Annotated in this window: 46 protein-coding genes, 1 tRNA gene and 1 rRNA gene; 23 read left to right on the forward strand and 25 right to left on the reverse strand. The window is 52.0% G+C overall.

Annotated elements, in window-relative coordinates:
* Position 1: 1 nt before the first annotated feature.
* Positions 2-117, forward strand: a 5S ribosomal RNA gene (gene rrf, locus Q3A88_RS16150).
* A 204-nt stretch (positions 118-321) separates the two neighbouring features.
* On the opposite strand, the gene mobB is transcribed toward rrf, so the two are convergent.
* Both mobB and mobA read right to left on the reverse strand, forming a co-directional pair.
* Positions 322-843 (reverse strand): molybdopterin-guanine dinucleotide biosynthesis protein MobB, encoded by a 522-nt coding sequence (gene mobB / locus Q3A88_RS16155; protein ID WP_317178284.1) that lies wholly within the window; start codon positions 841-843, stop codon positions 322-324.
* Positions 833-1,411 carry a molybdenum cofactor guanylyltransferase MobA gene (mobA, locus tag Q3A88_RS16160; protein ID WP_317178298.1) on the reverse strand — a complete coding sequence of 193 codons (579 nt, stop codon included), beginning with the start codon at positions 1,409-1,411 and terminating at the stop codon, positions 833-835. Before mobA ends, mobB begins: the two co-directional genes overlap by 11 nt.
* Positions 1,412-1,621: 210 nt before the next feature.
* Between mobA and Q3A88_RS16165 the strand changes: the two genes are divergently transcribed.
* The 4 genes from Q3A88_RS16165 to polA all read left to right on the forward strand — a co-directional run bounded on the left by Q3A88_RS16165 (position 1,622) and on the right by polA (position 6,772).
* Complete coding sequence (locus Q3A88_RS16165) at positions 1,622-1,891, forward strand: YihD family protein (protein ID WP_005968263.1); 270 nt, start codon at positions 1,622-1,624, stop codon at positions 1,889-1,891.
* A gap of 78 nt (positions 1,892-1,969) precedes the next feature.
* On the forward strand, positions 1,970-2,956 hold the full coding sequence (locus Q3A88_RS16170) for a serine/threonine protein kinase (RefSeq protein WP_039275504.1): 987 nt from the start codon (positions 1,970-1,972) through the stop codon (positions 2,954-2,956).
* Positions 2,957-2,980: 24 nt separating this feature from the next.
* Positions 2,981-3,604, forward strand: a complete 624-nt coding sequence (gene dsbA / locus Q3A88_RS16175) for a thiol:disulfide interchange protein DsbA (RefSeq protein WP_010281626.1) — start codon at positions 2,981-2,983, stop codon at positions 3,602-3,604.
* A 378-nt stretch (positions 3,605-3,982) separates the two neighbouring features.
* Positions 3,983-6,772 (forward strand): DNA polymerase I, encoded by a 2,790-nt coding sequence (polA, locus tag Q3A88_RS16180; protein WP_317178285.1) that lies wholly within the window; start codon positions 3,983-3,985, stop codon positions 6,770-6,772.
* A 413-nt stretch (positions 6,773-7,185) separates the two neighbouring features.
* Here polA and yihA read toward each other — a convergent pair whose 3' ends face one another.
* Positions 7,186-7,821, reverse strand: a complete 636-nt coding sequence (yihA, locus tag Q3A88_RS16185) for a ribosome biogenesis GTP-binding protein YihA/YsxC (RefSeq protein ID WP_029367904.1) — start codon at positions 7,819-7,821, stop codon at positions 7,186-7,188.
* A gap of 203 nt (positions 7,822-8,024) precedes the next feature.
* Here yihA and yihI point away from each other — a divergent pair, with 203 nt between their 5' ends.
* The 3 genes from yihI (at position 8,025) to hemN (ending at position 10,273) form a co-directional block, all read left to right on the forward strand.
* Positions 8,025-8,579 carry a Der GTPase-activating protein YihI gene (gene yihI / locus Q3A88_RS16190; protein ID WP_014913633.1) on the forward strand — a complete coding sequence of 185 codons (555 nt, stop codon included), beginning with the start codon at positions 8,025-8,027 and terminating at the stop codon, positions 8,577-8,579.
* A gap of 3 nt (positions 8,580-8,582) precedes the next feature.
* Complete coding sequence (locus tag Q3A88_RS16195; RefSeq protein ID WP_010298124.1) at positions 8,583-8,753, forward strand: hypothetical protein; 171 nt, start codon at positions 8,583-8,585, stop codon at positions 8,751-8,753.
* Positions 8,754-8,899: 146 nt separating this feature from the next.
* A complete protein-coding gene (gene hemN, locus Q3A88_RS16200) occupies positions 8,900-10,273 on the forward strand; it encodes an oxygen-independent coproporphyrinogen III oxidase (RefSeq protein WP_233989391.1) in 1,374 nt (457 codons plus the stop codon).
* A gap of 58 nt (positions 10,274-10,331) precedes the next feature.
* Here hemN and Q3A88_RS16205 read toward each other — a convergent pair whose 3' ends face one another.
* From Q3A88_RS16205 to glnA, 4 genes are all read right to left on the reverse strand, one after another.
* Positions 10,332-10,469: a YshB family small membrane protein gene (locus Q3A88_RS16205; protein WP_010281646.1), complete on the reverse strand. Its 138-nt coding sequence runs from the start codon at positions 10,467-10,469 to the stop codon at positions 10,332-10,334.
* Between the two features lie 143 nt (positions 10,470-10,612).
* Entirely contained in the window at positions 10,613-12,025 is a 1,413-nt protein-coding gene (gene glnG / locus Q3A88_RS16210; protein ID WP_110163182.1) for a nitrogen regulation protein NR(I), read from the reverse strand.
* 8 nt (positions 12,026-12,033) lie between these two features.
* Positions 12,034-13,083: a nitrogen regulation protein NR(II) gene (gene glnL, locus Q3A88_RS16215; protein WP_005968247.1), complete on the reverse strand. Its 1,050-nt coding sequence runs from the start codon at positions 13,081-13,083 to the stop codon at positions 12,034-12,036.
* Positions 13,084-13,315: 232 nt separating this feature from the next.
* Positions 13,316-14,725, reverse strand: coding sequence for a glutamate--ammonia ligase (gene glnA / locus Q3A88_RS16220; RefSeq protein ID WP_014913638.1), 1,410 nt, complete (start codon positions 14,723-14,725; stop codon positions 13,316-13,318).
* Between the two features lie 369 nt (positions 14,726-15,094).
* Here glnA and typA point away from each other — a divergent pair, with 369 nt between their 5' ends.
* The 4 genes from typA to fabY all read left to right on the forward strand — a co-directional run bounded on the left by typA (position 15,095) and on the right by fabY (position 19,289).
* Positions 15,095-16,918, forward strand: coding sequence for a ribosome-dependent GTPase TypA (gene typA / locus Q3A88_RS16225; protein WP_010298147.1), 1,824 nt, complete (start codon positions 15,095-15,097; stop codon positions 16,916-16,918).
* Between the two features lie 162 nt (positions 16,919-17,080).
* Positions 17,081-17,692 (forward strand): glucose-1-phosphatase, encoded by a 612-nt coding sequence (gene yihX / locus Q3A88_RS16230; RefSeq protein WP_233989390.1) that lies wholly within the window; start codon positions 17,081-17,083, stop codon positions 17,690-17,692.
* Positions 17,693-17,756: 64 nt separating this feature from the next.
* Entirely contained in the window at positions 17,757-18,194 is a 438-nt protein-coding gene (gene dtd, locus Q3A88_RS16235) for a D-aminoacyl-tRNA deacylase (protein WP_233989389.1), read from the forward strand.
* Between the two features lie 153 nt (positions 18,195-18,347).
* Positions 18,348-19,289, forward strand: a complete 942-nt coding sequence (gene fabY, locus Q3A88_RS16240; protein ID WP_233989388.1) for a fatty acid biosynthesis protein FabY — start codon at positions 18,348-18,350, stop codon at positions 19,287-19,289.
* 212 nt (positions 19,290-19,501) lie between these two features.
* Here the strand turns inward: fabY and Q3A88_RS16245 are convergent, their stop codons facing one another.
* The 7 genes from Q3A88_RS16245 to gmk form a co-directional block, all read right to left on the reverse strand.
* A complete protein-coding gene (locus tag Q3A88_RS16245; RefSeq protein WP_233989387.1) occupies positions 19,502-21,193 on the reverse strand; it encodes an AsmA family protein in 1,692 nt (563 codons plus the stop codon).
* A 157-nt stretch (positions 21,194-21,350) separates the two neighbouring features.
* Entirely contained in the window at positions 21,351-22,739 is a 1,389-nt protein-coding gene (locus Q3A88_RS16250) for a uracil-xanthine permease family protein (protein WP_317178286.1), read from the reverse strand.
* Positions 22,740-23,028: 289 nt separating this feature from the next.
* Positions 23,029-25,110, reverse strand: coding sequence for an ATP-dependent DNA helicase RecG (gene recG / locus Q3A88_RS16255; protein ID WP_317178287.1), 2,082 nt, complete (start codon positions 25,108-25,110; stop codon positions 23,029-23,031).
* Positions 25,110-25,802, reverse strand: a complete 693-nt coding sequence (gene trmH / locus Q3A88_RS16260) for a tRNA (guanosine(18)-2'-O)-methyltransferase TrmH (RefSeq protein WP_014913643.1) — start codon at positions 25,800-25,802, stop codon at positions 25,110-25,112. The genes recG and trmH overlap by 1 nt, the downstream gene beginning before the upstream one ends.
* Positions 25,803-25,807: 5 nt before the next feature.
* Positions 25,808-27,907, reverse strand: a complete 2,100-nt coding sequence (gene spoT / locus Q3A88_RS16265) for a bifunctional GTP diphosphokinase/guanosine-3',5'-bis pyrophosphate 3'-pyrophosphohydrolase (protein WP_010281663.1) — start codon at positions 27,905-27,907, stop codon at positions 25,808-25,810.
* A gap of 18 nt (positions 27,908-27,925) precedes the next feature.
* Positions 27,926-28,201, reverse strand: coding sequence for a DNA-directed RNA polymerase subunit omega (rpoZ, locus tag Q3A88_RS16270; protein ID WP_005968230.1), 276 nt, complete (start codon positions 28,199-28,201; stop codon positions 27,926-27,928).
* A gap of 53 nt (positions 28,202-28,254) precedes the next feature.
* The gene (gmk, locus tag Q3A88_RS16275; RefSeq protein WP_039279976.1) at positions 28,255-28,878 is read right to left on the reverse strand and encodes a guanylate kinase; all 624 of its coding nucleotides are present in this window, start codon (positions 28,876-28,878) and stop codon (positions 28,255-28,257) included.
* A gap of 321 nt (positions 28,879-29,199) precedes the next feature.
* On the opposite strand from gmk, the gene ligB reads away from it, so the two are divergent.
* The 4 genes from ligB (at position 29,200) to Q3A88_RS16295 (ending at position 33,994) form a co-directional block, all read left to right on the forward strand.
* On the forward strand, positions 29,200-30,891 hold the full coding sequence (ligB, locus tag Q3A88_RS16280) for an NAD-dependent DNA ligase LigB (protein WP_317178288.1): 1,692 nt from the start codon (positions 29,200-29,202) through the stop codon (positions 30,889-30,891).
* A gap of 256 nt (positions 30,892-31,147) precedes the next feature.
* Complete coding sequence (gene eptB / locus Q3A88_RS16285) at positions 31,148-32,827, forward strand: kdo(2)-lipid A phosphoethanolamine 7''-transferase (RefSeq protein ID WP_233989381.1); 1,680 nt, start codon at positions 31,148-31,150, stop codon at positions 32,825-32,827.
* 131 nt (positions 32,828-32,958) lie between these two features.
* Positions 32,959-33,035: transfer RNA gene (locus Q3A88_RS16290), tRNA-Pro, on the forward strand.
* A gap of 434 nt (positions 33,036-33,469) precedes the next feature.
* Positions 33,470-33,994 (forward strand): Ail/Lom family outer membrane beta-barrel protein, encoded by a 525-nt coding sequence (locus tag Q3A88_RS16295; RefSeq protein ID WP_317178289.1) that lies wholly within the window; start codon positions 33,470-33,472, stop codon positions 33,992-33,994.
* A gap of 43 nt (positions 33,995-34,037) precedes the next feature.
* Here the strand turns inward: Q3A88_RS16295 and Q3A88_RS16300 are convergent, their stop codons facing one another.
* The gene (locus Q3A88_RS16300; RefSeq protein WP_317178290.1) at positions 34,038-35,642 is read right to left on the reverse strand and encodes an EAL domain-containing protein; all 1,605 of its coding nucleotides are present in this window, start codon (positions 35,640-35,642) and stop codon (positions 34,038-34,040) included.
* Positions 35,643-35,734: 92 nt separating this feature from the next.
* Positions 35,735-36,934 (reverse strand): NAD(P)/FAD-dependent oxidoreductase, encoded by a 1,200-nt coding sequence (locus Q3A88_RS16305; protein WP_317178291.1) that lies wholly within the window; start codon positions 36,932-36,934, stop codon positions 35,735-35,737.
* Positions 36,935-37,212: 278 nt separating this feature from the next.
* On the opposite strand from Q3A88_RS16305, the gene pitA reads away from it, so the two are divergent.
* Complete coding sequence (pitA, locus tag Q3A88_RS16310) at positions 37,213-38,718, forward strand: inorganic phosphate transporter PitA (RefSeq protein WP_110163171.1); 1,506 nt, start codon at positions 37,213-37,215, stop codon at positions 38,716-38,718.
* 131 nt (positions 38,719-38,849) lie between these two features.
* Here the strand turns inward: pitA and uspB are convergent, their stop codons facing one another.
* Entirely contained in the window at positions 38,850-39,185 is a 336-nt protein-coding gene (uspB, locus tag Q3A88_RS16315; RefSeq protein WP_010281678.1) for a universal stress protein UspB, read from the reverse strand.
* A gap of 553 nt (positions 39,186-39,738) precedes the next feature.
* On the opposite strand from uspB, the gene uspA reads away from it, so the two are divergent.
* From uspA to Q3A88_RS16330, 3 genes are all read left to right on the forward strand, one after another.
* Positions 39,739-40,176, forward strand: a complete 438-nt coding sequence (uspA, locus tag Q3A88_RS16320; RefSeq protein ID WP_110163170.1) for a universal stress protein UspA — start codon at positions 39,739-39,741, stop codon at positions 40,174-40,176.
* A 291-nt stretch (positions 40,177-40,467) separates the two neighbouring features.
* Positions 40,468-41,811 carry an NADP-specific glutamate dehydrogenase gene (gene gdhA, locus Q3A88_RS16325; RefSeq protein ID WP_014913653.1) on the forward strand — a complete coding sequence of 448 codons (1,344 nt, stop codon included), beginning with the start codon at positions 40,468-40,470 and terminating at the stop codon, positions 41,809-41,811.
* A gap of 174 nt (positions 41,812-41,985) precedes the next feature.
* The gene (locus tag Q3A88_RS16330; protein ID WP_317178292.1) at positions 41,986-43,299 is read left to right on the forward strand and encodes an FAD-binding oxidoreductase; all 1,314 of its coding nucleotides are present in this window, start codon (positions 41,986-41,988) and stop codon (positions 43,297-43,299) included.
* A gap of 102 nt (positions 43,300-43,401) precedes the next feature.
* Here the strand turns inward: Q3A88_RS16330 and Q3A88_RS16335 are convergent, their stop codons facing one another.
* The 6 genes from Q3A88_RS16335 to Q3A88_RS16360 form a co-directional block, all read right to left on the reverse strand.
* A complete protein-coding gene (locus Q3A88_RS16335) occupies positions 43,402-45,297 on the reverse strand; it encodes a bifunctional metallophosphatase/5'-nucleotidase (protein ID WP_110163168.1) in 1,896 nt (631 codons plus the stop codon).
* A gap of 151 nt (positions 45,298-45,448) precedes the next feature.
* Complete coding sequence (gene rsmJ / locus Q3A88_RS16340; RefSeq protein WP_317178293.1) at positions 45,449-46,195, reverse strand: 16S rRNA (guanine(1516)-N(2))-methyltransferase RsmJ; 747 nt, start codon at positions 46,193-46,195, stop codon at positions 45,449-45,451.
* Entirely contained in the window at positions 46,192-48,234 is a 2,043-nt protein-coding gene (prlC, locus tag Q3A88_RS16345; protein WP_317178294.1) for an oligopeptidase A, read from the reverse strand. The genes rsmJ and prlC overlap by 4 nt, the downstream gene beginning before the upstream one ends.
* Before the next feature lie 206 nt (positions 48,235-48,440).
* On the reverse strand, positions 48,441-48,764 hold the full coding sequence (locus tag Q3A88_RS16350) for a barstar family protein (RefSeq protein WP_240343358.1): 324 nt from the start codon (positions 48,762-48,764) through the stop codon (positions 48,441-48,443).
* A gap of 29 nt (positions 48,765-48,793) precedes the next feature.
* On the reverse strand, positions 48,794-49,150 hold the full coding sequence (locus Q3A88_RS16355) for a hypothetical protein (protein ID WP_205531131.1): 357 nt from the start codon (positions 49,148-49,150) through the stop codon (positions 48,794-48,796).
* Positions 49,151-49,290: 140 nt separating this feature from the next.
* Positions 49,291-49,584 (reverse strand): DUF2623 domain-containing protein, encoded by a 294-nt coding sequence (locus Q3A88_RS16360; protein ID WP_039463533.1) that lies wholly within the window; start codon positions 49,582-49,584, stop codon positions 49,291-49,293.
* A gap of 220 nt (positions 49,585-49,804) precedes the next feature.
* Between Q3A88_RS16360 and Q3A88_RS16365 the strand changes: the two genes are divergently transcribed.
* Entirely contained in the window at positions 49,805-51,496 is a 1,692-nt protein-coding gene (locus tag Q3A88_RS16365; protein WP_317178295.1) for a molecular chaperone HscC, read from the forward strand.
* Between the two features lie 44 nt (positions 51,497-51,540).
* Here the strand turns inward: Q3A88_RS16365 and Q3A88_RS16370 are convergent, their stop codons facing one another.
* Positions 51,541-54,258, reverse strand: coding sequence for a J domain-containing protein (locus tag Q3A88_RS16370; RefSeq protein WP_317178296.1), 2,718 nt, complete (start codon positions 54,256-54,258; stop codon positions 51,541-51,543).
* Complete coding sequence (locus Q3A88_RS16375; RefSeq protein WP_317178297.1) at positions 54,258-54,986, reverse strand: DUF1266 domain-containing protein; 729 nt, start codon at positions 54,984-54,986, stop codon at positions 54,258-54,260. The genes Q3A88_RS16370 and Q3A88_RS16375 overlap by 1 nt, the downstream gene beginning before the upstream one ends.
* 343 nt (positions 54,987-55,329) lie before the next feature.
* On the opposite strand from Q3A88_RS16375, the gene Q3A88_RS16380 reads away from it, so the two are divergent.
* Both Q3A88_RS16380 and gorA read left to right on the forward strand, forming a co-directional pair.
* Positions 55,330-56,172: a 23S rRNA (adenine(2030)-N(6))-methyltransferase RlmJ gene (locus Q3A88_RS16380; protein WP_010281707.1), complete on the forward strand. Its 843-nt coding sequence runs from the start codon at positions 55,330-55,332 to the stop codon at positions 56,170-56,172.
* A 128-nt stretch (positions 56,173-56,300) separates the two neighbouring features.
* Positions 56,301-57,653 carry a glutathione-disulfide reductase gene (gene gorA / locus Q3A88_RS16385; RefSeq protein WP_010281708.1) on the forward strand — a complete coding sequence of 451 codons (1,353 nt, stop codon included), beginning with the start codon at positions 56,301-56,303 and terminating at the stop codon, positions 57,651-57,653.
* The last annotated feature ends 18 nt before the right edge of the window (positions 57,654-57,671 follow it).

A 57,671-nucleotide genomic window follows, 5' to 3' on the forward strand; every position in this document is an offset into this window, starting at 1 on the left:
GCCTGGCGGCGATAGCGCGGTGGTCCCACCTGACCCCATGCCGAACTCAGAAGTGAAACGCCGTAGCGCCGATGGTAGTGTGGGGCTTCCCCATGTGAGAGTAGGGAACTGCCAGGCATCAAACAAGTGGAAAGCCCCTGTCGAAAGACAGGGGCTTTTTGCTATGGGGAATTTGGGATTATGTGCAACGATTTGCTCGCCGTTGTGGATCTATTGCGGTTATCCGACTGATAACCTGACCGCCAAGAGATATGGGGGCGAAAATCGACGTCCTGTCAGATATTACCCAATGGTTCAGTGTGAGCGGTAGTCTATTCCGCACTACAGACTGTTATTTTTGAGCCATTGTCGGATAAAAGCAGCAACCTGTTCTGGTTGATTGATATCGAGCACAGGAAGTCGGGTGTCTATCTCTGTATCCGCTGCAATCGCAATGACATATTCATCGATCAAATCACTTAATTCTCTACCCAACGATTGGCGAAACAAGGCTATTTTAGCGATCTTCTCGTGTTTGAACCCCTCAACCAGCACTAGATCGAGAGCTGATGCATCCATTTTCCCTGCTAGATCGTAAATATTGGGTTCTTCCTGATCAGGCGTCTCCGTCATCAGCGCCCACCTTTGGCTGCTGGCGACAATCGTTTGTGCTGCGCCTGCCTTACGGAGTTCATAGCTATCTTTACCTGGTGTATCAATATCCATCTGATGATGTGTATGTTTAATAAGTCCGACTCGAACGCCATGCTGAGTCAGCAGCGGGATGACGTGTTTAAGTAATGTCGTTTTACCTGTACCGCTATAAGCAGTAATAGCGAGCAAGGGGACACGATTAGGATTCACGGTGTTGCTTCTCCCAATTGGATAAATCTTCAGGCGAATTCATATTGCGAAAAGCTTCAGACTGATCGCTAAATGAAACGGCGTTTGCTCCAACCTGTTCCATAAATAGCATCAGCTTACGGTTTCCGAGATGCAGATAGGTCTCTAGTGATTCAATAAGGTTTTTATTGATTAAGAGTAATGTGGGATGTGGCCGTTCTCCATCAGTGGCATAAGCCGCATTGGCTTCCCCACGTGCTTGCCACAAGCGGTTTACCAGATCGCAAGGGAGTGCTGGGACATCGCAAGGAACGAATGCGACCCATTCGGATGGAGAGGCATGTAATCCACTCAGAATACCCGCCAGCGGGCCTGGAAAGCTTGTATCAACGTCACTAATAATACGGCAGCCACTTTGTGCATACACAGCCTGATTGCGATTAGCGCTGATCATGACTTGATTGACCTGTGCTTTAAGCCGAGACAGAACATGCAGATATAGCGGCTCACCGTTCAGTGCTATCAGACCTTTATCGTGCCCGCCCATGCGTGTTGCCCGTCCGCCTGCGAGAATAACGCCTGTAATCATTTCACTTTCCAATTATCGATGCCCACTTTCCTCTACCGAAAGTTTGTGGGGCTAAACCATACGCTATTCTCTGAAAACTTTCGCAGAAGACCAAGTTCTTTCCTCATGTGAGCAAGGCTGTTATTTTTATCGCTATATACTCAATAGCGCTCAAGTCGCTTCCTGCATATTGAAATTTATTGAGTACAAATCGTTTTTAAGGAGAAAAAAATGAAATGTCATCGTGTTAATGAGTTGATTGAGCTGTTGCACCCAGCCTGGCAAAAAGAGCCCGATTTAAATCTGGTGCAATTTTTACAAAACCTTGCACAGGAGGCGGGGTTCGAGGGGCAGTTAAATGAACTGACTGATGATATCCTTATTTACCATCTAAAAATGCGTGATGCAGATAAAGAACAAGTCATCCCCGGGTTGAAGAAGGATTACGAAGAAGATTTTAAGACAGCTTTGCTTCGTGCCCGGGGAGTTATTAAAGACTAGTGGAAAGGAATAACACGTTCATGATGCTAACTATTGCACGCATACCTCTTACGTTGCCTCTAACCATTTGTGGCCGTAATGAATAGTTCGATATTTAATTTTCAGACGCTATTCCCAGATCTGATCGTGGATGCCTTGCTGGATGTTGGGCTGCGCGTTGATTCTGGTTTGACGGCATTAAACAGTTATGAGAATCGGGTGTACCAGTTTGCGGATGAAGATCGTAAACGATTCGTGGTGAAATTTTATCGCCCGGAACGGTGGAGTGCAGCGCAGATTCAGGAAGAGCATATTTTTGCCCAGCAATTGGCAGAAGATGAAGTCCCTGTTGTCGCGCCCGTCTCGCTTAATGGGCAAACGTTGAACGTCTATGAAGGGTTTCATTTTGCCGTATTCCCCAGCATGGGTGGGCGGCAGTATGAAATGGATAATGAAGACCAGCTAGAGTGGGTCGGTCGTTTTCTCGGCCGGATTCACCAGACGGGGCAGAAATCGTTATTCACCGAGCGTCCTACGATCGGGGTAAATGAATACCTGCATGAATCTTATCGGTTGTTGGAGACATGTCCGCTAATACCGAAAATACATCGACATGATTTTTTACAAGCGACCCGTCAACTGATTGATACAGTTGAAACTTATTGGCATAACGACTGGCGACCACTGCGTCTGCATGGGGATTGTCATCCAGGCAATATTTTGTGGCGTGATGGCCCGCTATTTGTGGATTTGGATGATGCCCGTAATGGTCCGGCAATACAGGATTTATGGATGCTGTTGCACGGGGACCGTCGTGAACAACGTATTCAACTGGATATCTTGTTAGAAGCCTATAGCGAATTTGCGGAATTTCAGGAGAAAGAGCTCTCGCTGATTGAGCCTCTTCGCGCGATGCGGCAGGTTTACTATTTAGCTTGGGTTGCCCGTCGCTGGGAAGACCCCGCTTTTCCGAAAAATTTCCCCTGGATGACGGATGCTGATTTCTGGTTGAAGCAAACGGCAATATTTATTGGGCAAACTCAGCTGTTGCAGGAACCTCCTCTACAGCTAATGCCAATGTACTGAAATTAAATGGAGAGAGTTAAATTTATGAAAAAGTTATGGCTTGCGCTGATTGGCGTTGTTCTGGCATTTAGTGCTTCTGCTGCAGAGTTTTCTGACGGCAAGCAATATGTAGAATTAGATAAACCTGCAACCCAAGAGCCTCAGGTTCTTGAGTTCTTCTCATTCTATTGCCCGCACTGCTATCAATTTGAACAGGTTTACCACGTTCCAGATGCAGTAAAAAAAGCGTTGCCAGAGGGTACGAAGATGACACGTTATCACGTGGACTTCTTGGGCCCATTGGGTAAAAACCTGACGCAGGCATGGGCTGTTGCTATGGCGCTGGGCGTTGAAGATAAAATTACCCCGCTGATGTTTGATGCGGTTCAGAAAACACAGACTGTACAAAAACCGGAAGATATTCGCGAAGTCTTTGTGAAAGCTGGCGTGAGTGCGGAAGAGTTTGATGGTGCTCTGAATAGCTTTGTTGTGAAATCTCTGGTTGCCCAGCAGGAAAAAGCAGCCGCCGATTTACAATTACGCGGCGTTCCAGCCATGTTCGTTAACGGTAAATATATGATCAAGAATGATGGTCTTGATACCAGTTCAATGGATGGGTATGTAAAACAGTACGCTGACGTGGTGAAGTTCCTCATTACCAAGAAGTAATTATTTAATAAGTCATGCGGGTAAAACCGCATGACTTTATACCTTCCCGCGGTTCATCTTCTTATCTTTTATATCTCATCAGCTCGCAATATCTATTTATCTGTTTGTTTATATCCACAAATTGGATGACGGTTTATCACGCCTTAAAAATAAACAGCTTATATTATAACTTCATGAAATTAAGGGATATAAAAAAATAACTTAAGATAATAGGGAAAATTAGCAATTAAGCGGATAAAACTATTCACAAAGTTATCCACAGGAGGATCTTGCGAGGATCCATGCAAAATCAGCCAATATCTCACGTTAAGGATCGTCTCTTTCCCTGACCTATGGCATGCTTAGCGCTATGACAGACCACAACGATCATGGCAGGCTATGGCTCAGATTGCAGAAAATCCTTTAATACTGGTAGACGGTTCATCCTATTTGTATCGTGCTTATCACGCTTTCCCACCGTTAACAAACAGCGCGGGAGAAGCCACCGGTGCAATGTATGGCGTACTGAATATGCTACGCAGTTTGCTGTTGCAATATCAGCCCAGCCACGTTGCCGTCGTTTTTGATGCGAAAGGAAAAACGTTTCGCGATGAACTGTTCGAAAATTATAAGGCTCACCGCCCACCGATGCCGGAGGATCTACGCGAGCAAATAGAGCCTCTGCATAAGATGGTGAAAGCAATGGGGCTGCCGCTTCTGGCGGTTTCCGGCGTAGAGGCGGACGATGTGATTGGTACGCTCGCCGTTCAGGCTGAAAAAGCGGGTAAGTCGGTGCTGATTAGTACCGGCGATAAAGATATGGCGCAGTTGGTGACGCCGAGCGTGACGCTCATTAATACCATGAATAATTCGATTCTTGGCCCACAGGAAGTGTGTGATAAGTACGGTATTCCTCCTGAGCTGATTATCGATTTCCTTGCGCTGATGGGGGATGCATCAGATAACATTCCCGGTGTACCTGGCGTGGGTGAAAAAACGGCTCAAGCGCTATTGCAAGGGCTCGGCGGGCTGGATTCGCTCTATGCCAATCTTGATAAAATTGCCGGGCTTTCCTTCCGTGGTGCGAAAACCATGGCGCCGAAGCTGGAACAGCACAAAGACGTGGCCTACCTCTCTTATCAGCTAGCCACTATTAAAACGGATGTCGAGCTGGATCTTAGCTGCGATCAGCTCACCGTTAACGAGCTGGATGTGGATGAGCTGCATCGTCTCTTTTCCCGCTATGAATTTAAACGCTGGTTATCAGATATTGAATCCGGTACCTGGATGCAGGGTAAAAAGAGCAGCCAGCCTGTCCAGGCTGTCAGTAACGCGGTGGTTGAGCAAGTTGCTGAAGAAGATAATGCGCCTACACTTTCTGCCGACGGTTATGTCACGATTCTTGATGAAAAAACGCTGCTCGATTGGGTTGAGCGTTTAAAACAGGCTGAAGTTTTCGCTTTTGATACGGAAACCGACGGGCTGGATACACTCACCGCTAATCTGATTGGGTTGTCATTCGCCATTAAGCCGGGTGAAGCCGCTTATTTGCCGTTGGCGCATGACTATCTGGATGCGCCGGATCAGTTGGATCGCACCAAGGTGTTGGCCTTGTTCAAACCGCTGCTGGAAGATGAGAAGCTGCTGAAGATTGGTCAGAATCTCAAATTTGATAAAGGCGTGATGCAGCGGTATGACATCGATTTACACGGCATCGCGTTTGATACCATGTTGGAATCTTATGTGCTCGACAGCGTGGCGGGCCGCCACGATATGGATAGCCTGGCCGAACGCTATCTGAGCCACAAAACCATTACCTTTGAAGAGATCGCGGGTAAGGGAAAAAATCAGCTGACGTTTAATCAGATTGCGCTGGAACAGGCTGGGCCTTATGCAGCCGAGGATGCGGACGTTACGCTGCATCTGCACCAGAAGCTCTGGGGGAAACTCCAGCCGCATGCCGATCTGTGCCAGGTTTTCCAGACTATTGATATGCCGCTGGTGCCGGTTTTATCCCGCATCGAGCGTACAGGTGTACTGATCGATCCTGCTATTCTCGCGGAACATTCAAAAGAGCTCACAGTCCGTCTGGCAGAGCTGGAAACACAAGCCTATGAGCTGGCGGGCGAAGAGTTCAATCTCTCATCGACCAAGCAGCTACAGGGTATTTTGTATGAAAAACAAAAGCTGCCGATTCTGAAGAAAACGCCAAAAGGCGCACCGTCAACCAATGAGGAAGTGCTGGCTGAACTGGCTCTGGATTACCCTCTGCCGAAGTTGATCCTGGAATATCGTGGGTTGGCCAAGCTGAAATCTACTTACACCGATAAGCTGCCGTTAATGATCAATCCGGCGACGAAGCGTGTTCATACGTCTTATCATCAGGCTGTTACCGCGACCGGGCGTTTGTCCTCCAGCGATCCGAACCTGCAAAACATCCCGGTGCGTAATGACGAAGGGCGCCGTATTCGTCAGGCATTCATTGCGCCTAAAGGCTACAGCATTGTTGCGGCGGACTACTCGCAAATCGAACTGCGTATCATGGCGCACTTATCGGGTGATAAAGGGCTGTTGAACGCGTTTGCGAACGGGTTGGATATCCACCGGGCAACGGCGTCAGAAGTGTTTGGCATCGCACTGGATAAGGTGACATCGGAACAGCGCCGCAGTGCGAAAGCGATCAACTTTGGTCTGATCTACGGCATGAGCGCATTTGGTCTGTCGCGCCAGTTGAATATTCCCCGTAGCGAATCGCAGAAATACATGAACCTGTATTTTGAGCGTTACCCGGGTGTACAGGATTACATGGAACGTACGCGCCAGCAGGCTGCGGAACATGGCTATGTGTCCACGCTTGACGGTCGCCGTCTCTATCTGCCTGATATCCATTCTCGTAATGCGATGGCGCGTAAAGGCGCAGAACGTGCGGCGATTAACGCCCCAATGCAGGGCACCGCTGCTGATATTATTAAGAAAGCAATGATCGCGATTGACGATTGGCTACAGAAAGACACGCCGAAGGTGAAGATGATCATGCAGGTTCACGATGAATTGGTTTTCGAGATTCATGATTCGGTTATTGAAGAATCCATTAGTAAAATCAAAGCATTAATGGAAGGTTGTATGCAATTGAATGTTCCGTTACAGGTAGACATCGGTACGGGCATGAACTGGGATGAAGCACATTAATGGCCGATTTTTGCGCTATTTCTGTAATTAAATAACAGTATTGTGTGACCTGGTTTAACTTTGTGTAATCGATAACCATTTTCTATGAAAGTAAACAACAAAAAAACCTTTGTTCCCGTGAAAAAATAGGGTAGAGTTAAAGACGTAGGGTACAGAGGTAAGATGTTCTATCTTTCAGACCTTTTACTTCACGTAATCGGATTTGGCTGAATATTAGCCGCCCCGCTCAGTTTTGAGCGGGGCGTTTTTTATGGGCTTTATCCAGGATTTTTACCCTCAAACGCCGGTAGCCGTGTAGCAGACAGCAACATGTCAGCACGGCTTCGCGTGTGAAAATAACGTTTCTGGTGGGCGATCATTGCGAGAAAGCGGGGCGTGATGCGAGTGATGATACTCTGCACCACGCGAAAGGATTACTCTGCTTCTTGTTCTTCTTCAGCGTGTTCCAACGTGCTGAACCAGTTATCCAATTTCTGCCGTAGTTTATCGACGCCGAGCTTTTTCAGTGACGAAAATGCTTCGACCTGAATATCACCCATAAATGGCAAGACAGCCTCGCGAACCATGTTCAACTGTGTCTTACGCGCGCCTGAAGCCAGCTTATCGGCTTTGGTCAGCAGCACTAAGACTGGAAGCTGGACATCAACAGCCCACTGAATCATTTGCTGATCGAGATCTTTCAGCGGATGGCGAATATCCATCAGCACAACCAGACCCTTAAGGCTGTTACGCTTTTGCAGGTATTCACCGAGCGCACGTTGCCATTTGATCTTCATTTGCTCCGGCACTTCGGCATAGCCATAGCCGGGAAGGTCGACCAAACGCACGCCGTCTACCACCTGAAACAGGTTAATCAACTGAGTACGGCCTGGCGTTTTACTGGTTCGTGCCAGGTTTTTCTGGTTGGTCAGTGTGTTCAGTGCGCTGGATTTTCCGGCATTAGAGCGCCCAGCAAAGGCCACTTCAATACCGCTATCTGTTGCCAGATGGCGAATATCCGGGGCGCTGATGATAAAACGCGTCATGTGGTAGTTATATTGCTGGGTCACGATGGTTATCTCTATCTGGATCTCTGTCTGGTTGGGGATTATACCTGTAACTGACAATAAAGGCGGCTTTATCTGTCGTGAAATGCAGCAGACTGATGCGAAAAGAAAAGCTCAGCTGTCTGATGTGGACGCTTTTTTATTCGCGGGCTTTCTGCTAGATTCCGCCGCACTTCCCTTATATCTGTGTACCTGAGAACAATATTATGAACCGACCTGTCAAAGGGGCTGCCGATAAGGCAGGGAAACCCAAAGTAAAAAGAAAGACCCGCGAAGAGCTGGAGCGTGAAGCGCGCGAGCGGAAAAAAGATAAAAAGCATCGTGGCAACGCGTCGGGCAGCCGAACTCAGGAAAAAGCGTCCAACGATCAGCGTTCTGGTCAGCGTAAAGCTGTCGATCCGCGTATCGGCAGCAAAAAGCCTGTACAGCTTGGTGTGTTAGACAGCGCTGTGGCTAAGCCGAAGCCTAAATCGAAGCCTTCTGAACCTGTGGAGAAAGTCGTTGCTGCGAAGCCGACAATGTCGCCGGAAGAAGAGCTGGAAATGTTAGAAAACGATGCACGCCTGGATGCCTTGTTGGATCGTCTGGATAGCGGCGAGACGCTAAGCGCCAAAGATCAGTCATGGGTTGATGAAACGCTGGATCGTATCGACATCCTGATGGAAGAGCTTGGAATTGAGCTGGGTGATGATGACGAAGAAGAGCCGCAGGAAGATATGTTGCAGCTTTTGAAACGTAATAACCCGAAAGACACGTTCTAATCAATGAAATGGCTGTTTCTGTTCCTGATATTGCTGGTTGCGTTTTATCTGCTCTGTCTGTTCAGTAAACTATGGCTATTGTCGAAGCGTAAGCATCGGTTGCACCGCGCCCTGTTTAACGGGCGCATGAATCAGGTGCGACGCCCAAGACAAAAACGCCGGGAGCGTTTTTGAACGTCACAACGTGACGGCCCTTTAGGGCGAGTCTCATGGATGAGACGAGTAGCAAAACGCCGGGAGCGTTTTTGAACGCCATTTTTGGTGATCTGAAGGAGGGGAAGGATGACCCACCGAGCAAAAACTGGAAGGAGTGAGCGAATATGTCGATACCGTCCGTTGACTGGGATCTGGCCCTGATTCAAAAATATAACTATTCTGGGCCGCGTTATACGTCTTATCCCACAGCGTTAGAATTCAGTGAAGCTTACGATGAGCCGGCGTTTCAGCAGGCCATTGCCCGTTATCCGCAGCGACCGCTGTCGCTGTATATCCACATCCCTTTTTGCCATCGGCTGTGCTATTTCTGCGGCTGTAATAAGCTGGTTACGCGTCAGCAGCATAAAGCGGATGAATACCTTGATGTGCTGGATCTGGAAATCCGCCAGCGTGCGCCGCTATTCGCTGGACGAACGGTGACGCAATTGCATTGGGGTGGCGGTACACCAACCTATCTAAATAAAGTACAAATCAGCCGACTGATGTCGCTGCTGCGCGAGCAGTTCTCTTTTTCCGAGCAGGCTGAGCTGTCGCTTGAAGTCGATCCGCGAGAAATTGAGCTGGACGTCCTCGATCATCTGCGTGCCGAAGGGTTTAACCGCCTGAGCATGGGCGTGCAGGATTTTAATAAAGACGTGCAGAAGCTGGTCAATCGTGAGCAGGATGAAGACTTTATTTTTGCCCTTATTGAACGGGCAAAAGCGCTTGGCTTCACCTCAACCAATATCGATTTGATTTACGGCCTGCCGAAACAAACGCCGGAAAGCTTCGCCTTTACGTTACAGCGCGTTGCGGAATTAAGCCCGCACCGGCTTAGCGTCTTTAACTATGCGCATTTACCCAGCCTGTTCGCCGCGCAGCGCAAGATTAAAGAAGCGGATTTACCGAGCGCCGAGCAAAAGCTGGACATTCTGCAACAGACGATTGGATCGCTGACGCAATCGGGCTATCAGTTTATCGGTATGGATCACTTTGCTCGCCCGGACGATGAGCTGGCGGTGGCGCAGCGAGAAGGGAAACTGCATCGCAATTTCCAGGGCTATACGACGCAGGGCGACAGCGATCTGCTTGGGATGGGCGTTTCGGCGATTAGTATGATCGGTGATAGCTATGCTCAGAACCAGAAAGAGCTGAAGCAGTATTATGCGCAGGTCAAAGACCAAGGGAATGGCTTGTGGCGTGGGTTACAGCTGACGCGTGATGACTGCCTCCGCCGCGATGTGATTAAGACCCTCATTTGTAATTTCCAGCTCAGCTATGCGCCCATTGAGGTGGAATATGCTATCGATTTTAAAACCTACTTTGAGCAGGATTTAGCGCTGCTTGCTCCGCTGGTGGCCGATGGGCTGGTGGATAGTCAGGAAGACGGGCTGGTGGTGACGCCAAAAGGACGGTTGCTGATCCGCAATATCTGTATGTGCTTTGACGTTTATCTACGTAGCAAGCTTAGAACACAGCAATTTTCCCGCGTGATTTAACCAAAAAAACAGCCAGTCGATATTATTACCGACTGGCTGTTCTTGAACGTATATAGGATTAACTAAAGAAGTTAATCAGTGCGGCACACAAAACGGCGGCAATAGCAGCCTGCGGCGAATGGCTTGCCGCGGAGCCAATTTCAGCGCCGTGTGTTGCAACGGAAAGCGTTGCCGCAGAAATCAGTGAATCCAGCATGGTGTTCCTCCCGAATCAGCGACACGATCATACTGCTGACTCGAGGCAAGTAAAGGACAAATTAATGACAATTTCGTGCGCCAGATTGTATTTTTTATCACCAGTTTGTTTGTTAACAATTGAGCAATAAAAAAGCAATCTTGCTACTCCATTCCCAGCTCTTTTAATTTACGCGTCAGGGTATTTCTGCCCCATCCCAACAATCTTGCCGCTTCCTGTTTATGCCCCTGCGTATGTCGCAGTGCCGTCGTCAGCAACGTCCTTTCCATTTCTGGCTGTGCCTCTGACAACAGGTTTTGATGACCGGAACGCAGTGCGCGATCGGCCCATTGTGCCAACAGTGTGGCCCAACTGTCAGGCAGAATATGCACGGTGGAATCAGGCGCGGTGGTCTCGAACAGTTCAGGCGGCAGATCCTGGATCAGCACTTCCTGACCGGCGGCCATGACCGTCAACCAACGGCAGGTATTTTCCAATTGGCGCACGTTGCCGGGCCACGGTAAACGGGTTAGCGCCGTTTCCGCTTCTGGGTGCAGATTCTTCGGCTCAACGCCCAGTTCTTTGGCGGTGGCCTGCAAGAAATAGCGCACCAGACGAGGGATATCTTCCCGACGTTCGCGCAGCGGCGGCAGATGGACGCGGATCACATTCAGGCGGTGGAACAAATCCTCACGGAACTTGCCTTCTTGCACGCGTTGTTCAAGATTTTGGTGCGTTGCCGCGATAATACGAACATCCACTTTTACCGCGGCATAGCCGCCAACGCGGTAAAACTGCCCGTCTGCCAATACACGCAACAGACGTGTTTGTACGTCTAGCGGCATATCGCCGATTTCATCCAGAAACAGCGTACCGCCATCGGCTTGCTCAAAGCGGCCCTGACGAATCTGGTTTGCGCCTGTAAACGCGCCTTTTTCATGGCCGAACAGTTCTGATTCGATCAGATCCTTGGGAATGGCCGCCATATTCAGCGCGATAAAAGGGGCTTTGGTACGCGGGCTGTGGCGATGCAGAGCGTGCGCTACCAACTCTTTACCCGTCCCCGATTCGCCATTAATCAGCACGCTGATTGACGAGCGAGACAGGCGACCGATGATGCGAAAGACATCCTGCATCGCGGGGGCTTCGCCGATAATGTCCGTCGTTGGGCCATTCATCGGCTGGTTACGTACCGGCTGCTGCTGTTCCAGATAATGGCTGATCGCGCGCTCAACCAGCGCAACGGCTTCATCAATATCGAACGGTTTCGGCAAATAGTCGAACGCACCCTGTTGATAAGCGCTGACGGCGGCATCCAGATCGGAGTGTGCCGTCATAATGATGACCGGGAGCATTGGGTGGCGCTGTTTGATTTGCTGTAAGAGCGCTAATCCATCCATCCCTGGCATACGGATGTCGGACAGCAGAACGTCGGGCGTTTGTGTCGCCAGCGCATGCAGTACCTGATTTCCGTTCTCAAACGTTGCGCAGGTTAAACCCGCACCAGCAAGCGCGCGCTCAAGCACCCAACGGATGGAGCTATCGTCATCGACAATCCAGACTATCCCTCGTTGCATTGTGAACCTCACTGGCGAATGGGCAAGTAAACCGAAAATTCGGTGTGTCCTGGCCAACTGTTAAATTCAATTTTACCGGAGTGTTGGTCGATAAGACTGCGGGCGATGGAAAGCCCCAAACCTGTGCCCCCTTCGCGTCCGCTCACCATCGGGTAAAACAGTGTGTCCTGTAGTTGAGCAGGCACGCCGGGGCCGTCATCTTCCACGTCAATACGCGCGGCGAGACGATAGCGCACACCGTGTAACGTAAGCTGAAAAGCCGTGCGGGTACGTATCGTAATCGTCCCGCCTTCCTCGCCCAGCGCCTGTAGCGCGTTGCGGGTAATATTCAGCAGTACCTGTTCAATTTGATCGGGATCGTGCGTCAGCTCTGGCAGGCTAGGGTCATAGTCTTTCACCAGCGTCACGTTATCTGGCTTTTCCAGAGAGACAAGCTGACAAACGCGTTCAGCGACCTGATGGATGCTTTGGGTGACGTGCAGGCCGGGTTGCTGTGGCCCCAGCAGGCGATCAACCAGATTGCGCAGGCGATCCGCCTGTTCAATGATGACCTTGGTATATTCCGTCAATGCCGGGTCGGGCAGTGCTTTAGCAAGCAACTGCGCGGCACCACGCAATCCGCCAAGCGGATTTTTTATCTCATGCGCCAGACCCCGGACCAAATCACGGGCGGCCTGCTGTTGTGCATGTTGAAGCTGTTCCTGACTGAGACGGCGCTGGTTATCCATCGGCGCCATTTCCAGTAGGATAAAATCGTTTTGTACCCGCTGAGCGGTGAGCGACATGATGTGCGCTTTGCCATCTACGACGAGGGTGACTTCGTTATCCGTAAAACCTTGTCCTGAATCCAGACTTTCACGCAGTAAATCGATATTCAGAGAAAAGTATCCCAGCAAATCGGGCAGCGGCGTGCCGGATAATTTACGCGAACTTTGTGCCAGTAATTGCTGTGCTGCCGGGTTGGAATAGTGAATCGCCAGATCGTTATCCAGCAATAAGATGCTGTTTATCAGGGAATTTAGGATCTGCCCAGCATCGGGCAGCGTGCCTGTTGCCATAACGCAGACTCCCGCACCGTCGTGGTGCATTGTAGTGTGAATGATGGATGTTACGTCGCAACGGCCAATGCCGGTGGTGAAAAAAGCCCATCCGAAGATGGGCTGAAGCGTTTCCACGGCAACAAGAACAAACTTCTTAGTATTCTGTTGTTTATCGGTCATGGTCGGGTATCAGCACACCCAACCACGCCGAGGTAGAGATTAGACGCTGTAGTTACTAGACGTTTAGTTATTAAACGCTGTAGTACAGTTCGAACTCAACTGGGTGCGGCGTCATACGAACGCGGTCAATCTCAGATTTACGCAGTTCGATATACGCTTCGATAGCGTCGTCGGTGAACACGCCACCACGGGTCAGGAACTCGCGGTCTTCGTTCAGTGCAGCCAGGGCCTCGTCCAGAGAACCTGCAACTTTTGGAATCTCTGCTTCTTCTTCCGGCGGCAGGTCGTACAGGTTTTTGTCCATTGCATCGCCAGGGTGGATTTTGTTGATGATGCCGTCGAGGCCAGCCATCAGCAGTGCAGCGAAGCACAGGTACGGGTTAGCTGCTGGATCCGGGAAGCGCGCTTCGATACGACGTGCTTTCGGGCTCGCAACCACTGGGATACGGATTGAAGCAGAACGGTTACGGGCAGAGTAAGCCAGCATAACTGGGGCTTCGTAGCCTGGGACCAGACGCTTGTAGGAGTTGGTGGTCGGGTTCGCCAGGGCGTTGATAGCTTTAGCGTGTTTGATAACACCGCCGATGTAGAACAGCGCCATTTCAGACAGGCCGCCGTATTTGTCGCCAGCGAACAGGTTAGTACCGTCTTTAGACAGAGACATATGGCAGTGCATACCAGAACCGTTATCACCGAACATTGGTTTTGGCATGAAGGTCGCGGTTTTACCGTAGGCGTGAGCCACGTTGTGCACGACATATTTGTAGATCTGAATTTCGTCAGCTTTTTTGGTCATGGTGTTGAAGCGGGTAGCCACTTCGTTCTGACCAGCGGTAGCCACTTCGTGGTGGTGGGCTTCAACAACCAGACCCATTTGCTCCATGGTCAGACACATAGCAGAACGGATGTCCTGTGATGAATCGACTGGTGGAACTGGGAAGTAGCCGCCTTTCAGACCTGGACGGTGACCTTTGTTACCGCCTTCGTAGGCTTTACCGGAGTTCCAGTAAGCTTCGACATCGTCGATAGCAACGTGGGAACCGGAAGTGCTGCTGCCGAAACGGATGTCATCGAACAGGAAGAATTCTGGCTCAGGCCCGAACAGGACGGTATCGGCAATGCCGGAAGAACGCAGGAAATCTTCCGCACGTTTCGCGATAGAACGCGGGTCGCGGTCATAACCTTGCATCGTGCCTGGCTCGAGGATGTCACAACGAATGATCAGTGTAGAATCTTCGAAGAACGGGTCGATCATTGCGGTGCTGGCATCGGGCATCAGAACCATGTCTGACTCGTTAATACCTTTCCAGCCGCCAATCGAGGAACCATCAAACATTTTACCTTCTTCGAAGAAGTCGGCATTGACTTGATGAGCCGGAATGGTGACGTGCTGCTCTTTACCTTTAGTATCAGTGAAGCGTAAATCAACAAACTTCACTTCGTGCTCATTCAGCATCGTCAAAACATGTTCTGCGGACATACTTGGTTCTCCCGATTGGTCATTTATCGTCGTGGAACGAATATCGTTGTGGATTGATGTTGTTGCCGTGAGTAGACTAAAGCTAAAAGTGTGCCAACTTTTTAAATGTGTGCAATGTGTTGCTCCTTGGGGCTTTCTCACGGAAATCCACTGCACCATTATAGTCTAAAGCACCAAAATGGTGCTCCATATGTGAATTATTGCACTTATTTAGTGCATTTGTGTTCGCTTGTAGCGCTTTTGCACCGTGAAAGGGATCACAAAGCAGGCAGCTCTAGGTTGTTTATCATAGATGCTTGTGATCTTGTTTAGTCCCTCGATTAATACGTGTACAATAGCGCGCTATTTCTAAATGCCTGAGGCAAAGCTGTGATCGAAAATTTGCGTAACATCGCCATTATTGCGCACGTTGACCATGGGAAAACCACCCTGGTTGACAAGCTGTTGCAACAATCCGGAACGTTCGGTGAACGTGTCGAAGCAACCGAGCGTGTAATGGACTCCAACGATTTGGAGAAAGAGCGTGGAATTACCATCCTCGCAAAAAATACCGCCATTAATTGGAAAGACTACCGTATTAACATCGTGGATACCCCGGGACACGCCGACTTCGGCGGCGAGGTTGAGCGTGTAATGTCGATGGTTGACTCGGTACTGCTGGTTGTTGATGCGATGGATGGCCCGATGCCGCAAACGCGTTTCGTGACCAAAAAAGCATTTGCCAACGGTCTGAAACCGATTGTGGTTATCAACAAAGTTGACCGTCCTGGCGCGCGTCCTGACTGGGTTGTCGATCAGGTATTCGACCTGTTCGTGAACCTGGATGCGACTGACGAGCAGTTGGATTTCCCGATCATTTATGCTTCTGCGCTGAATGGTATCGCGGGTCTCGACCATACCGACATGGCGGAAGATATGACTCCGCTGTATCAGGCGATTGTCGATCACGTTTCTCCGCCTCAGGTTGAGATGGATGCGCCGTTCCAGATGCAGATCTCTCAGCTGGACTACAACAACTATGTTGGCGTTATCGGTATCGGCCGTATCAAGCGCGGTAAAGTTAAGCCTAACCAACAAGTTACTATTGTTGATAGCGAAGGCAAAACCCGTAACGGCAAAGTCGGTAAAGTTCTGACTCACCTGGGTCTGGAGCGTATCGACGCGACTGAAGCGGAAGCAGGCGATATCATCGCGATCACCGGTCTGGGCGAGCTGAACATTTCCGACACCATCTGCGATCCGCAGAATGTCGAAGCGCTGCCAGCACTGAGCGTCGATGAACCTACCGTTACCATGTTCTTCAACGTCAATACTTCACCATTCTGCGGTAAAGAAGGTAAGTATGTTACGTCGCGCCAGATTCTGGAGCGTCTGAACAAAGAGCTGGTACACAACGTTGCCCTGCGCGTTGACGAAACCGAAGACGCTGATGCATTCCGCGTTTCTGGTCGTGGTGAGCTGCACCTGTCAGTTCTGATCGAAAACATGCGTCGTGAAGGCTTTGAACTGGCCGTATCACGTCCGAAAGTTATCAACCGCGTTATCGACGGTCGTAACCAAGAGCCGTTTGAAAACGTGACGCTGGACATCGAAGAACAGCACCAGGGTTCAGTCATGCAAGCCATGGGTGAGCGTAAAGGTGATGTGAAAGACATGATCCCAGATGGCAAGGGTCGTATCCGTCTGGATTACCTGATCCCAGCTCGCGGTCTGATCGGTTTCCGTACCGAATTCATGACTATGACGTCTGGTACAGGTCTGCTGTACTCCACGTTCAGCCACTACGATGACGTGCGTCCGGGTGAAATCGGCCAGCGTCAGAACGGCGTACTGATCTCTAACGGTCAGGGTAAAGCTGTCGCGTTTGCGCTGTTCAGCCTGCAGGATCGCGGTAAGCTGTTCCTCGGACACGGTGCAGAAGTGTATGAAGGCCAGATCATCGGTATTCACTCACGTTCTAACGATCTGACAGTAAACTGTCTGACCGGTAAGAAACTGACCAACATGCGTGCATCGGGTACTGATGAAGCCACCACACTGGTTCCGGCGATCAAAATGTCTCTGGAACAAGCGCTGGAGTTCATTGATGATGACGAACTGGTTGAAGTTACGCCACAGTCTATCCGTATTCGTAAGCGTCACCTGACCGAAAACGATCGTAAACGCGCTAGCCGCGGCAGCAAAGACGTCTAATTTCAGACGGATTTGTCTTGTTACGCAACAGGGCACCTTCGGGTGCCCTGAATTTTATGCGCTTTCTTCCACTTTAACCTTTCCTTTATATTTCCTCCCTGTTCAGTTTCTCCATTTCCCGCTACAGTGAAAATCCTACGATTACGTCAGGAGGTCACTGCCATGCTGTATATCTTTGATTTAGGCAATGTCGTCATAGATATTGATTTCAATAGAGTATTGGGTGTCTGGAGTAATCTGAGCAGCGCGCCGCTCGCGACGTTGCAAGAGCGTTTTGTCATGGGCGACGCGTTTGAACAGCATGAGCGGGGTGAGATCAGTGACGAGGAATTTGCCACCAGGCTGTGCCAGGAAATGGGCATCGCCCTGAGCTTCGAACAATTCACCGCTGGCTGGCAGGCTATTTTTGTCGCGTTGCGTCCTGAGGTTATCGACATCATGCAGCGCCTGCGTCAGGAAGGGCACCGCGTGGTGATTCTGTCGAACACCAATCGCCTCCACTGTTCACACTGGCCTGCGCTATTCCCAGAAGTGGCGACGGCGGCTGACAGACTCTACCTGTCGCAAGAGATTGGATTACGTAAGCCGGAGCTGGCGATTTACCAATATGTCCTGACAGAGGAAGGTGTTCCGCCTGCGCAAGCCGTCTTTTTTGACGATAATGCTGCGAACGTCGATGCGGCACAAAGCCTGGGCATTCACAGCATTCTGGTGACCGATCGTCAGGTGGTGCCGGATTTTTTCGCCATGCAGGCGATGACGGCTAAAGCATGATTTATATCGCAGGGGCGGACATCGCCCCTATTGGGAATGATGACATCAGGAGTAGTCGGGTTTTATGATTGCGCTAATTCAGCGAGTATCCAGCGCCAGCGTTACGGTAGAAGGCAGTGTAGTTGGGGAAATCGATAAAGGTTTACTGATCCTGCTGGGCGTTGAGCAGGGCGATGACGAACAAAAAGCCACGCGACTCTGCGAGCGCGTGTTGGGTTACCGCATATTCGGTGACGATGACGGGAAAATGAATCTCAATGTTCGTCAGGCTGGCGGCAATGTGCTGGTGGTTTCGCAGTTTACGCTGGTGGCTGATACGCAGCGTGGTATGCGGCCTGGGTTTTCTCGCGGTGCGAATCCTTCAGAGGCCGATCGTCTCTATCAATACTTTGTCGGACAGTGTCGTGAGCAAGGCGTTCACACAGAAACAGGGCAGTTTGCGGCGGATATGAAAGTGGCATTAGTGAATGATGGCCCAGTGACGTTTTGGCTACAGACATAGGGTTATGACGTCTGGGGTTGTAATGTCATAGGTTTGTAACGCCATTGTCTTATGGCGTGCTATCGCCGCTGCTGTTCCGCGTATAAATTTGCTTCAACAGTCTGGTCTTATGAACCCCGATGCCATGAGGCATCTCGGTATAGAGGAAGGGTTATGTATCATTTGAGAGTACCTGAAAGCGCGGAAGAACTGGAGGCGTACTATCAATTTCGCTGGGAAATGCTGCGTAAACCTCTACGCCAGCCGCTGGGTTCTGAACGTGATGCTTACGATGCTTTGGCACATCACCAAACTGTGGTGGATGAACAGGGAAGGCTGGTCGCAATTGGGCGTCTTTCTATCAATGCAGATAATGAAGCGGCAATCCGTTTTGTCGCCGTTCATCCTGACGTCCGAGGGAAAGGGTTAGGCACGCTGCTGGCGATTACTCTGGAGTCAGTCGCGCGTCAGGAAGGCGCCAAGCGCGTGGTCTGTAGCGCCCGTGAAGACGCAATAGATTTCTTCTCCAAACTGGGTTTTGTTAACCAGGGGGAGATCACTGCGCCACAAACCACACCTGTGCGGCACTTTCTGATGATTAAACCGGTGGCGACGCTGGATGACATTTTGCATCGTCCTGACTGGTGTGGACAGTTGCAGCAGGCGTGGTACGAGCATATTCCCCTGAGTGAAAAAATGGGCGTGCGGATAAGCCAGTACACCGGAAAGCAGTTTATTACCACCATGCCTGAAACAGGCAACCAGAACCCGCACCATACGCTTTTTGCCGGCAGCATGTTTTCTCTCGCTACGCTCACGGGGTGGGGATTAATCTGGCTGTTGCTACGTGAACGGCACCTCGGTGGCACGATTATTCTGGCGGATGCGCATATTCGTTACAGTGCGCCAGTCAGTGGCCGACCGAACGCCATCGCTGATTTAGGATCGCTGAGTGGCGATCTGGATCGCCTCGCGCGTGGGCGCAAGGCGCGTGTGCAGCTTAATGTTGAGCTCTTTGGTGATGACAATAAAGGGGCGTTGTTCGAAGGGGTTTACATCGTGCTGCCTGCTCAACCGGATGCACCGCTGGAAGAAGGTGGGTCAGAAGTAGATTAACCCGAAGCTACCATATTATGAGAACCAAGCATTATCACGTTCTTCCCATCAGTACATCACGCTAGTTGGCAGTACCCTCGAAATAAGTCGTACCCCGTGATTTTCACGGGGTTTATGATGCTGTTTCAGCACGCAACAACGTTGCGGATGCTTTGAAAACTCTTATTTAAAAAACCGTATTTTGAAAACGTATAATTTTGAAAACGTAATGATTACGGCGTTTCTATCACGGTGCCCTGATGCATTTGCTGTCTGATGGGATGATCATTGCTATCCACACCTTGCAGCGTACCGCTTAGTGTCGGCTTCAGCGGCGTATCAGCGGCAAGCCGTCCATTCAGTTGCAATTGCAGATTTGTATTGCCCGTCGGTGCGGTTGCGGGTTCTGGCCATCCCCAACGCGTCAGAACATCCAGCGGTACGGCGCGTCCTGTCAGTGACAGGGAAAAATTGCGTGCTGGTTGCTGGTTGATCGTTGCCTTGGCATCCAGCATGCCATTTTGCGTAAACGCGCTGAGTTCATTAATGGCGATCTGATTATCGTCGGCTACCAGTGCCATCGACGGACGGCGGACATCGACTTTATTAAACGTCGCGTCGCTGGCATTAAGATTCAACGATCCTGTCCACATTCCCCACTGGTGATTGCGAGCCAGTAGCAAATTGCTGCCGTAGCCATCTAATGCGGTTAGCTGGAAGGGGAAATCCGGGTTGATATCGATCAGCAGATTGCGGTTCGCCGTGAATTTTCGCACATTCACTTCTGCCAGCCATGATGGCAGGGTCGCTTGCCACCGCTGACGCCAGTCGCCGGGGAGCGTGTACTCCATCCCTGCGACAACAAACTCATTCAGCTCTAAACGGTGGTTACTACGCTGCCAACTGCCGTTGGTTCGCAGTAAACCGCCTTCCCAGCGTGTAGAAAACTGCTTGATGTTAACGCCCGCCGGTGACAAGTCCAGATTCACGATAGGGTCGATAAGGTGCATGTTGCCGTTCACAATGTCAGTTGCATTGAATGACAGCGTTCCACCCTCGCTCTGCCAGTCATTCTGCTTAAACGTGACATTTTGCAGGGCAATATCAAGGTCGATAAACGCCCATCCCGGCCCTTCAATACGGGCATCAATCAGATCAAAGCGGTCAACGGTAACAGATGGCAGTTCGGTAACGGGCTGCCAGAAGGCCTCCGGCGTTCTCTGCGTTTGCAAACGGACATTGCTGAGTCGCAGGTTACCGATCTGCCAACTGCCGTCTTCTGCGCGGCTGGCATTGCCCGTTAGTTGCCCCTGAGCGACATCTGCGCCGAAATTGCTCAGAATCAGCTGATTGTGGTTGATTTCGCCCTGAACCAATACCTGACTGGCGGGAATATCGTTGAGTTCGAGTGAGCGGGCGCTGAGCTGGAACTGCCCCTGTTTACCCAGCAGATAGCCTGCCTCGGGCTGCCACGGCATCATGCCGCCGTTAATTTGTTGACCGTTCAGATGCCAATCGCCGTCCTTTGCCTGCAGTGCCATTGTACGCAGCTGTAGCACATCGGCTTCGATAGGGAGTGTGGCGGCCTGTGAGGAAAGGTTTAGCGTACCGCCTTCCAGTTCGAGACTGGCGAAGTGGTGCGGATCGGTAATTTGACGGGCGCTAAACCCGGCTGAAATTTGCTTTGCCGTGAGTGTCGGTGGCTGATTTTTCTGGCCAAAACTGACATCGGTGAGTTGGATATGATCGGCTGTTGACCAGTCATGATTAATTTTGCCCAGTGACAACTGGTAGTCGGTATTTTGGTTTACCCAATTACTCACCCAGCCTGCTGCCCAACTGGTTTGCAGTAATACATATACGACTACTAGCGCTAAAAAGGCCAGCAGCAGTAGGGTCAGCAACAATTTCCCGATAAATTTCATCGTGTCAGTCCATGCCAATCGTCAGGGAGAACTGTTCTTATGCCGTAATTTCCCTGAAGGCTCAATAGGTAATGCTGTTACAGACAGTAAAAAGCGAGCGGTGTTGCATCACTGCTCGCTTTTACATGAACTGAACTGAAATTATTGCGGGCTGGCGCTATTTTTCTTCGTGTGGGAAGACAATATTCAGTACGATTGCCGTAATCCCACCAGCGGCGATACCGGAAGACAGTAATGTTTTAATCCAATCCGGTGCGAACTGCAGAATCAGCGGCTGCTGTGATACGCCAAGGCCAACAGCCAGCGACAGCGCAATAATCATGATCGCACGACGATTCAGCGGCTCACGGGACACAATACGCACACCAGAAGCGGCGATCGTACCGAACATCACGATAGTGGCACCGCCCAGAACTGGTTCTGGAATATGCTGCACAAATCCGCTAACGGCAGGGAACAGCCCCAGTGCGATCAGCATCAGCGAAACCACGAAGCCCACATAGCGGCTCGCAACCCCGGTAAGCTGAATGACGCCGTTATTCTGGCCGAAGCAAGAGTTGGGGAAGGTGTTGAATACGGCAGAAAGGCAAGAGTTCAGGCCGTTTGCCAGCACGCCGCCTTTTAAGCGTTTCATGTACAGCGGGCCTCTGACCGGCTGCTCTGAAACGTCGGAGGTCGCGGTGATGTCGCCGATGGTTTCTAACGATGTCACCATGAAGACCAGCATCAGCGGAATCAACAGATTCCAGTCAAAGCCTAGGCCGTAATGCAGCGGTGTAGGCACCATAATGACAGTGTCGTTTTGAGCAGGCGCATTTTCCGGCAGCATTCCCATCAACCAGGCACCCAGATAACCCACTGCCATGGCAATCACCAGCGACGCGACACGCAGGTAAGGGTTACGCTGGCGGTTAAGCAGAATAATAACCAGCAACACCACACCCGCTAAGAGTAAGTTCTTGGGTGCGCCGAAGGTGTTATTACCCATTGCAGCATAGCCGCCGCCGATGGAGGTCAGGCCGACCTGAATCAACGACAGCCCAATAATCATCACTACAATGCCAGAAACCAGCGGGGTAATGATGCGGCGGGTTAAATGCAGAAAGCGTGAAAGAATGATTTCGGTGAAGGACGCGACCATCAGCGTACCGAACAGTGCTGCCATCATCGTGGGAACATCTGCTCCGCCGTTTTTCAGCGCCAGTCCACCCATAATCAGTGGCGTCACGAAGTTAAAGCTGGTGCCCTGAATGGACAGCAGACCAGAACCGATAGGGCCCCAGGTTTTAATTTGTAGAATAGAAGCCAGACCGGAAGCGAAAAGCGACATGCTGATGATGCGCTGCGTATCCTCAGTGGGTAAACCTAATGCCTGACAGATCAGTAGCGCGGGGGTAATCACCGCAACAAACATGGCAAGCAAGTGCTGACTGGCGGCGAACAGCGTTTGCGGTAGCGGCGGCCGGTCTTCAAGATGATAGATGAGTTCACTGCGCTGAGGTGCGGCAGCGGCTTCTGTTTGGGACGTTTCCGTGGTGGTAGTCATGATGTAAGTTGGCGTTCCTGAAACGACAAAGAGCGCATTTTAATGATCTCTTTGCTGAAAGCAAACGTTTGCTAAGTCATCTTTTCGATATGAATTTTGTCTGATAAGCAAGGCCTTATTATTTAAGGGGATATACCCGTCATACTTCAAGCTGCATGTGCGTTGGCTGCGTTCACTCACCCGAATCACTTACTTGAGTAAGCTCATCGGGATTCCTTCGCTTGCCGCCTTCCTGCAACTTGAATTATTTAGTGTATTTTTTTAAAAAATGAAGAATGCGCAGCTGCGATTAGGCGTTGGTGTAGCGTGCGCGTTCTGGTAGCCAGCGTTCGATTAGTGCAACGGCATGCTCGGGATAGTGTTCGTGCAAGTGGCGAGCAACGCGCTGTACCTGTGGAATCAGGTCCTGATCGCGCAGGAGGTCAGCAACTTTAAACTCGGCATTGCCCGTCTGGCGCGTACCGAGTAATTCTCCCGGCCCGCGAATTTCCAGATCGCGCTGCGCGATAACAAAGCCATCGTTGCTATCGCGTAGAACCTGGAGCCGCTTTTGTGCAGTCTTGCTCATTGGCGTTTTGTAGAGCAGCACGCAGTGAGATGCCACCGCACCGCGTCCGACGCGCCCGCGCAACTGGTGCAGTTGCGCTAAGCCCAGGCGCTCTGGGTTCTCAATGATCATCAGGCTGGCATTCGGTACATCCACACCTACCTCAATGACGGTGGTCGCTACCAGCAGTTGCAGTTCGCCCTGTTTGAAAGCCTGCATCACCGCCTGCTTTTCCTGCGCTTTCATGCGGCCGTGAACCAATCCAACCTTGAGATTCGGCAGGGCAGCCTTCAGCTCTTCGCTGGTGGCTTCTGCTGCCTGTGCTTCCAGCAGGTCGGATTCTTCGATCAGCGTACACACCCAATAGGCCTGCCGCCCTTCCTGCTGGCAGGCATTATTCACGCGTTCGATAATATCGCTGCGGCGTGAATCGGGTATGGCGACGGTGGTGACGGGGGTTCTGCCCGGAGGCAGTTCATCAATAACGGACGTATCCAGATCGGCATAGGCCGTCATCGCCAGCGTGCGGGGAATCGGTGTCGCGGTCATGATTAATTGATGGGCATGAAAGCCCTGTTCTTCGCCTTTTTCCCACAGCGCAAGGCGTTGATGCACGCCAAAGCGGTGCTGTTCGTCAATGATGACTAATGCCAGCCCGTTGAATTGTACCTGCTGCTGGAAAATAGCGTGCGTCCCGACAACCATGGAAACCTGACCGTTGGCGATGGCATCCTGCTGCGCCTGACGCGCTTTCCCTTTTTGTTTGCCAGCCAGCCAGCCGACTTCAAGCCCTAGTGGTTCAAACCACTGGCGGAAATTATGGGCGTGCTGTTCGGCCAATAGCTCTGTGGGTGCCATCAGCGCGACCTGCTTACCGTTGGCAATGGCGCGTAATGCTGCCAGTGCGGCGACCAGCGTTTTTCCTGAACCCACATCGCCCTGCACCAGACGCATCATCGGGAAATCTTTCGCCATATCCGCTTCAATTTCGGCTACGACACGTTCTTGCGCCTGCGTGGGTTTGAACGGCAGTGCAGCGAGCAACTGTTGCTTCAAACCGTCTTGCGCCTGTAGTGGCGAGGCTTTATGCCGTTGTTCCCCCGCCCGCACCGCGAGCATACTCAGGTTATGCGCCAGCAGTTCTTCCATAATCAACCGCTGCTGTGCCGGGTGTTTCCCGTGCTCAAGCTCGCTGAGCTGCATATCCGGCGGGGGACGATGTAAGGTGCGTAGTGCGTCCGGCAGGCTAATGAGCGAACGGCTTAGAGATTCAGGCAGCAGCTCATCGATGTGGTTGGCATCGAGCAACGCCAGCGCCTGATCGGTCAGTTTGCGGAGCGTGGCCTGACGAACGCCCTCTGTGGAAGGGTAAACCGGCGTGAGCGATTCTTGTAATTCGACCTGCGTACTATCCCCCTGAACTCGATATTCAGGATGGATGATCTCCGCGCCGATTTTGCCACGCTTGATTTCGCCATAAGCGGTAACGCGCTGTCCCGGTGCCAGGCTGTTTTTCATCGCGGCGCTGAAATTGAAGAAGCGCATGGTCAGCATGCCGCTGCCGTCGCTGATTTGGCAGGTCAACATGCGACGGCTGCCAAAGGTGATGTCGTTGCGTAGGATTTCACCTTCCACGGTGGCATACATACCGGGGAGGAGGTCGCCAATCGGGTAAAGATGCGTGCGGTCTTCGTAGCGCAGAGGTAAGTGCAGGAGGAGATCCTGCACGGTTTCCAGCCCGAGTCGCGCGAGCTTCGCTGCCTGACTTGCACCCACGCCAGTAAGTGTACTCAGCGGTTGGGTGTTCAGCAGGCGGCCCTTCATCAGCACTCCGACGATTGCATCGCGGCCCACCACGGGGTATCCGCTACAATCTGACCCTGATGGTCAATATAAGGGCGAGGTAGTCCTTTACGTTTTGCGACGCGCGCCAGTACCGGGTAGCCCCCTTCAAAAAGCAGGCGCTGCTGCTCTTCTTCATCCAACGGGCTGTCTTCACGCTGGTACATACCGGCGATCTGGCGCTGGCGCTGCGCTTCATACAGGATCAACGCCGAGGCAACGGAGACATTCAGCGACTGCACCATGCCGGTCATCGGAATGATGATATCCCGATCGGCCAGTTTGAGCGCTTCGGCTGTAATACCGGTTTTTTCTTGCCCGAGCAGAATACAGGTAGGACGGGTGTAATCAATTTCCCGAAAATCGACCGCGTGTTCAGATAAATTGGTCGCCAGAACCTGCATGCCTTCTGCTTTCAGATGGCCGACTGCATCACCGATATTGCGATGAGTTTTCACCTGTACCCAGCTATTGCTGCCTGCGGCGGAGGAAACCAGCGTTTTCATCCGGCTGGTGGGCCAAATCGCATGGACCTGATGCACGCCGACTGCATCCGCCGTACGGATAACGGCGGAAATATTATGGGGTTTATGCACCTGCTCCATGCAAATCGTCAGATCGGGCTGACGACAGTTGAGCATTTCTTTTATACGTGCATAACGTTGAGGGGTCATGACGATTAATTTCGGTTACGGTTAACTTTGATGACATCCGGCATTACGCGGATTTTACGCATAATATTGGCCAGATGAACACGATCGAGAGTAGTGAGACGGATAAAGGCACTGTATACGCGGCCGTCCTTCTCTTCCGTATTGATGCTCTGAATATTGGAGTTCGCGGCGTTGATCGCTGCCGTCAGGTTCGCCAGCGCGCCCTGATGGTTGAACATATCGACTTTGATTTCGGCGATGAACTCTTGTTCCGTCACCTTATCCCACTCTACCGCCATGAATTTTTCAGGTTCTTTCTGATAGCCGCGAATATTGCGACAGGATTCATGGTGAATAACCAGACCTTTACCGGGGCTGACGTGGGCAATAATCGGGTCGCCGGGGATGGGGCGGCAGCACTTGGCAAATGAGATCATGACGCCATCTGCGCCTTTGATCGGCAACTTGCGCAGCCCCGTGGTTCCCAGTTCAGATTGTTCGTTCAGCAGATTTTTCGCCACAACGACGCTCATGGCATTACCCATACCAATTTCCGCCATCAGATCGTCCAGCGTAGCGAGCTTCATGCGCTCAAGCTCAAGTTGAATCGACTTTTCAGGGATGTCGGAGAGTTTGCGACCGTTGCCCAATGCGTGGTTCAACAAACGGCGACCGAGGCTCACGGAATCATCACGCTTGAGGTTTTTCAGCATCTGGCGAATTTTGGAGCGTGCTCTGGAACTCACTACGAAATTAAGCCATGCGGCGTTTGGTCTGGCACCCGGTGCGGTAATGATTTCAACGGTTTGGCCGCTGGTGAGCGACTGTGACAGCGGGTAAGGCTGGCGGTCGACGCGAGCGCCGACGCAGGCATGCCCGATATCGGTGTGTACCGCGTAGGCGAAATCGACGGGCGTCGCGCCTGCGGGGAGTTCCACAATACGGCCTTCCGGCGTAAAGACATACATCTCGTCAGGGAAGAGATCGGACTTCACGCTTTCGATAAATTCGAAGGAGCTACCGGCGCTTTGCTGGAGTTCCAGCAGGCTTTGCATCCAGCGTTGAGCGCGTACCTGTGCGGTAGTGCTGCTTTCGCCTTCTTTATAGGCCCAGTGCGCGGCAACACCCATTTCCGCCATTTGATCCATGTCGTCGGTACGAATTTGTACTTCGACCGGCACGCCGTGCGGACCAATCAGAGACGTGTGCAGCGATTGATAGCCGTTAGCTTTGGGAATGGCAATGTAGTCTTTTACCCGACCTGGGCGCGGCTTATACAGGCTGTGAACCTGACCGAGCACGCGATAGCAAGTGTCCAACTCTTTCACGATGACCCGAAACGCGTAAATATCCATGATGGAATGAAAACGCTGTTCTTTCAGGTGCATTTTGCAGTAGATGGAATACAGGTGTTTTTCGCGACCGCTGACGCGGCAGGCAATCCCGGCTTCCGTCAAACGCCCCTCGATTTCCGACAGGATTTTCTGAATCATTTCCTTGCGGTTACCGCGTGCGGCCTTGACGACTTCTTTAATGACGCGATAGCGGTTCGGATACAGCGCCTCAAAACCCAGTTCTTCCAGCTCGGTTTTGAGGTGATGGATACCCAGCCGATGTGCCAGCGGGCTGTATATTTCCAGTGTTTCACGGGCAATGCGGCGGCGCTTGTCCGGGCGCAATGAGCCCAGTGTGCGCATGTTATGGGTACGGTCTGCGAGTTTGATCAGGATGACGCGAATATCTTGCACCATCGCCATGATCATTTTGCGAAAGTTTTCAGCCTGCGCTTCTTTCTTATCGCGGAACTTCAACTTGTCCAGCTTGGACACGCCCTCTACCAGTTCAGCAACGCTTTTACCAAAAAGCTGTTCCATGTCCTGATAGGTGGCGGGGGTGTCCTCTATGACATCATGCAGCAGTGCTGCCATCAGCGTTTCGTAATCGAGACGCATCTCCGCCAGAATACAGGCGACGGCAACAGGGTGTGTGATGTAGGGTTCACCGCTGGAGCGAGTCTGCCCCTCGTGAGCATCACGTGCAACTAAGTAAGCCTGCTGTAAACGTTTGATCTGATCTTCTGGCAGATAACGTTGAATCAGCAGATTAAGGCTTTCAAAAATGTACAAGGGCGACTCGTGGTGTGATTAACGACGGCCTTCAGCAATCGCGGTAACCGCCTGAATCTCTGCGGCTTCCTGCTCTTGCTGTTCCTGACGGTCACGAACATCCAGAATCTGGTTGTTGATCAGACCTTCTTCGATTTCACGCAGTGCGATCACGGTGTACTTATCGTTTTCTTCAGGAACCAGCGGATCTTTGCCGCCAGTCTGGATTTGACGGGCGCGACGAGCAGCGACCAACACCAAGTCAAAACGGTTACCAATTTTCTCTACAGCGTCTTGAACAGTTACGCGTGCCATAATGTGCTACTCCACAGGAAATAAAATGACTGCGCATCATACTGAAAGAGGCGTCAGTCTGCCAATAGTTTGGTGATTAATGCATCATGCCGAACCTGTTGTCTGCTCAAACGCAGACGTTCGGCGCGAATAATGGTTTTTAGATCGAGCAGCGCCAGATCGAAATCATCATTCACAATCAGGTAATCATACTCGCCGTAGTGCGTCATTTCAGCCACTGCCTGAGACATACGACGGGCAATGACTTCATCGCTGTCTTGTCCACGGCCACGCAGGCGGCGAGCCAACTCTTCTTTTGACGGCGGCAGAATGAAAATACTGCGCGCGTGCGGCATCTGGGCACGGATTTGCTTGGCTCCTTGCCAATCGATATCCAGAAAAACATCAACGCCAGTCGCTAATACCTGCTCAATTGCCGGCCGGGATGTACCGTAGTAATTGCCAAAGACTTCAGCGTGTTCCAGAAACTCGTTATCCTGAATCATACGCTTAAATTCATCGACTTCGACGAAGAAATAGTGTTCGCCGTGGTTTTCTCCCGGTCGTTTCGCTCGCGTGGTATGCGAAATCGATACCTGAGTGTCGTAAAGCGGCTGAGTTTTTAATAACGCCTGAATCAGGCTGGATTTCCCAGCTCCACTGGGAGCAGAAACGATATATAACGTGCCTTGAGCCATAATGAAGTTTTATTAACGGTTACGGTGGTGAATGGTGATATGCAGCAGAAAAATGCGCATTTCCCCGCATTATACACGCCTATATGTCATCAGTCGCGTTGCGATAAATTCTCCGCTGACTGTTTTTTCGTTATGCCATCGGGAAAACTTTTTGCCAACGTTTCTTTTTTAGATTGCGAAGCGCGTTCCCGTCTTTTTTATTGCGGCTGCAAACAATGAATCATCTTGCGGCGCGTTTGGCATTTCTCCTTTTTTCGCCTCGTATTTTCCTCTCCGTTGCTATGTACTGCGGCCCTTCGCTAATGGATGGCAGGAGGGGTTATGTGGCTCAGGATTCGTACATTTTTAATCATCATCGTTATGGGGGGCATCAGCAATTTTCCTGCCATGGCTGCGGTGTGCCCCGATTGGGATAGCACGCGTTCCGGCAAGGAAATTGATGCATTGCGTCACCAGCTAGAGCAGTGGGATGACGCGTATTACACCGAAGGGAAAAACCCGATAGAAGATGATGTTTACGATCAACTGCGGGACCAGTTAAACCAGTGGCTAGGCTGTTTTCAGCCTCAAAACGCTATTCCTGCTCGGTTGCCCGATAATGGCAAGCAGCCTCACCCCGTTGCCCATACGGGACTGAAAAAATTGTCCGATCGTCGACAACTGGTGCAATGGATCGCATCGCGTGAGGATTTATGGATTCAGCCAAAAGTTGATGGTGTGGCTGTTACGTTGGTCTATCAGCACGGTAAGCTCGTGTCCGCAGTTAGCCGGGGTAACGGCCTGCAAGGTGAAGACTGGACGGAGAAAGTGCGCCTGATTCCGGGAATTCCTCATTTATTAACCGATGTGCCTTCCTCATTGGTACTACAAGGGGAGCTTTTCCTGAAGATGACCGATCATCAACAGCGTACCCAGGGCGGCGTTAATGCCCGCTCGGTCGTGGCCGGTGAGATGCGTCGTCATCAGCGATCTCCCGTGTTGTCGCAGATTGGTCTGTTTGTCTGGGAATGGCCGGATGGCCCAAAAGCGATGCCCGAGCGTCTGGAGAAATTGAAGGAAATGGGGTTTGCGATGACGGCGGACTATACCCATGCCATTGGGTCATTCGCCGACGCGGAGAAATGGCGTCATCACTGGTATCACAGTCCGCTGCCGTTCGTGACGGATGGCGTGGTGATTCGCCAGACTAAAGAGCCGCAGGGGCGCTACTGGCGTAATACATCAGCCGACTGGGCGATCGCATGGAAATACCCACCTGTTCATCAGGTTGCGGAAGTGGCTGATGTGGCATTTTCTGTCGGGCGGACGGGTAAAGTCGCCGTAGTACTGAAGCTTAATCCTTTGAAATTGGATGACAAATCGGTCAGCCGGGTGAATGTGGGCTCGCTGTCGCGTTGGAAACAGTGGGATGTGTTGCCCGGCGATCGGGTGAGCGTCAGTTTGGCAGGGCAGGGGATTCCACGTCTGGATAATGTGGTATGGCGTGGCACTGAGCGGCCTGCCATCGTTTCTCCTAATGAACATGATTTCCATGCTCTTAGCTGTTTTCGGTATAGCGTGGCTTGCCAGCAGCAATTTCTGGCGCGCTTAGTCTGGTTGAGTGGAGAACATGGTTTAAATCTGGCAGGAGTGCGTGAAGGGATGTGGCAGCGCCTGATACAACATGATTTACTGGAGGATGTGCTGTCATGGCTATCTCTGACGGAGGCACAGCTTAATGCGGTCAATGGCATGGGCGATAAGCGGGCGCGAGATATTTATACAAGCTTGCAGTCTGCACGGCAGATGCCACTATCCCGCTGGCTGCTTGCGCTGGGTATTCCTGTGCCTCGTTCCGCCAGTAGCGCATTGGATAATGTGGGTTGGCTGGCGTTACAGCAATGGACAGCGCAACAGTGGCGACAGTTCTCTGGTATTGGGGAGCGACGCGCGGAAGAGATTATGGCGTTCCTGAAGCACCCTATCGTGGTGGAATTAATTGCCCGATTAGGTCGCGAAGGCGTACATAGATAAGCAGTGGTAATTTTTCATGACAGATTGGGAGCGTGCCTTTTATTTTTTCATGGATTCATTCACATAAAAGGACAATTTTTTTCTGTTCTCCCTACTTAATCATAAGTAAAATTTACGAATTAAAGATCCTACGCCTATTTGCTGTTTTGCGATATAGAAATGCCTGTGAGTCTGATTATTTCCGTTGAACTCAGGCATACGGATGTTGTCGTATAACTTCAGATAATAAGAAAGGTTTGTTGGAGCACTTGTCATAATGAAGTTTGTAGCATCTTTTTCGCAACCCAAATTATCGTTTGTCCTGGCAGTCTATATTGGTCTTTTTCTCAATATCTCAGTGTATTATCGCCGGTTTGATTATTTTTCACTCTCTGCTGGTAGCCAGGTTCCAACGTTTATTCCTGCTCTTGTCGAATTGACCGCGAGTATCTTATTTACCTTTTTCCTGATGAGGATTATTTCACTCGGGGGACGCCGTTTTTATCGGATAATCGCTTCTCTCTTGGTGCTGATCTCCGTTGCTGCCAGCTATTACATGACGTTTTTTAATGTTGTGATTGGCTATGGCATTATTGCTGCGGTCATGACCACGGATATTGATCTTTCTAAAGAAGTGATTGGTTTTCGTTTTTTCCTGTGGATGCTGGTGGTAAGTGCGCTGCCGCTGTTTTTGATCTGGAAGAACTCACTACGTCATACGCTGATCGAACAGCTTAAGTCACCGGGAAAGCGGCTGATTCCTCTTCTGGTTCTTATCGCCGTTGTTGCGCTGGTTTGGATGCCGCTTCGCTATATGGACAACGTTCAGTCAGTGTCCGAGCGAGAATCCAATGTGGATTTGCCCAGCTATGGTGGTGTGGTGGCTCACTCGTATCTGCCGTCTAACTGGTTGTCTGCGTTAGGATTATTTGCGTACACCAAGTATGACGAGAGCCAGGATTCTTCTAATCTTTTCGATCCGGCTCAGCATTTTACCTATGTCCCGCCGAAAGGCATTGACGATACCTACGTCGTTTTCATTATCGGTGAAACCACTCGATGGGATCATATGGGGCTGTTAGGCTACGAGCGAGATACGACGCCGAAGCTATCAAAAGAAAAAAACCTGGTCGCATTCCGTGGTCAGTCGTGTGATACCTCAACCAAGCTTTCCATGCGCTGTATGTTTGTGCGAGAAGGCGGTACGGAAGACAACCCGCAGCGAACCCTGAAAGAGCAGAACATCTTTGCCGTGCTGAAAGAGCTGGGCTTTACCTCTGAGCTGTTTGCTATGCAGAGTGAGGTGTGGTTTTACAATAGTATCGAGGCAAACAACTATTCTTTCCGTGAAATGATTGCGTCAGAGAAACACAATGACGGCAAGTCGGTGCAAGATATGTTGCTGGTCGACGAGGTTAAGGAATCGCTGGCACGCTACCCCAAAGGTAAGCACCTGATTGTGCTGCATACCAAAGGTTCCCACTATCTGTATTCCATGCGCTATCCCCGCAGCTATGCGCGCTATCAGCCAGAATGTATGGGCGTTGATGCCTCTTGTACGCGTGAGCAGTTGATTAATGCTTTCGATAATAGCGTGCTCTATACCGATAGCTTTATTGATAGCGTGATCGATCAGGTGCGGGATAAGAAAGCGATTGTGTTTTATGCCTCCGATCACGGTGAATCCATCGATGATAACTATCATTTGCACGGCACGCCGCGTCAGATGGCACCGCCTGAACAGTTCCGTTCACCGATGATGGTGTGGACATCGGATAAGTTTCTGGCTGATCCCGATAACCAGCATGCGTTTGAGCAGTTGAAGGCTCAGCAGCGCGTTGGCAAAACACATCGCCATGAAGAGCTGTTTGATACGATTCTTGGATGTGTGGGATACACATCGCCTGACGGCGGTATTAACCCTAAAAATAACTGGTGTCAGAAACCTGCTAATTGATATGAATCACGGACAAGGACGTCGGTTTCAGGCTGTAAATACAAGAGATGGATACTTTAACGACAGCCGGAATCCTTTTGCTAAAAAGGTATTGACGCTCTAATAAGGTAGCAGTAATATGCGCCCGCATTCGGCGAGTAGCGCAGCTTGGTAGCGCAACTGGTTTGGGACCAGTGGGTCGGAGGTTCGAATCCTCTCTCGCCGACCAACTTTCTTCCTCAGTAAGTCATCCTCAATATTTCTCCTGTTTCGATCATCGTCTATTCAAATTATCGGTTCAAAAATAATCTCGTTTTAAGCACGTTTTTGTTTAAAAAATAGTCATTTTGAAACGATTCCCTTTATGAGAGTAGGGTTTTACCTCAGTATTCTTTGGCGTCGAAAATTTCCATATTTCCTCGGTCTTCAGTTCAGAATGTTCCCAAAAATAGTGTTAAAACTCGCACGTTAATTACCATGAATAATATCTATCTGTTTGTTTTTTAATGATTTAAATAAATTTAAACTCGACTATTTAAAAATAATACTGACTTTACCTCTTCGTATTTAAATGTAAGTTTATGTGCGGCCAACATTCGCGATACTTATATATTCGCTTTGTTGAAACCGTCTTTTTATTCAAATATGGAAGATGTTTCGATCATGAAAAAAACAACACTGCTACTCTCCACTTTGATTGCTTGTGCCATGGGAATGTCTGCTGCTCAGGCGACACAAACCGTATCTTTGGGTTATGCTCAGGCGAAAGTCGATAACTTTAAAGATCCAAAAGGAATTACGGCAAAGTATCATTATCAGGGCGATTCTGCGCTCGGTATTATCGGTTCTTTCACTTATGTGAGCGCGGAACAAACTGAGTATTATCAGAATTCAAGCAGTGATGTTTATCAGCTGAAATACTATTCACTCATGGCTGGCCCATCTTACCGTTTTAACGACTATGTCAGTGTTTATGGCCTGGCGGGTATTGGCCACGGAAAATCCAGTTGGGAAGAAGGGGATGCTTTCCGCCAATCTGGTAGCGAAAGCAAATCCAGCTTCGCTTATGGTGCCGGCATTCAAATTACACCAGTAGAAAACTGGGCGATTGATATTGGCTACGAAGGCACGAAGATTTATGAAACGCGTGTAGACGCCTTTAATATTGGCGTCGGTTACCGTTTCTGATTTTCCTATTATTGAATGCCGGTGGATAGGCTTCCGCCGGTTATTACTGCTTTTCTCCTTCTTTGTTTTTATTCATAAAGCTCTCAATCGATTTATTGCCATTATAGTGAAGCCAGACCAGCAACGATTCATTGTCCATAGGCTTGGCATAAAGGAATCCCTGTATATATTTGACGCCACGCCGTTGTAAATACAGGAGCTGTTGTTCGGTTTCCACGCCCTCCGCTACGGATTGAAGCTTGATGCGATGGCTCAACGTAATAATGGCATCAAGAATAGGAGCTTCTTCATCCGGTGATGAAACCGCGCCGACAAATCCCTGATCTATTTTCAGGCAATCCAGCGGAAAATTTTGCAGGTAAGAGAGTGAACAGTGGCCGGTGCCGAAGTCATCAATGGCAATCATAAAGCCATCTTCACGCAGCTGATGCAGGCGCTGTATGATTTCAGGACCGTTGCTGATGAGGTTACGTTCTGTCAGTTCCAGCGTAATGTTTAATGAATGAGCGGCGACTTTCTCTGCGAAGCGGTGTACGTCTGATACGAAACTTGGGTGATGCAAATGCTCTGCTGCAACGTTGAGCCCCAGATGGAACCCCGGCTTTACCTGCCAACTGGCGATATCTGACGCTACCAGCTCAAATAAATGCCGTGTGATGGGAATGATCATACTTTCTGCTTCGGCGGCAGAGATAAATATATCGGGCCTAATCCACTGCCCGTCGCTGCGTCGCCAGCGCAGTAGCGTTTCTACTCCAGTACAGGCTCGTGATTCCGTGTCATAGATAGGCTGGTAATAGACGGAAAATTCGCCGTTAGCGATACCCTTACGAATTTCTTCGCGGAAGAATAATTTACGCTTTTGCCAGTACCACATGGCTGTAGTGAAAAGCAGAGAGAGAATAATGGCCAGTGGCAGAAACGTGAAAAATGCCTGCTTCCAGTTGGTGAGTTCCTGGGTGGCGGGGGCGGTAACATTGAGGGTAATCGGAAAGCGGCTCGACTTGATTTCAAGCGCAGAGGTAGAAAATAGGCTTCTGTGCGGCGTAATGGTTGCGCCCGTTTGAATCGGATGGCCGTTATCCATTTGCAGGATAAGTTGATAGCCCCGAATCTTGCTAATCGCAGTCATGAGGTCGATCAGATATTGCGCATCGACCATGGCATAAGCGCCGTAACCCGTAGGAGGCATCTGGACGAAGATCAGCGCCGGGCGTTCTTTCACGTTATCTGAACCGGCAATCGACAGGCTCCAGCGTTCAGAATAGGTCCCCGGTAGCGGCTGTTGAATGACGCGGCTTAGTGGCGTCAGCGTGCTGCCAAACGTTGAAGAGCAATAGACGTCGGTATTATGGATAACGCCGATTGCGCGAAAGTAAGAAAAGACCGAGCCGAGACGTTGCAGCTCATCGCCGATGACGTCGCAGGGCTGACCCTGAAAGCGCTGGAGGCGATCCACCATCTGCCATGCCTGTGTCGAAATATTCTCGGCATGATTCATTGCTATTTGCGCGGTGGATTCCAGATCGCGCTTTACCATTAATCTGGACTCAACAAACGTGAACAATAAACCAAGCAGCAGTGGCAGCATGCCCGCAACCAGCAACTGCAATATGTTGATTTTAGGTTTACTACGTCTAGGGCTCATCCACATCTCCTTTCTGGCAGCAGAGGCCTATGTAGAGACGTCCTTTTCTCCGTGAATCAAAGGAGAGTGCTGAATAGAGATTATTATAGTGCCTATTTGCTAAAAGGCAGTGCCTGCGCGCACGCCCATGCTGAGCTCCACGCCCATTGGAAGTTATAGCCGCCGAGCCAGCCGGTCACATCGACCACTTCGCCGATGAAATACAACCCCGGCACCGCGTTGGCTTCCATAGTTTTGGAGGACAGCGCACGGGTGTCAACGCCGCCGATGGTGACTTCGGCTGTGCGATAACCTTCCGTACCGTTTGGCTGCACGCGCCACTGTTGCAGGCTCTGTTCAATCTGCGTTTGCTGTGCGCTGTTGAGCTGTTTCAATGTGACGTCCGGCAGTTGTCCTAACTCCTGTAGGCATTCAACCAGTCGTTTAGGTAGCCACTGTGCCAGCGTGTTTTTCAGGCTTTGGTTCGGGTGAGCGGCGCGCTCGTCATTAATAAGCTGGGTGAGATCGCGATCGGGTAGCAAATTGATGGTGACGAATTCACCCGCTTGCCAGTAGCTGGAGATCTGCAAAATAGCCGGGCCAGAAAGCCCGCGATGCGTAAACAGGATGTTTTCACGGAACGTCACGCCGTTTTCTGCGGTGACGACGGTCGGCACGGAGACGCCGGAGAGCGTTTGCAGCTGTTCGAGCAGCGGCTTGTGTAGCGTAAAGGGTACCAGTGCAGCACGAGTTGGGAGCACGTTGATACCGAACTGTGCGGCAAGCTGGTAGCCGAACGGCGTCGCGCCCAGACCGGGCATCGACAGGCCGCCGCAGGCAACGACCAACGATGCGCTCTGGAATGATGTGCCGTTGCTTAGCTGGACGATGAACCGATCGTCTGATTTCTCCACCGAGGTCACTTCACTGCGCAGACGGAGGGTGACATTCGCCCGCTCACATTCTGTTACCAGCATGTCCACGATTTGCTGTGCGGAATCATCGCAGAATAGCTGACCGAGCGTTTTCTCGTGATAAGCGATGCGGTGGCTGTTGACCAGGCTGATGAAATCCCATTGGGTATAACGTGCCAGTGCTGATTTACAAAAGTGAGGATTGTGAGACAGATAGGCTGCTGACTCTGCATACATATTGGTAAAGTTGCAGCGCCCGCCGCCGGACATCAATATTTTCCGGCCAGCCTTCTTGCCGTTATCGAGCAGTAGAACACGCAGTCCGCGTTGTCCTGCCTGTGCCGCACAAAACATGCCTGCTGCACCGGCACCGATGATGACAGCGTCAAACTGTTCCACAATGCATTTCTCCGATGAGTGATTTTATCTTCTTGGATTGCCACAGGCCGATAAGCCATAGGGCGGCAAATTGTAGTGTTGGTTTTTGTTCGATACCAGCGTAACAATTTGCATATTTTAGTAAAAATATATAATTATTTGATTTTTATTGATTAAGTGATTTATCCATCGATCGTCGTCACATATTAAGTCAAAAAAATGTCATATTTCGCTTTTCCCGACCCCTGCTTGTCGCCGATAATGCGCCGCGTTCATGACCACTAAATGGCCTAACGTTTATGCTACATTTATTTGCCGGTTTGGATTACTACACTGGCCTGATGTTGATATTGGCTTTGTTGTTTGTACTGATGTATGAAGCCATCAATGGTTTTCACGATACTGCGAACGCCGTTGCCACTGTTATTTATACCCGCGCCATGCGTGCCGAGTTTGCTGTTGTTATGGCGGGTGTCTTTAATTTCTTCGGTGTACTGTTGGGCGGCCTGAGCGTGGCCTATGCAATTGTTCACCTTCTCCCCACGGATTTATTGCTGAACGTGAGTTCGGCGCACGGTCTGGCGATGGTCTTTTCCATGCTGCTGGCCGCCATTATCTGGAACCTGGGTACCTGGTACTTCGGTATTCCTGCCTCCAGTTCTCACACGCTGATCGGCTCCATTATTGGTATTGGTTTAACCAACGCGCTGTTGACGGATACCTCCGTTGTGGATGCGTTGAACGTGCCGAAAATGATCAGCATTTTCCTGTCGTTGCTGCTCTCGCCGATTGTGGGGATGGTGGTTGCAGGCCTGCTGGTGCTGGTGCTGCGTCGGTTCTGGAACAACAGCAAAAAACGCAAGCGCGTGCATCTGACGCCTGTCGATCGCGAAAAGCAGGACGGCAAACGTAAGCCGCCGTTCTGGACGCGTACCGCGCTGATTTTATCGGCGATTGGCGTGAGCTTCTCTCACGGTGCAAACGACGGTCAGAAAGGTATCGGCTTGATTATGCTGGTGCTGATTGGCGTCGCGCCAGCCGGGTTTATTGTCAACATGAACGCGTCTGGCTATGACATCAGCCGTACCCGTGATGCCGTTGTCAATTTGCAGGAATACTACAAGCAGCACGGCGACGCGCTGACGCACGTTATCGACCTGTCTCCGCCAGTCATTCCTACGCCAGAAAGCACGATTCCCGGCAACGGTCAGAAAGAGTTTCACTGTGACAGTTCACGCGTGATGATTGCGATTGACCGTACACAGGGTCTGCTGAATAACCTGAAAAGTTACGACCAGCTGAACCCTGACGATCGTAGCAGAGTGCGTCGTTTGCTGATGTGTATCTCTGACACAATGGATCGGGTGATCAAGCTGCCAGAAACGTCGGGCGAAGATAAGCGCTACCTGAGCAATCTGCGTACAGATATGCTGCAGACGGTTGAGTATGCCCCTCTTTGGATTATCGTCGCTGTCGCATTGGCGCTGTCTCTGGGCACCATGGTGGGCTGGAAACGTGTTGCAGTGACCATCGGCGAGAAGATTGGTAAGAAAGGCATGACGTACGCACAGGGCGTTTCGGCGCAGGTGACGGCGGCCCTGTCGATTGGTGTTGCCAGCTATACCGGTATGCCAGTTTCCACCACGCACGTATTGTCCTCGGCGGTTGCCGGGACGATGATTGCGGACGGTGGTGGCGTACAGGGCAAAACGATAAGAAGTATTCTGCTTGCCTGGGTGTTGACGCTGCCTGTCTCAATGCTGATGTCCGGTACGTTGTACTGGCTGGCGTTGAAGCTGATCTAATTGCGGTAATTCATCACGCATAAATAAAAAAGGCGATTCTGTGGGGAATCGCCTTTTTACTTTTTATCGACGTTCATGGTTGTCATACCAATGATGGTTGTAATACCAGAGAATTGTGTAAGTACCCGCGTTTAATACCATATTGTCATCGCAAACAGACTGATGACGATAAGGCCACACAGGGCAGTCGTAAGCAGAAACTGTCCCCGCACTCGCTCGCAACGGCGAATAAACTCAGGGTCGTGATGATCAAGATAGCGTTGCGCGTAGATATAGCGTACCAGCCGGATTTGTTTACTTGGCTGGCCGTGCGATGTAAAGAAGCCACCCCCGTCAACGTATTGGTAAAGCAGCGGGTCACAGTCACGCAAAATCAGCAGTAACACACGTAATGAAGAGTAGTACCTCGCCATATTGATGATGCAGACGATACATAAAGCCCAGAAAAGCGCAAATGTACTAATCATGCTTCCCTCCCGGTCGTTCTATTCGTCAGATTCGATGGCCATACCTTCCCGTTGTCCACCTGTCACCGATGACAAGCGTTACTCTTTATCCGCGACGCTTATCTACGACGTTTGTCTGTGACACTTTTCTACGAATAGTTATGCCACGCGCTTGCGCACGATTTTATTGTCATTTTGGATAGCCAACGGCATCACGGCTAGCCCCATTCTCGTTTTCCATCCCAGGGTGTAGTGGACAGGCTCACCACTCCCTACTTGTAGTGTAGAAGAAGAATGTTCGTTTGTGCCAGAGAGGCAGGCGCAATCGGCATGAAGGACGATTTTCGACGAGATAATGCCCTTTCTGAAAGGAGAAGCTACGCGATTTAACTGTGAAAAGGAGCGGTTTCTACTACACTTATCAATAGAAATAACAGGTTTGAAAACGGGTTGTGATCGACTGAACAGTCCGATAGCGTGGACGAGTGCTATCCTATAATCCGCTGGTAAGTATCAGATTGGCAGGAGAAATATCTGCTAACCCTTAATTAGTCTTTACGGAAGGAGTCTTATTATGGCTTACAAACACATCCTTATTGCTGTTGACCTTTCTCCAGAAAGCAAAGTGTTAGTGGAAAAAGCGGTTTCAATGGCAAGACCGTACAATGCAAAAGTGTCGTTAATCCACGTCGATGTGAACTACTCCGATCTCTACACTGGGCTTATTGACGTCAATCTGGGTGACATGCAACAGCGTATCTCCGAAGAAACCCAGAACGCGTTGGCTGAGCTGTCCCAGAACGCGGGCTACCCTATCAGCGAGACGCTGAGCGGCAGCGGCGATTTAGGGCAGGTGCTGGTTGATGCGATTAAGAAATACAATGTCGACCTCGTGCTGTGCGGTCACCATCAGGACTTCTGGAGCAAACTGATGTCTTCGGCGCGCCAGCTGATTAATACCGTACATGTCGACATGCTCATCGTGCCGTTGCGTGATGATGAAGACGAATAAAAATTAGCTTTTTTTGCATTTTTTTTCAGTGATGAAAGGCACGGCTTCTTAGCTGTGCCTTTTGTTATATAACAAAAACTTATGACAAATTTTCCTTCTCAAAACGCCAAAAAACCCTTCCTATCCCATTGGATTATAACGTTTATCTGAAAAGAAAACGCTTGCTTAAATATCCATCGCCAGTGTTATAGTCCAGAGGACACAACATCATTTTCACCGATCCCACAAGCTTCTACGTGTCTAAAAATAAAGAAGCAGACGGGGACTTATTCGTTCAATCAGGAGCTGTTCATGGCACAAATCGTATCTCTGGCAAGTTTTCTTGATTCTGTTCAACAACGCGATCCGCATCAGCCTGAATTTCTACAGGCCGTTAATGAAGTCCTTTCCACTCTGTGGCCTTTTCTGGAGCAGAACCCTCACTATGCGGATTACAGCCTGCTGGAACGATTGGTAGAACCAGAACGCGTGATTCAGTTCCGCGTCGCATGGACGGACGACAAAGGTCAGGTACAGGTGAACCGCGCCTGGCGTGTCCAGTTCAGCTCCGCGATTGGTCCGTACAAAGGCGGCATGCGTTTCCACCCGTCCGTTAACCTGTCGATTCTGAAATTCCTCGGATTCGAGCAGACCTTCAAAAATGCGCTGACGACGCTGCCAATGGGCGGCGGCAAGGGCGGCTCGGACTTTAACCCGAAAGGGAAAAGCCAGGGCGAAGTCATGCGCTTCTGTCAGGCGCTGATGACGGAGTTGTATCGTCATCTGGGCGCGGATACGGACGTTCCGGCAGGCGACATCGGCGTGGGCGGCCGTGAAGTCGGTTTCATGACCGGCATGATGAAGAAACTGACCAACAACACGGCGTGCGTCTTCACGGGTAAAGGATTGTCGTTCGGCGGCAGTCTGATCCGTCCTGAAGCGACGGGCTACGGCCTGATCTACTTTACGGAAGCGATGCTGAAACGCCACGGTCTTGGCTTTGAAGGCATGCGTGTCGCGGTATCCGGTTCTGGTAACGTGGCGCAGTACGCGATTGAAAAAGCGATGGAACTGGGTGCACGCGTGGTTACGGCATCGGATTCTAACGGCACGGTGGTGGATGAGAGCGGGTTTACCCCAGAGAAACTGGCGCTGCTGGAAGAGATTAAAAACAAACGCTATGGCCGCGTGGAAGATTACGCGCGCGAAGCGAAGCTGACCTACCTCGCAGGCAAAACGCCGTGGGAAGTACCGGTAGACATCGCGCTGCCGTGTGCGACGCAGAATGAGCTGGATCTACCTGCGGCGCAGACGCTGATTGCTAACGGTGTGAAAGCCGTGGCAGAAGGCGCCAACATGCCAACCACGATCCCAGCAACCGACGCGTTCCTGGATGCTGGCGTACTGTTTGCGCCGGGCAAAGCGGCCAACGCCGGCGGCGTGGCGACATCCGGTCTGGAAATGGCGCAGAACGCAGCACGTTTGGGCTGGAAAGCCGAGAAGGTGGATGCGCGTCTGCACCACATCATGCTGGATATTCACAATGCCTGTGTGCAGTACGGCGGTGAAAACAGCCAGACTAACTACGTGCGCGGTGCTAACGTGGCGGGCTTTGTAAAAGTGGCCGACGCGATGCTGGCGCAGGGCGTCGTGTAACGACTGCTTTACTTAAAGCGCCTGTATTCGCAGGCGCTTTGACTTTTCACTTATTTATCTAAGTTTTAGCGACATTTCTTGCTGGACACCGCTTCCTGCCTTTCTTTATCTTAATCAGCATTGCGTATCGTCAGTCTTCTGGTACAACCCGTTCTCTTCAAGGCTTACACCATTGTGAAAATCAAACATCTTCCTTTCGATCAGAATCGTAATGGCTGGTCGGCAGATCTTATCGATAAACCGAATTACCCGCAGCAGCGCGGAAAAGCAACGGCGGACTGGCTGGTGATCGGCGCGGGCTATGCGGGGATTGCCTTTGCACAGCGTCTGGCTGAACAGCGCCCGGATAAACACATTATCCTGCTGGATGCGGGCGAGATTGGCGACAATGCCTCTGGGCGTAACTCCGGTTTCGTTATCGATTTGCCGCACAACATCGGCAGTTCGACGGCCGAACTGGAAAAAGCGGCGGCGTATCGTCGCCTGTTGCAGTCCGGCGTCGCGCATCTGAAAGAGAAGGTGGATCGCCATGCGATCGCGTGCGACTGGAGCGTGGCGGGGAAATATCACTGCGCCGTCAGTTCGACGTTTGACGGCCTGATCGATACCTATGTCCGTGAATTGGACGATTTGGGTGAATCCTATCAGGTGGTGGAAAAAGATGAGCTTGCTCGCCGCCTCGGCACATCTTTCTATCATCGTGCGGTGTACACCCCCAATTGCATTCTGCTAAACCCGGCGGCGCTGGTGGTCGGGCTGGTGGCGAACCTACCGAAGAACGTGACGGTTTACGCCCATTCTCCGGCGTTGAATATCGAAACGGGATCGCGCATTCGCGTGGAAACGCCGTACGGCGAGATTCAGGCGGATAAGCTGATGATGGCGATTAACGGCGCGGCGCGCGGCCTGCCGCTGTTCAATGGTCGGGTGTTTGCCGTGGCGACCTTCGCAACGCTGACGGAACCGCTGAATGCGGAACAGATAGCACGTATGGGCGACATGCCGGACTGGGGGCTGACGCCGGTCAATGCGCTGGCCAGCGCGACGCTGCGCTATACGCGCGACCATCGCTTCCTGATTCGGGAGCATGTGAAATTTACGCCTGAGTTGGTCAATAGCGCGGTAGAAACCGGACGCCACGCGCGTCGTCATGCGGCTATTTTTGCCCGCATGTTCCCGCAGTTGAGCGATGTGAAGATGGCGCATACCTGGTCAGGCTTGATTAGCGTCACGCGCAACGGCGCGCCAATTTGGGGGCAGTTAAGCGACAATGTGTACGCGTCAGCGGGCTGTAACGGGGCGGGGTTGTCGAAGCAAACCGCTGCCGGGCATATTCTGGCGGATTTGGCACTAGGTGAAGACAACCCGCTGATTAGCGATATGCAATCGCTCGGGCAGGCAAATTACTTACCGCCACGTCCTTTCCTGGACGTGGGCGTGAACGGCTACCTGGCGAGCGAACGCTGGAAAGCCCGCAGCGAGAGATAATACAGCCTGCCAATGGCAGGCTGTGCAGCGTCTTTACGATCTATCCATTATCAGCGCTCGACACACGCGGTCAGCCATTTCGGCTTCCCGCTGACGTGTCGGTTAGTTAATGGCTGCGATAATCGTCAGTTGATCGTTCAGCCGCTGTTTGGTCAACGCGTTGGTGGCGCTGTCGCGCTGTTGCGTCAATTCCGCTACGCGTTTCTCCCTCTGCGCGGTATCCGGCAGCAATAATGCTTTCACGTTGATGGATTGCACGTTGCTGTAGCGACCGTCGTCTGACGTCGGCACGCTGATTTTCCCGCTGTTGAGCAGCGATTCGACGATGTGGCGTTCGCGCTCATAGCCCTGCAATCCTGCCAGCTTCCAGCGCTGCGGCACCGTACCCTCGTATTGGCCTTTTTTCACCTCGGTCAGATAGCGGATGGTCAGGTTACGAATTGTGCCTGCCTCTTCGCCATATTCCGCTTTGGTGTCTGACAGCACCGGGAACTGCATGCCTTCCAGCACGCCGCCTTTTTGCGTCAGGTGGCCCATACGGTAGCTGTTCATGCCCAGACGAATCGGCATGTCGTCGGTAACCGGCGTGCCGTTATTCATTTTCAGGTCGGTGATGCGCTGCCCGGCGGGTTTCGTCAGGTCGATGGTGTACGTCACGCCGTCGAAGAAATCATTGGTGGAATACTTGGACGCGCGGCGTTGTGGATTGAAGCTGTAAGTCACATCGCCGTCCTGCAACTGGTTGAAGTAACCCGCAGACCATTCCATGTATTTCTTCAGTTCTTTACCGGTGAGCTGATAAACCGTGATCTCGCCGCCAGCGTATTGATAGTTAAAGGCAATGTCCTTCGCGGCGATGGTGCCGACGTTCAGCTTGGGCCGATCGTTATCGATTTGCAGTGCGATGACCTGCGCTTTAGGGGCGTAATGGCGGCTGGCTTCCTGGAACAGGGCGCTGATACCGGTGTCCTGCACGTGTACCTGAGGAATGCCTTTCACGGCATCTTGCGGCACCAGATCGTGCCCGAGAAGCTGCGCAATCGGGCGGTTAGCGTTGGCGCGCAGGGTATTGTGATAAGGCTCGTAGATGTCTTCCATCTTGCGGTCAGAATCCACGTCCTTGATCGAATAGGTATAGCTGTCTTTGTTGATCAGCACGTACTTGCCGTTCTGCTGTTCAAACTGCAAATCGATGCGCGACAGTGCACGACCATATCTGTCCGGTTCGGTGACAATCACGCCATTAATCACCTCTTTGTCCACTTTTACGTGCATATGGCCCGCGACGATGGCGGCTAATTCAGGGTTAGCGCGAGCGATATCACCGACGCCAGTGCCCGGCCGCTGGTTCTCGTTATCGATGCCCATATGGGCGACCAGCACGATGGCATCCACTTTACCGTGGATTTGCTGGATAACGGTTTTTACCGCCCCGACAGGATCGGTAAAGTTCAGCCCTTTAACACGGTCAGTGCCTTTGGCGAATTCCGCGGTCATCGGCGTATCCATGCCGATGATGCCAATCTTCACGCCCTGCCGTTCGACAATTTTATAGGCGGGTAAGTAAGGCTTACCGCTCTCCCAAAAAATGTTGCCCGCCAGCGCGGTGCCTTTGAACTGGTCAAGCGAGGTGGAAAGCACGTTCAGCCCGAAATCGAACTCGTGGTTGCCCAGCACCCAGACGTCATAATTCAGGGCATTAAAACCGAGGATCATCGGGCTGGTTTTGTCATTTTTGAAGGTTTCGACAAAGTTGCCCTGAATGGTATCGCCCGCATCAACCAGAATCACATTCGGCTGCTGCGCACGAACCTTATGCACCTGCGTGGCGATCTGGCTCAGGCTGCCAGCCATGTTGGCGGTGTCGGTGGCGTAATCCCAGGGAACAAAGGTGCCATGCAGATCGGATGTCCCCAGAATCGTAATATTGACGGGTTCTTGAGCGGCCATAGCAGAAGTACTCAAACAAAGCAGAAGTGACAGAAGCGTTTTTTTCATTATGTCATCTTAGTGTCATAAAAGGTGATGCGCGGAATTATGCGATTTGCTTCTCATTAGTGCCACAGACTTTGCAAAAGCAGCGTAGGAAATGCGAAGCAGGCTAAGTTTTTAGTCGCCGATACGCTTAGCGTCGCGGCGACGAGATTGTTCAGGCGGGAAGATAGAAATCGAAGCGGTGGCTTTTGGTTTCCAGCATAGACTGTGCCGGTATGCCAGCCAGCGGCGGCGCATAGTCTGGTCGCTTCACCACGACGCGTTTTTTCGCCAGTGCGCGGGCGGGTTCCAGCAGCGCATCGGCATCGTCATCCGCACCCACCAGCGACTGAAATACCCGCATTTCTTTCTTCACCAGCGCGCTCTTTTGTTTATGCGGGAACATCGGATCGAGATAAACCACATCAGGCGGCGGTGTGATATCGTGCAGCGCGGTCATGCTCGACGCGTGCAGCAGCGTCAGTCGCTCTCGTAGCCACGGGCCAATTTCTGCGTCCCGATAGCCACGCTGCAACCCGTCGTCCAGCAGCGCCGCAACCACCGGATTGCGTTCCACCATGCGTACCCGACAGCCTAATGCGGCCAGCACGAAGGCATCGCGCCCCAGTCCGGCCGTCGCATCCACGACATCCGGCAGGTAGTCTTTTTTGATACCGACGGCTTTGGCTACAGCTTCACCGCGTCCACCGCCAAAGCGGCGACGGTGCGCCATCGCCCCACCAACGAAATCCACGAAAATAGCGCCAAGCTTTGGTTCGTCCTGTTTACGCAGCTCCAAACGTTCGGCTGTTAGCACCAGCGCCATGACCGCATCGGGATCGGAAACCAGCCCCCAGCGTGCGGCCAGAGAAGATAAGGCGCCACTATCGGCGCCTTCCTCTGCGATTAAGCAGATGCTCATCCTTTGATGCCGTAATGCGCGAGCATGGCGTCTAACTGCGGTTCACGGCCACGGAAGCGTTTGAACAGCTCCATTGGCTCTTCGGAACCGCCGCGGGTCAAGATGTTATCCAGGAAAGACTGGCCGGTTTCACGGTTGAAGATCCCTTCTTCCTCGAAGCGGGAATAGGCATCGGCTGCCAGCACGTCGGCCCACAGATAGCTGTAATAGCCTGCGGCATAGCCGCCCGCGAAGATGTGGCTGAACGCGTGCGGGAAGCGGCCCCAACTAGGGCTTGGTACCACGGCCACCTGCGCTTTGATTTCGGCCAACGTCGGCAGAATCTGTGCGCCTTTCGCAGGATCAAACTCGGCATGCAGGCGGAAATCGAACAGGCCGAATTCCAGCTGGCGCAGAATGAACAGTGCAGCCTGATAGTTCTTCGCCGCCAGCATTTTATCCAGCAGTTCCTGCGGCAGCGGTTCACCGGTTTCGTGGTGGCCGGAGATAAAGGCCAGCGCTTCCGGTTCCCAGCACCAGTTTTCCATAAACTGACTTGGCAGCTCGACCGCATCCCACGGTACACCGTTGATGCCCGCAACACCGGCGGTATCGATCTGGGTCAGCATGTGGTGCAGGCCGTGACCAAATTCGTGGAACAGCGTAGTGACTTCGTCGTGAGTAAACAGCGCTGGTTTGCCGTTGACCGGACGGTTGAAGTTACAGACCAGATAGGCGACCGGTTTTTGCAGTTCGCCGTTTCCTTTACGCAGTTTACCCGCGCAGTCGTCCATCCAGGCTCCGCCGCGCTTGTGTTCACGGGCATATAAATCGAGGTAGAAGCTGCCACGCAGTTCACCGCTTTCATCGAACAGATCGAAGAAGCGAACGTCCGGGTGCCAGACATCGACGTCTTTACGCTCTTTTGCGGTGATGCCGTAGATGCGTTTAACCACTTCGAACAGGCCGTTCACCGCGCGTTCTTCTGGGAAGTACGGACGAAGCTGCTCGTCGCTGATGGAATATCGATGCTGCTTCTGCTGTTCGCTGTAGTAGGTGATATCCCAGGCCTGCAATTCCTCTACGCCGTAGTGTTCTTTGGCGAAGGCACGCAGCTGCGCGAGTTCTTCTTCCGCCTGTGGACGGGCGCGTTTCGCCAGGTCGGTCAGGAAATCGAGTACCTGCTGTGGGTTTTCTGCCATTTTGGTCGCCAGCGATTTGTGCGCGTAGCTGTCGAAGCCCAGTAGCTGTGCCAGTTCGTGACGCAGCGCCAGCTCTTCTGCCATCACCTCACTGTTGTCCCATTTGCCTGCGTTCGGTCCCTGATCGGAGGCGCGCGTGCCGAAGGCACGGTACATCTCTTCACGCAGCGCCTGATTGGTGCAGTAGGTCATCACCGGCAGGTAGCTTGGGATATCCAGCGTCAGCAGCCAGCCGTCTTGTTCTTTGGCTTCAGCCTGCGCTTTGGCCGCTGCCAGCGCGCTTTCCGGCATGCCATCCAGCTCGGCGACGTCGGTAATCAGCTTGCTCCAGCCCATCGTGGCATCCAGCACGTTGTTGCTGTACTGCGAGCCAAGTTCGGACAGGCGAGCGGAAATTTCACCATAGCGTTTCTGTTTTTCTGGCGACAGACCGATACCAGACAGCTCAAAATCGCGCAGCGCGTTATCAACGGATTTCTTCTGCGCCAGGCTCAGTGCGGTGTAGTGCTCGCCGTCGCGCAGGCTGCGATAGGCCTGATAGAGTCCAGCATGTTGGCCGACCCAGGTGCTGTGTTCGGACAGCAGCGGCAGACATTCTTCATAAACCGCACGCAGCTCCGGGCTGTTCTTTACCGCGTTCAGGTGGCTGATGGGGGAGAATATGCGGCCAAGACGATCGTCGCTGTCTGCCAGCGGCTGGCACAGATTATCCCATGTAAACGGCCCCGCTTGCGCCACCACACGCTCTACCGTCTCGCGGCATTCATCCAGTGCGGACTTCACCGCTGGGACAATATCTTCCGTTTTGATACTGGAGAACGGGGGCAGGGTAAATGAGGTCAGTAATGGATTCGTCATGGTGCCGTCCTGATAATTGTGGGTGATCTCGTTGCCGGTAAGTGGAATCTGTTGAATAAAGGCCGGCAAGGCGGATATCTACTGCGGATTAATTACTAAGATGAGGTCAAGCGCCGTGAAAATCAATGGTGGATTACGTGCGCGTCATGAAAGGAGATATCAGTGGTTAATGTGTCGCCCCAGAAGATATCAGCAAGCGGTGTGGCCTACGCATTAAACGCTAAGATCAGTATCGGCGGCTCGCCAATTTCCAACCTGCGCCAGTTAACAAAGGCGGCACATTCAATCAATTCCTGATATTGCTTAGGACTTTTGGCTTTAAAAACCGCCGCCTGTTCAATGTTAATGCACACCAACTCGCCCTGTTTAATCTGAACCCGGTTGAATTCTTCATCAAGGTTGGTCATGCAATCGATCCAAGCATCCATGCTGTGACCAAAAAATGCCGGGAAACCAAAAGCATCGGAGAATACCTGATAAAAAGAAGGCCAGTCTGTTATTTCACTGCCGTCGATACTGATATGCGTCATCGTCACGGTCTGTTCCTATTTATGCTTTGCTATGAAAAAGAATGGGAGTTGCTGAGCGTGAAAACATGGCTCTCCTCGATATAGCGCGGTGAGGGTGTAAGGTACTCCGGTTTATGCAGCCAGTATTGTTCACCGAACATATCCAACATGGCCCAGTGCCACGCCTCATCATGCAGGATTAAGCCGCGGTTCGGTGTACCCGGAGGTTGATAACCATACAGATCGGCGGCTTTTGCGGTGGCGGCGTCAGCGGGGATGGCGCCATACGTGATTAAGCACCAGCGAAACAGGTAGCGTTCATGCCGCAGTTGCGCCAGATAGTCCTCTTCATCACAGAAAGATGAGTCATCATTCAGCCGTGCCATGTTGCTTTTGATCGTCGCCACCTCAAGAAAAGGCCTGGAGGCCTACTATCTCTGGTTGAGGTTTGATGATCAACCGCTTGACGTCTGGCACGGCGGGGAAGGGCGAGCACATGGGTTGCCACTCATCATCACACTCCCCATCCACGGTGCGTTACGGGAAACTAGCGGGGGAGGTTTGCATCATAGCCTGCATAAAAAAACCGAATCGCGTACGGGTTGCCTTGTTCGGTAAAGAACTCTGCGACTCTCTCCCGCTCCAGCCCGTAGCGGCGTGACAACAACCCTGCCTCGAAGGCGGCCTGCTGGCGGTCGCCTTTGGTTTCAGCCAAATTGTGAGCATAGCCACAGATATAGCCGCGCCGATAGTCGTAGCAGTAGGGATTAATGTCGTTGGTGGATTTTGGGTTGGCCGATCTCAGCCCCGCGAGGACGCCCCGCTCAAAATGGTTTCCCATGATAATGCTCCGTGAATGATCGTTATATAGTAAATAATATAACGCTTATTTATCACTCACCAGATCTGTTGAAAAATATTCCTGAATCCGTCGTGCGCGGTCTTTTCCCGATCAAGATGTATATACTGTTGCCCTGCTCGCCGAACGGGCTATTGATCTGCGCCTGATGGGCACTCTGGGAATAGGTAGTGTACGGAATGGTTAAATAAGGAATAACAGCATGACGCACCCGCAAGACGTTTCTCTGGCGATTGGTATCGATCTGGGCACGACGAACAGCCTGATTAGCGTTTGGCAACATGGCGAGGCCCGCCTGATACCGAATGCGCTGAATGATAACTTCACGCCCTCGGCCGTCAGTATTGATGAAGACGGTAGCATTCTGGTCGGTAAACCCGCGATTTCCCGTTTGACCACGCACCCGCAGGTGTCGGCGTCGCTGTTTAAACGCTACATGGGGAGCAAGAAAGCCTTCCGGCTCGGGGACAAAACGTTCTCTCCCGCCGAACTGTCGGCCATGGTGTTGAAATCGCTCAAAGCCGATGCGGAAAGTTACCTCGGGCACCCCATTAAGGATGTGGTGATCTCCGTGCCAGCCTATTTCAGCGATGAACAGCGTAAGCAGACGCGTTTTGCGGCGGAACTGGCCGATCTGAATGCGGTTCGCTTAATCAATGAACCCACCGCTGCCTCTATGGCTTACGGCTTACATACGCAGGAGCTGGGGCGTACGCTGGTCTTCGATTTAGGCGGCGGCACTTTTGACGTCAGCGTGTTGGAATACGCGTTTCCGCTAATCGAAGTACACAGCTCGGCGGGCGACAACTATCTGGGTGGAGAAGACTTCACGCAGGCGATGGTGAAAACCTGTCTGAAAGCGTGGGAGCTTGAGGGTGCGGAGATTCCTGCGACGGATCTGGCACGTCTTTACAGTCATGCAGAAGCGCTGAAATGTCAGCCCGGCTTTCCTTCTCAATCGAATGAACTGGTATGGCACTGGCGCGATGAAGAATGGCGCATCGTACTGGATAATGAAGAAATCGAAGCCGCTTGGCTGCCGTTGATGAACCGCATTCGCGCGCCGATAGAACAGGCGCTGCACGATGCCCGCCTGAAACCGGAGCAGCTAGACCATGTGGTGCTGGTCGGCGGAGCATCAAAGATGTCGGTTATCCAGAAGCTGGTGGTCAGGCTGTTTGGCAAATTACCTTATCAGCATCTGGATGCCGATACCGTGGTTGCCAAAGGCGCGGCGGTGCAGGCCGCCTGTCGGTTGCGTGAGCAGGATATCGAAGAAGTGATCCTGACGGACGTTTGCCCGTACACCCTCGGGATTAAAACCGCCAACGACAAACAAAGCGGTCTGTTTTCCCCGATACTGGAGCGCAATACGGTGGTGCCGACCTCGCGGGTCGAGACGTTTTCCACGGGCTCCGCCGGACAAGACAATATCTGCATCGCGATCTATCAGGGGGAAAGCCCTTACGTCGATAACAACGTGTTTATCGATGAATTCACCATGCCGATAAAAGCGAAATCGTATAAGCAATCCATTGAAGTACGTTTCAGTTATGACATCAATGGGCTGCTGGAAGTGGATGTTAATCTGCCGGACAGCGGCGATAACTTCACGAAAGTGATCGATCGCAGTCCGACCGGCCTGAGTGCCGAGCAGCAGCAGAAAAGTCATCAGAAACTGCAAGCGCTGAAGATCCACCCAAGAGATAACCTCATGAACCGCAACCTGCTGGCGCGGCTGGAAAAAGCCTGGGCGCAGACGCGTCTGGAAGAGCGGGAACAGATTGGCTTCTGGCTGCGGGATTTTGAACAGGTGCTGGCGGGGCAATACGCTCCGGCGATTGACGAAACGCGGCAGCGTATTGAGCAATATCTGGATGAATTCTCTCGTTGATATTTGGGCGGCGTATCATTGCTACGCCGCCCGATTCACTGTCGTCAGCTAGGCTGGGTGTCCGTTTCGGCTTTCTTGCCAGCCGGAGGCGGCCCGAATTGGTTCCAGCGGTTAAGGCTCGGTGTCAGCAAGGGGAGCAGCAGAAACAGCGGTATGAGTAGGGTGAAGAAACTCATCACCCACGGCATATTGGAACCGATATCGTTATAGCGTCGACGCGTCGCACTCAGCAGATTGAGTACGATGAGCACCATCAGTAGCCCTTCAATAAACGCCGGTGGTGACCCGACCCAGTCACTCGCGCGATAGAGAAAATAGCTTCCCAACCCGGCCTGCATCAGAAAACCGAGACGGCCGATGCGAGCGTTTGTGCGCCACAGTTGCCACCAGTAGCTCTTTTTAGCCTGTGATGCCTGGAACTGACGTTCGCGCCGATCGGCACATTGCAGCAGCACTTTCGACACCAATCTCAGCGTAACGTCTTCGTGCGGATAGGACAGATGCTCGGTTAGAAATTCCTGATCGCTGTTATCGAATAAGGACGTGTCATCCTTCGCACAGTTCTGAATCAGCTTGCCGATGAGCGTGACCCGTTTGTCGTCGGAGAGCTGTTTTAGCTGTTTCTCCAGTTCATCCGACCCTTCGGTAAAGGCAGTGCGGATCGCATCTTCCTGTTCCCTTTCTACGGGAATAGCAGCCAGCCGCTCAAGGTGTTGCCCGGCCTGTTCTTCCTCTCCCACAAGGGCATAAAACGCGTGGAAAAAGATCTGGTAGATGATGGGCGATTTTGCCAGTTCCGTCTGCCAATGCTCATCGGTAAGATAAAAATGGCCTGCAGCGGACTCGCTGTAAGTCTCCCTGCTGCCGAGATATTCCTCAATAGACGCGGGGAAGTTCATCCAGCAGTGATAGTGCAGCGGATCGGTGAGTTCCAGCTGTTTTTTCAACGGCGTTACCGCATCACCATCGTGGCATTCCGCCTTGCGGAAGAGCTGAGAGAGCGAATGTGCAGGGTGGGTTAAGGCCAGTTCGGGCAGCACCGATTGACGCGGTAAACCCAGACAAGAGGTTGGATCGGTCATCATTAATGCGATCAGAATAGCCTGTCTCAGTTCCTCTTTAGCGCTGAGATCCTGCGGTTTCTCTGCCCCTTGCGGCACCAGAGACACATCGCACTGGTAGCGTGCGGACAGCTCGACCAGACAATCGTTGATCGGGTCGATTTCTTCCGTATGTATGCCGCTGCTATACAGCTTGTTCAACTGATTCAGCGACAGCGGACGCCATTGTCGCAGCCAGGTTTGCGCTTGTAGCCAGGCGGACGATTTCTGGTTAGTGAACACGCTGGGCAACGTTTCTTCTGACGGCGAATACAGCCATTCCGTGAAGGTGTGAATCGCGCCGGAAGTGTGCAGCCAGGATAGGCGCTGTGTCGCCTGAAACTGTAATCCCTGTAAAATCAACGCATACAGCGGTTCCTCGGGCAACGGCTGCGCCAGAATGTCCTGCAACAGGCGTTCATTACCCACGGTTAACATGCTGGCGTGCCAATACAGGCGATCCTGAATCGCCTCCCCGCTGTGTAGCAGCAGATGTCGGTAGATGTCCTGCAAATCCTGTTTGCCCAGCTTCCAACGGGCATAGCTTTCTGCCATAGGCGACAGCGACAGTTTCAGCGCTTCTCCCCAACGTATCAGCATTTGGGTGTTGTGCTGGGAAATGAAGAAACGCTGGCGCGGATCGTCCAGCGCTAACCCTGTCAGGTCTGGCGCTGGCGTATAGTTGAACGACTGAATCAGTAAGGGAAGCGTATCCGGCTGATGCTGTTTGCACCAGTTAATCAGCCATTGTTCCGCCTGTGCATGGCGGGTTTGCTGATAAAGCGTCAGCCACAGCGTGAAGGCCTGCTCGTTTTCTCCGGTAAGCGAACAGAGGCTGGCGCTGAGTTCGAGCCATTCCGCGTCGTTCGGGGTCGCATCCAACTGTTGCAGGCAGTAATCGCGCAGGATGGCGTTGGGTACACCGGCGTGGCTGTGCCAGCGCACGAGCTTTTGCATCAGCGACGGGCTGTCGGGCCAATAAATTGCGGTCGGGGTGCGCAGCAGCGTGGCCAACATAAATGCCGGCCGATTCCAGTACATGCCGTTGGCCTGCTGGAAATAGAAGATAGTTTCCAACTGTGCGGGCAGGTTCAGGTGCGATAGCAGGGAAAAATCAAACAGATCCTCATAGCCGAGCGAGTCGAGGAAGTGGCGGACATCTTCCACCCCGTCGCCGGACAGCTCCCCTTGCCGCTGTTGCCAGCGCAGGCGTTCGGCCAGCACGCGGACACAGAGAATTGAGATACAAGACTCACGCATCAGGCGCTGAAGCAGCGGCCAGCGAATGCGATCGATCACCTCGAAATCCTGCTGATTCAACAGCTGAATGTAGCGCTCCCAGCACAGCGGAACGAAACGTTCGGCTGGGTTGCTTAACAACTGCTCAAACGCGTTAACCAGCGCTTCTGCTTGCTCAGCGGAGGCCTTCTCGGTTGCCGAGGAGGCGTTTTGTGGTTCGGCAGGGGTCTGCTCTTCTTCACCCGACAGTACGGGATTTTTCGCCAGCTTACAGGCGGTGTCGTACGCGTCGCGCAGCTGTTTAAAGCCCTCGGGGTCGGTTTCCGGGTGAAACTGCGGTACTTTCTGACGATAAGCCTGACGGATAACATCCAGATCCTGAGTCGGCTCAATGCCTAGTCGCTGCCAGCATTGTGTGTCCATTATATTTCCGCTTCTGGTAAGGACTCGGGCTTATCCATTTCTATCGGATCAACATCCCAGTCGAGGTCATGAATCGGGCAGTCCGGGTGAGTATAGAGCGTGCCGATCTGGTCAATGTAGTCAGGATTTTGGCTAGCGTTGCTGAAAATGTAGCGCTGGCACTCAGGGTCTTCTTCATCCAGAGTGAGCCAGTAAGTGCGGCCGATTAAGAACGCCGCGTAATAATTCTCCCAACTGCGGTAATAGTAACGCGCCCTGTCGGCTAGCCGGGTGTGAATCCACAGGTTCTCTTTTTCGCTAATCCAGCCGTTGAGTAATCCGATGCGGCTCAGGAAACTCATGCGCCCCAGATCCCAGGCGCGGATCCCGCCTTCACCGCATAGCGCGGCCGTTTCGCTCACCAGCGCGAGTGCACCCTGTACGTCTTCAGATTGATTGGTGCAGTAGTGCTGCCATTCGGATGCCGTCAGGTGGTGCCAAAGGTGATAGTAATACGCCAGACGCTCGGCGTGGCCGCCGTCTGTCATATCGTTAATCATTGAGATCAGGCCTTCGCGGGAAGTGATGCCCCAGCTGTTGCTCAGACTGACGGGTTCACCGGGCTCATAGAAGGTCGGCTCGCAGAAGCGGGCACCATACTTGATGTTGAGTGCGACCATCGGGGCTGAAAGCGCCATCAGCCAGCGCTGATATTCAGGTTCCATCAGAATAACGTCCAATTCCATCATGGTTAGCGTGCGATCGTACTTTATGTGCCTGAATATCGGTAGTTTTCAATCGAATGAAAAACGGCCATGTTTCTCAATTTACTGATTTAAGACGATAAAAATGGCTGGTTTGCGGGGCGGCTCGCAGAGGGGAGCGTTTGACGGGATATTTTCCGCCACAGGCGGTTATACTCGTCATACTTCAAGTTGCATGTACGTTGGCGGCGTTCACTCACCCGAATCACTTACTTAAGTAAGCTCATCGGGATTCCTTCTCTTGCCGCCTGCCTGAAACTTGAATTATTTAGAGTATATACTGTCAGCTAATCGACGTTATTTATAAAAACTTCACCGGAAAGCAAGCATGCTAAGTTACCGCCACAGTTTCCATGCCGGCAATCACGCCGACGTGCTGAAACACACCGTTCAGAGCCTGATCATCACTGCCCTGAAAGAGAAAGAGAAACCTTTCCTGTATCTGGATACCCACGCGGGTGCCGGTCGCTATCAGCTCAGCGGCGAACACGCCGAGCGCACAGGCGAGTATCTGGATGGCATCGCGAAAATCTGGCAGCGTGACGACATTCCGGCTGAACTTGAACCTTACATGCAGGCCGTGCGCACCTATAACCACAATGGCCAACTGCGCTATTACCCCGGTTCCCCGCTGATTGCGCGCCAGTTGCTGCGCGAACAGGACAAACTCCACCTGACCGAACTGCACCCCAGCGATTTCCCATTGCTGCGCAATGAATTCCAGAAGGATTCGCGTACCAAAGTGCTGCGTGACGATGGCTACCAGCAGTTGAAATCACAGCTGCCGCCGCTTTCCCGTCGCGGTTTTGTACTGATCGACCCACCGTATGAGCTGAAGACGGACTATCAGGCCGTGGTGAAAGGCATTCAGGAAGGGCATAAGCGCTTTGCTACCGGCGTCTTTGCGCTGTGGTATCCAGTGGTGCTGCGCCAGCACATCAAACGCATGCTGAAAGAGCTGGAAGCTACGGGCATTCGCAACATTCTGCAAATTGAGCTGGCGGTGCTGCCGGACAGCGATCGCTACGGCATGACGGCGTCTGGCATGATTGTAATTAACCCGCCGTGGAAGCTGGCATCTCAGATGAAGAGCGTGCTGCCGTGGCTGCATAGCGTACTGGTACCAGAAGGCACCGGACATACGCTGGTGGAGCAAATCGTACCGGAGTAATGCGCACCGTTGCGGTGGGTGACCCGGTTGGTTTTTCCTATCGCAACCATAGGCATAACCTTTATTCGGCGTATGGCTCTGGCGTTACACTCTAGGCAAATTTTATTCACTTAAGCATGGATACACTGATGACCAAACACTATGACTACCTTGCTATTGGCGGCGGCAGCGGCGGTATCGCGTCTATTAACCGCGCGGCGATGTATGGACAAAAATGTGCGTTGATCGAAGCAAAATATCTGGGCGGCACCTGCGTCAACGTCGGCTGTGTGCCGAAGAAAGTGATGTGGCATGCGGCGCAGATTGCCGAAGCGATCCATCAGTACGGGCCGGATTATGGGTTCGATACCACGGTAAACCAGTTTAACTGGGGCACGCTGGTTAAGAACCGTAGCGCCTATATCGATCGTATCCACCAGTCGTACGATAACGTGCTGGGCAAGAATAAGGTCGATGTCATCCACGGTTTTGCCCGCTTTGTCGATGCGCACACGGTGGAAGTGAACGGCGAGAAAATTACGGCTGACCATATCCTGATCGCGACCGGCGGTCGTCCGGTTCACCCTGCTATTCCCGGTGCGGAATACGGTATCGATTCTGACGGCTTCTTTGAACTGGATGCGTTGCCGAAGCGTACTGCTATCGTTGGTGCTGGTTATATCGCGGTAGAGATTGCCGGCGTGCTAAACGGACTGGGGTCTGAAACTCACCTGTTTGTACGCAAACACGCGCCGCTGCGCAGCTTCGATCCGCTGATTGTCGATACGCTGGTGGAAGTGATGAACACCGAAGGGCCGACGCTGCATACCGAATCGATCCCGAAAGCGATTGTGAAGAATGCCGATGGCAGCCTGACGCTGGAGCTGGAAAACGGTCAGTCACAAACTGTCGATTGCCTGATTTGGGCGGTTGGTCGTGAACCCGCGACGGATAACCTGAACCTGAGCGTCACCGGTGTAGAGCTGAACGACAAAGGCTACATCAACGTCGATAAATTCCAGAACACCAACGTTCCTGGTATTTATGCCGTAGGTGATAACACCGGTGCCGTCGAGCTAACGCCGGTTGCTGTCGCCGCAGGGCGTCGTTTGTCCGAACGTCTGTTTAATAACAAGCCGGACGAGCATCTGGATTACAGCAACATCCCGACCGTCGTCTTCAGCCACCCGCCGATTGGCACCGTTGGGCTGACCGAACCTCAGGCGCGTGAGCAGTACGGCGACGATCAGGTGAAAGTGTATAAATCTGCCTTCACCGCGATGTACACCGCCGTCACCCAGCACCGCCAGCCGTGCCGTATGAAGCTGGTCTGCGTGGGCAAAGAAGAAAAAATCGTCGGCATCCATGGCATCGGTTTTGGTATGGACGAAATGCTGCAAGGCTTCGCGGTTGCGGTCAAAATGGGCGCAACCAAGAAAGACTTCGACAACACTGTTGCTATCCACCCGACTGCGTCAGAAGAGTTTGTGACGATGCGTTGATAGTCTAAAAGCTGTGCG

It is taken from the genome of Pectobacterium sp. HCp5_1 (assembly GCF_032905925.1).
Taxonomy (GTDB): Bacteria; Pseudomonadota; Gammaproteobacteria; order Enterobacterales; family Enterobacteriaceae; genus Pectobacterium; species Pectobacterium brasiliense_A.

Excerpts from the sequence above, each read along its gene's own strand:
- mobA (WP_317178298.1), bottom strand. The coding sequence starts at position 1,411 with ATGATTACAGGCGTTATTCTCGCAGGCGGACGGGCAACACGCATGGGC.
- Q3A88_RS16165 (WP_005968263.1), top strand. The coding sequence starts at position 1,622 with ATGAAATGTCATCGTGTTAATGAGTTGATTGAGCTGTTGCACCCAGCC.
- Q3A88_RS16170 (WP_039275504.1), top strand. The coding sequence starts at position 1,970 with ATGAATAGTTCGATATTTAATTTTCAGACGCTATTCCCAGATCTGATC.
- dsbA (WP_010281626.1), top strand. The coding sequence starts at position 2,981 with ATGAAAAAGTTATGGCTTGCGCTGATTGGCGTTGTTCTGGCATTTAGT.
- polA (WP_317178285.1), top strand. The coding sequence starts at position 3,983 with ATGGCTCAGATTGCAGAAAATCCTTTAATACTGGTAGACGGTTCATCC.
- yihI (WP_014913633.1), top strand. The coding sequence starts at position 8,025 with ATGAACCGACCTGTCAAAGGGGCTGCCGATAAGGCAGGGAAACCCAAA.
- Q3A88_RS16195 (WP_010298124.1), top strand. The coding sequence starts at position 8,583 with ATGAAATGGCTGTTTCTGTTCCTGATATTGCTGGTTGCGTTTTATCTG.
- hemN (WP_233989391.1), top strand. The coding sequence starts at position 8,900 with ATGTCGATACCGTCCGTTGACTGGGATCTGGCCCTGATTCAAAAATAT.
- Q3A88_RS16205 (WP_010281646.1), bottom strand. The coding sequence starts at position 10,469 with ATGCTGGATTCACTGATTTCTGCGGCAACGCTTTCCGTTGCAACACAC.
- glnG (WP_110163182.1), bottom strand. The coding sequence starts at position 12,025 with ATGCAACGAGGGATAGTCTGGATTGTCGATGACGATAGCTCCATCCGT.
- glnL (WP_005968247.1), bottom strand. The coding sequence starts at position 13,083 with ATGGCAACAGGCACGCTGCCCGATGCTGGGCAGATCCTAAATTCCCTG.
- glnA (WP_014913638.1), bottom strand. The coding sequence starts at position 14,725 with ATGTCCGCAGAACATGTTTTGACGATGCTGAATGAGCACGAAGTGAAG.
- yihX (WP_233989390.1), top strand. The coding sequence starts at position 17,081 with ATGCTGTATATCTTTGATTTAGGCAATGTCGTCATAGATATTGATTTC.
- dtd (WP_233989389.1), top strand. The coding sequence starts at position 17,757 with ATGATTGCGCTAATTCAGCGAGTATCCAGCGCCAGCGTTACGGTAGAA.
- fabY (WP_233989388.1), top strand. The coding sequence starts at position 18,348 with ATGTATCATTTGAGAGTACCTGAAAGCGCGGAAGAACTGGAGGCGTAC.
- Q3A88_RS16245 (WP_233989387.1), bottom strand. The coding sequence starts at position 21,193 with ATGAAATTTATCGGGAAATTGTTGCTGACCCTACTGCTGCTGGCCTTT.
- Q3A88_RS16250 (WP_317178286.1), bottom strand. The coding sequence starts at position 22,739 with ATGACTACCACCACGGAAACGTCCCAAACAGAAGCCGCTGCCGCACCT.
- recG (WP_317178287.1), bottom strand. The coding sequence starts at position 25,110 with ATGAAGGGCCGCCTGCTGAACACCCAACCGCTGAGTACACTTACTGGC.
- trmH (WP_014913643.1), bottom strand. The coding sequence starts at position 25,802 with ATGACCCCTCAACGTTATGCACGTATAAAAGAAATGCTCAACTGTCGT.
- rpoZ (WP_005968230.1), bottom strand. The coding sequence starts at position 28,201 with ATGGCACGCGTAACTGTTCAAGACGCTGTAGAGAAAATTGGTAACCGT.
- gmk (WP_039279976.1), bottom strand. The coding sequence starts at position 28,878 with ATGGCTCAAGGCACGTTATATATCGTTTCTGCTCCCAGTGGAGCTGGG.
- ligB (WP_317178288.1), top strand. The coding sequence starts at position 29,200 with ATGTGGCTCAGGATTCGTACATTTTTAATCATCATCGTTATGGGGGGC.
- eptB (WP_233989381.1), top strand. The coding sequence starts at position 31,148 with ATGAAGTTTGTAGCATCTTTTTCGCAACCCAAATTATCGTTTGTCCTG.
- Q3A88_RS16295 (WP_317178289.1), top strand. The coding sequence starts at position 33,470 with ATGAAAAAAACAACACTGCTACTCTCCACTTTGATTGCTTGTGCCATG.
- Q3A88_RS16300 (WP_317178290.1), bottom strand. The coding sequence starts at position 35,642 with ATGAGCCCTAGACGTAGTAAACCTAAAATCAACATATTGCAGTTGCTG.
- pitA (WP_110163171.1), top strand. The coding sequence starts at position 37,213 with ATGCTACATTTATTTGCCGGTTTGGATTACTACACTGGCCTGATGTTG.
- uspB (WP_010281678.1), bottom strand. The coding sequence starts at position 39,185 with ATGATTAGTACATTTGCGCTTTTCTGGGCTTTATGTATCGTCTGCATC.
- uspA (WP_110163170.1), top strand. The coding sequence starts at position 39,739 with ATGGCTTACAAACACATCCTTATTGCTGTTGACCTTTCTCCAGAAAGC.
- gdhA (WP_014913653.1), top strand. The coding sequence starts at position 40,468 with ATGGCACAAATCGTATCTCTGGCAAGTTTTCTTGATTCTGTTCAACAA.
- Q3A88_RS16335 (WP_110163168.1), bottom strand. The coding sequence starts at position 45,297 with ATGAAAAAAACGCTTCTGTCACTTCTGCTTTGTTTGAGTACTTCTGCT.
- rsmJ (WP_317178293.1), bottom strand. The coding sequence starts at position 46,195 with ATGAGCATCTGCTTAATCGCAGAGGAAGGCGCCGATAGTGGCGCCTTA.
- prlC (WP_317178294.1), bottom strand. The coding sequence starts at position 48,234 with ATGACGAATCCATTACTGACCTCATTTACCCTGCCCCCGTTCTCCAGT.
- Q3A88_RS16350 (WP_240343358.1), bottom strand. The coding sequence starts at position 48,764 with ATGACGCATATCAGTATCGACGGCAGTGAAATAACAGACTGGCCTTCT.
- Q3A88_RS16360 (WP_039463533.1), bottom strand. The coding sequence starts at position 49,584 with ATGGGAAACCATTTTGAGCGGGGCGTCCTCGCGGGGCTGAGATCGGCC.
- Q3A88_RS16365 (WP_317178295.1), top strand. The coding sequence starts at position 49,805 with ATGACGCACCCGCAAGACGTTTCTCTGGCGATTGGTATCGATCTGGGC.
- Q3A88_RS16370 (WP_317178296.1), bottom strand. The coding sequence starts at position 54,258 with ATGGACACACAATGCTGGCAGCGACTAGGCATTGAGCCGACTCAGGAT.
- Q3A88_RS16375 (WP_317178297.1), bottom strand. The coding sequence starts at position 54,986 with ATGATGGAATTGGACGTTATTCTGATGGAACCTGAATATCAGCGCTGG.
- Q3A88_RS16380 (WP_010281707.1), top strand. The coding sequence starts at position 55,330 with ATGCTAAGTTACCGCCACAGTTTCCATGCCGGCAATCACGCCGACGTG.
- gorA (WP_010281708.1), top strand. The coding sequence starts at position 56,301 with ATGACCAAACACTATGACTACCTTGCTATTGGCGGCGGCAGCGGCGGT.